This is a genomic window from Erwinia persicina NBRC 102418 (assembly GCF_001571305.1).
In the GTDB taxonomy this organism is placed as follows: Bacteria; Pseudomonadota; Gammaproteobacteria; order Enterobacterales; family Enterobacteriaceae; genus Erwinia; species Erwinia persicina.
This window is the reverse complement of record NZ_BCTN01000020.1, coordinates 1-57,671: the sequence shown is the minus strand read 5'-3', so window position 1 is coordinate 57,671 and position 57,671 is coordinate 1. Positions and strand designations below refer to the sequence as shown.

51 protein-coding genes and 1 pseudogene (1 of these 52 running past the window's edge) are annotated in these 57,671 nt (G+C 56.8%); 27 read left to right on the top strand and 25 right to left on the bottom strand.

From position 1 onward, the window contains the following. A protein-coding gene (locus EPE01S_RS18885; protein WP_062748247.1) for a bifunctional 5-dehydro-2-deoxygluconokinase/5-dehydro-2-deoxyphosphogluconate aldolase crosses the window boundary here: on the top strand, window positions 1-1,432 show its 3' portion. The gene continues 491 nt to the left of window position 1, outside the view; 1,432 of the gene's 1,923 nt are visible here — the last part of the coding sequence; its start codon lies beyond the left edge, outside the window; the stop codon is at window positions 1,430-1,432. A gap of 234 nt (window positions 1,433-1,666) precedes the next feature. Further along, the gene (locus EPE01S_RS18880; protein ID WP_062748245.1) at window positions 1,667-2,506 is read left to right on the top strand and encodes a MurR/RpiR family transcriptional regulator; all 840 of its coding nucleotides are present in this window, start codon (window positions 1,667-1,669) and stop codon (window positions 2,504-2,506) included. A 112-nt stretch (window positions 2,507-2,618) separates the two neighbouring features. On the opposite strand, the gene iolB is transcribed toward EPE01S_RS18880, so the two are convergent. Genes iolB through EPE01S_RS18865 form a run of 3 tightly spaced genes read right to left on the bottom strand, consistent with a single transcriptional unit; the run spans window position 2,619 to window position 5,243 of the window. Continuing rightward, complete coding sequence (gene iolB, locus EPE01S_RS18875) at window positions 2,619-3,440, bottom strand: 5-deoxy-glucuronate isomerase (protein WP_062748243.1); 822 nt, start codon at window positions 3,438-3,440, stop codon at window positions 2,619-2,621. 48 nt (window positions 3,441-3,488) lie between these two features. Continuing rightward, entirely contained in the window at window positions 3,489-4,994 is a 1,506-nt protein-coding gene (locus EPE01S_RS18870; RefSeq protein ID WP_062748242.1) for a CoA-acylating methylmalonate-semialdehyde dehydrogenase, read from the bottom strand. Between the two features lie 48 nt (window positions 4,995-5,042). Further along, window positions 5,043-5,243 (bottom strand): hypothetical protein, encoded by a 201-nt coding sequence (locus tag EPE01S_RS18865; RefSeq protein WP_062748240.1) that lies wholly within the window; start codon window positions 5,241-5,243, stop codon window positions 5,043-5,045. A 269-nt stretch (window positions 5,244-5,512) separates the two neighbouring features. Between EPE01S_RS18865 and EPE01S_RS18860 the strand changes: the two genes are divergently transcribed. After that, a complete protein-coding gene (locus tag EPE01S_RS18860; protein ID WP_062748238.1) occupies window positions 5,513-6,328 on the top strand; it encodes a TIM barrel protein in 816 nt (271 codons plus the stop codon). A gap of 135 nt (window positions 6,329-6,463) precedes the next feature. On the opposite strand, the gene EPE01S_RS18855 is transcribed toward EPE01S_RS18860, so the two are convergent. Next, the gene (locus EPE01S_RS18855) at window positions 6,464-7,657 is read right to left on the bottom strand and encodes an MFS transporter (RefSeq protein WP_062748236.1); all 1,194 of its coding nucleotides are present in this window, start codon (window positions 7,655-7,657) and stop codon (window positions 6,464-6,466) included. 169 nt (window positions 7,658-7,826) lie between these two features. Between EPE01S_RS18855 and EPE01S_RS18850 the strand changes: the two genes are divergently transcribed. From EPE01S_RS18850 to EPE01S_RS18835, 4 genes are all read left to right on the top strand, one after another. Further along, a complete protein-coding gene (locus EPE01S_RS18850) occupies window positions 7,827-8,531 on the top strand; it encodes an ABC transporter ATP-binding protein (protein WP_062748235.1) in 705 nt (234 codons plus the stop codon). After that, window positions 8,528-9,502, top strand: coding sequence for an ABC transporter substrate-binding protein (locus EPE01S_RS18845; RefSeq protein ID WP_062748234.1), 975 nt, complete (start codon window positions 8,528-8,530; stop codon window positions 9,500-9,502). Before EPE01S_RS18850 ends, EPE01S_RS18845 begins: the two co-directional genes overlap by 4 nt. Window positions 9,503-9,547: 45 nt before the next feature. Further along, window positions 9,548-11,203: an ABC transporter permease gene (locus tag EPE01S_RS18840; RefSeq protein ID WP_062748232.1), complete on the top strand. Its 1,656-nt coding sequence runs from the start codon at window positions 9,548-9,550 to the stop codon at window positions 11,201-11,203. A gap of 94 nt (window positions 11,204-11,297) precedes the next feature. Then, complete coding sequence (locus EPE01S_RS18835; RefSeq protein ID WP_062748229.1) at window positions 11,298-12,335, top strand: AI-2E family transporter; 1,038 nt, start codon at window positions 11,298-11,300, stop codon at window positions 12,333-12,335. Window positions 12,336-12,397: 62 nt separating this feature from the next. On the opposite strand, the gene EPE01S_RS18830 is transcribed toward EPE01S_RS18835, so the two are convergent. After that, on the bottom strand, window positions 12,398-13,084 hold the full coding sequence (locus EPE01S_RS18830) for a FadR/GntR family transcriptional regulator (protein WP_062748227.1): 687 nt from the start codon (window positions 13,082-13,084) through the stop codon (window positions 12,398-12,400). Window positions 13,085-13,299: 215 nt separating this feature from the next. On the opposite strand from EPE01S_RS18830, the gene EPE01S_RS18825 reads away from it, so the two are divergent. Further along, window positions 13,300-14,589: an MFS transporter gene (locus EPE01S_RS18825; RefSeq protein WP_062748226.1), complete on the top strand. Its 1,290-nt coding sequence runs from the start codon at window positions 13,300-13,302 to the stop codon at window positions 14,587-14,589. 59 nt (window positions 14,590-14,648) lie between these two features. Further along, window positions 14,649-15,836, top strand: a complete 1,188-nt coding sequence (gene uxuA / locus EPE01S_RS18820; RefSeq protein WP_062748224.1) for a mannonate dehydratase — start codon at window positions 14,649-14,651, stop codon at window positions 15,834-15,836. 51 nt (window positions 15,837-15,887) lie between these two features. Here uxuA and EPE01S_RS18815 read toward each other — a convergent pair whose 3' ends face one another. Further along, a complete protein-coding gene (locus tag EPE01S_RS18815; RefSeq protein ID WP_062748222.1) occupies window positions 15,888-16,217 on the bottom strand; it encodes a DHCW motif cupin fold protein in 330 nt (109 codons plus the stop codon). A 302-nt stretch (window positions 16,218-16,519) separates the two neighbouring features. Between EPE01S_RS18815 and EPE01S_RS18810 the strand changes: the two genes are divergently transcribed. From EPE01S_RS18810 to EPE01S_RS18790, 5 genes are all read left to right on the top strand, one after another. Next, window positions 16,520-18,091 (top strand): EAL domain-containing protein, encoded by a 1,572-nt coding sequence (locus tag EPE01S_RS18810; RefSeq protein WP_062748218.1) that lies wholly within the window; start codon window positions 16,520-16,522, stop codon window positions 18,089-18,091. A 256-nt stretch (window positions 18,092-18,347) separates the two neighbouring features. Continuing rightward, window positions 18,348-19,853 (top strand): glycine betaine/L-proline transporter ProP, encoded by a 1,506-nt coding sequence (gene proP / locus EPE01S_RS18805; protein WP_062748216.1) that lies wholly within the window; start codon window positions 18,348-18,350, stop codon window positions 19,851-19,853. A gap of 154 nt (window positions 19,854-20,007) precedes the next feature. After that, the gene (ahr, locus tag EPE01S_RS18800) at window positions 20,008-21,024 is read left to right on the top strand and encodes an NADPH-dependent aldehyde reductase Ahr (protein ID WP_062748214.1); all 1,017 of its coding nucleotides are present in this window, start codon (window positions 20,008-20,010) and stop codon (window positions 21,022-21,024) included. 330 nt (window positions 21,025-21,354) lie between these two features. Next, window positions 21,355-23,526, top strand: a complete 2,172-nt coding sequence (gene fhuE / locus EPE01S_RS18795) for a ferric-rhodotorulic acid/ferric-coprogen receptor FhuE (protein WP_084344220.1) — start codon at window positions 21,355-21,357, stop codon at window positions 23,524-23,526. A gap of 134 nt (window positions 23,527-23,660) precedes the next feature. Next, window positions 23,661-24,719, top strand: coding sequence for a diguanylate cyclase (locus EPE01S_RS18790; RefSeq protein ID WP_062748213.1), 1,059 nt, complete (start codon window positions 23,661-23,663; stop codon window positions 24,717-24,719). A gap of 54 nt (window positions 24,720-24,773) precedes the next feature. On the opposite strand, the gene betA is transcribed toward EPE01S_RS18790, so the two are convergent. Genes betA through betI form a run of 3 tightly spaced genes read right to left on the bottom strand, consistent with a single transcriptional unit; the run spans window position 24,774 to window position 28,570 of the window. Next, window positions 24,774-26,456 carry a choline dehydrogenase gene (gene betA, locus EPE01S_RS18785; protein WP_062748211.1) on the bottom strand — a complete coding sequence of 561 codons (1,683 nt, stop codon included), beginning with the start codon at window positions 26,454-26,456 and terminating at the stop codon, window positions 24,774-24,776. Between the two features lie 19 nt (window positions 26,457-26,475). Continuing rightward, window positions 26,476-27,948, bottom strand: coding sequence for a betaine-aldehyde dehydrogenase (betB, locus tag EPE01S_RS18780; RefSeq protein WP_062748277.1), 1,473 nt, complete (start codon window positions 27,946-27,948; stop codon window positions 26,476-26,478). 46 nt (window positions 27,949-27,994) lie between these two features. Beyond that, window positions 27,995-28,570 (bottom strand): transcriptional regulator BetI, encoded by a 576-nt coding sequence (gene betI, locus EPE01S_RS18775; RefSeq protein WP_062748208.1) that lies wholly within the window; start codon window positions 28,568-28,570, stop codon window positions 27,995-27,997. Between the two features lie 169 nt (window positions 28,571-28,739). Between betI and EPE01S_RS18770 the strand changes: the two genes are divergently transcribed. Together EPE01S_RS18770 and EPE01S_RS18765 are read left to right on the top strand one after the other, a co-directional pair. Then, a complete protein-coding gene (locus tag EPE01S_RS18770) occupies window positions 28,740-30,320 on the top strand; it encodes a BCCT family transporter (protein WP_062748206.1) in 1,581 nt (526 codons plus the stop codon). Between the two features lie 431 nt (window positions 30,321-30,751). Continuing rightward, on the top strand, window positions 30,752-30,991 hold the full coding sequence (locus EPE01S_RS18765; RefSeq protein ID WP_062748204.1) for a helix-turn-helix domain-containing protein: 240 nt from the start codon (window positions 30,752-30,754) through the stop codon (window positions 30,989-30,991). Between the two features lie 132 nt (window positions 30,992-31,123). Here EPE01S_RS18765 and EPE01S_RS18760 read toward each other — a convergent pair whose 3' ends face one another. Together EPE01S_RS18760 and EPE01S_RS18755 are read right to left on the bottom strand one after the other, a co-directional pair. Continuing rightward, entirely contained in the window at window positions 31,124-32,143 is a 1,020-nt protein-coding gene (locus tag EPE01S_RS18760) for an alpha/beta hydrolase (protein ID WP_062748201.1), read from the bottom strand. 159 nt (window positions 32,144-32,302) lie between these two features. Then, window positions 32,303-33,487, bottom strand: a complete 1,185-nt coding sequence (locus EPE01S_RS18755; RefSeq protein ID WP_062748199.1) for a BaiN/RdsA family NAD(P)/FAD-dependent oxidoreductase — start codon at window positions 33,485-33,487, stop codon at window positions 32,303-32,305. 241 nt (window positions 33,488-33,728) lie between these two features. On the opposite strand from EPE01S_RS18755, the gene pitA reads away from it, so the two are divergent. Next, window positions 33,729-35,228: an inorganic phosphate transporter PitA gene (gene pitA, locus EPE01S_RS18750; protein ID WP_137269217.1), complete on the top strand. Its 1,500-nt coding sequence runs from the start codon at window positions 33,729-33,731 to the stop codon at window positions 35,226-35,228. A gap of 102 nt (window positions 35,229-35,330) precedes the next feature. Here the strand turns inward: pitA and uspB are convergent, their stop codons facing one another. Further along, window positions 35,331-35,666, bottom strand: coding sequence for a universal stress protein UspB (uspB, locus tag EPE01S_RS18745; RefSeq protein ID WP_062748195.1), 336 nt, complete (start codon window positions 35,664-35,666; stop codon window positions 35,331-35,333). Window positions 35,667-35,976: 310 nt separating this feature from the next. On the opposite strand from uspB, the gene uspA reads away from it, so the two are divergent. Then, the gene (gene uspA / locus EPE01S_RS18740) at window positions 35,977-36,414 is read left to right on the top strand and encodes a universal stress protein UspA (protein ID WP_062748192.1); all 438 of its coding nucleotides are present in this window, start codon (window positions 35,977-35,979) and stop codon (window positions 36,412-36,414) included. Window positions 36,415-36,535: 121 nt separating this feature from the next. Here the strand turns inward: uspA and rsmJ are convergent, their stop codons facing one another. Next, window positions 36,536-37,285, bottom strand: a complete 750-nt coding sequence (rsmJ, locus tag EPE01S_RS18735; RefSeq protein ID WP_062748189.1) for a 16S rRNA (guanine(1516)-N(2))-methyltransferase RsmJ — start codon at window positions 37,283-37,285, stop codon at window positions 36,536-36,538. A 7-nt stretch (window positions 37,286-37,292) separates the two neighbouring features. Further along, complete coding sequence (gene prlC, locus EPE01S_RS18730) at window positions 37,293-39,335, bottom strand: oligopeptidase A (RefSeq protein ID WP_062748187.1); 2,043 nt, start codon at window positions 39,333-39,335, stop codon at window positions 37,293-37,295. A 228-nt stretch (window positions 39,336-39,563) separates the two neighbouring features. Here prlC and EPE01S_RS18725 point away from each other — a divergent pair, with 228 nt between their 5' ends. Further along, window positions 39,564-40,388 (top strand): CPBP family intramembrane glutamic endopeptidase, encoded by an 825-nt coding sequence (locus EPE01S_RS18725; RefSeq protein WP_062748185.1) that lies wholly within the window; start codon window positions 39,564-39,566, stop codon window positions 40,386-40,388. Between the two features lie 94 nt (window positions 40,389-40,482). Next, window positions 40,483-41,325, top strand: a complete 843-nt coding sequence (locus tag EPE01S_RS18720) for a 23S rRNA (adenine(2030)-N(6))-methyltransferase RlmJ (protein WP_062748183.1) — start codon at window positions 40,483-40,485, stop codon at window positions 41,323-41,325. A gap of 36 nt (window positions 41,326-41,361) precedes the next feature. Here EPE01S_RS18720 and rnz read toward each other — a convergent pair whose 3' ends face one another. Then, window positions 41,362-42,276 (bottom strand): ribonuclease Z, encoded by a 915-nt coding sequence (gene rnz / locus EPE01S_RS18715; protein ID WP_062748180.1) that lies wholly within the window; start codon window positions 42,274-42,276, stop codon window positions 41,362-41,364. 19 nt (window positions 42,277-42,295) lie between these two features. Then, window positions 42,296-43,879, bottom strand: coding sequence for an RNA repair transcriptional activator RtcR (gene rtcR, locus EPE01S_RS18710; RefSeq protein WP_062748178.1), 1,584 nt, complete (start codon window positions 43,877-43,879; stop codon window positions 42,296-42,298). A 494-nt stretch (window positions 43,880-44,373) separates the two neighbouring features. Between rtcR and EPE01S_RS18705 the strand changes: the two genes are divergently transcribed. The 5 genes from EPE01S_RS18705 to EPE01S_RS24120 all read left to right on the top strand — a co-directional run bounded on the left by EPE01S_RS18705 (window position 44,374) and on the right by EPE01S_RS24120 (window position 49,834). Then, the gene (locus EPE01S_RS18705; RefSeq protein WP_062748176.1) at window positions 44,374-45,507 is read left to right on the top strand and encodes a slipin family protein; all 1,134 of its coding nucleotides are present in this window, start codon (window positions 44,374-44,376) and stop codon (window positions 45,505-45,507) included. A gap of 2 nt (window positions 45,508-45,509) precedes the next feature. Beyond that, window positions 45,510-46,727 carry an RtcB family protein gene (locus EPE01S_RS18700; RefSeq protein WP_062748172.1) on the top strand — a complete coding sequence of 406 codons (1,218 nt, stop codon included), beginning with the start codon at window positions 45,510-45,512 and terminating at the stop codon, window positions 46,725-46,727. 10 nt (window positions 46,728-46,737) lie between these two features. Next, on the top strand, window positions 46,738-47,526 hold the full coding sequence (locus EPE01S_RS18695) for a nucleotidyltransferase domain-containing protein (RefSeq protein WP_062748170.1): 789 nt from the start codon (window positions 46,738-46,740) through the stop codon (window positions 47,524-47,526). Window positions 47,527-47,709: 183 nt separating this feature from the next. Next, complete coding sequence (gene gorA / locus EPE01S_RS18690; RefSeq protein ID WP_062748169.1) at window positions 47,710-49,062, top strand: glutathione-disulfide reductase; 1,353 nt, start codon at window positions 47,710-47,712, stop codon at window positions 49,060-49,062. A gap of 424 nt (window positions 49,063-49,486) precedes the next feature. Next, entirely contained in the window at window positions 49,487-49,834 is a 348-nt protein-coding gene (locus EPE01S_RS24120; protein WP_373279689.1) for a transglycosylase domain-containing protein, read from the top strand. Here the strand turns inward: EPE01S_RS24120 and EPE01S_RS23665 are convergent. The 3 genes from EPE01S_RS23665 to EPE01S_RS18675 form a co-directional block, all read right to left on the bottom strand. Beyond that, window positions 49,769-50,071, bottom strand: a complete 303-nt coding sequence (locus EPE01S_RS23665; RefSeq protein ID WP_167550589.1) for a hypothetical protein — start codon at window positions 50,069-50,071, stop codon at window positions 49,769-49,771. The two genes, EPE01S_RS24120 and EPE01S_RS23665, sit on opposite strands and share 66 nt — an antisense overlap. Continuing rightward, window positions 50,034-50,426: a hypothetical protein gene (locus tag EPE01S_RS24115; RefSeq protein ID WP_062748165.1), complete on the bottom strand. Its 393-nt coding sequence runs from the start codon at window positions 50,424-50,426 to the stop codon at window positions 50,034-50,036. The genes EPE01S_RS23665 and EPE01S_RS24115 overlap by 38 nt, the downstream gene beginning before the upstream one ends. A gap of 274 nt (window positions 50,427-50,700) precedes the next feature. After that, on the bottom strand, window positions 50,701-51,621 hold the full coding sequence (locus EPE01S_RS18675) for a substrate-binding domain-containing protein (RefSeq protein WP_240343550.1): 921 nt from the start codon (window positions 51,619-51,621) through the stop codon (window positions 50,701-50,703). Between the two features lie 182 nt (window positions 51,622-51,803). Between EPE01S_RS18675 and EPE01S_RS18670 the strand changes: the two genes are divergently transcribed. Both EPE01S_RS18670 and EPE01S_RS18665 read left to right on the top strand, forming a co-directional pair. Then, window positions 51,804-52,781, top strand: coding sequence for a hypothetical protein (locus EPE01S_RS18670; protein ID WP_062748163.1), 978 nt, complete (start codon window positions 51,804-51,806; stop codon window positions 52,779-52,781). Between the two features lie 23 nt (window positions 52,782-52,804). Next, a complete protein-coding gene (locus EPE01S_RS18665; protein ID WP_157076033.1) occupies window positions 52,805-53,665 on the top strand; it encodes a hypothetical protein in 861 nt (286 codons plus the stop codon). A 17-nt stretch (window positions 53,666-53,682) separates the two neighbouring features. On the opposite strand, the gene EPE01S_RS18660 is transcribed toward EPE01S_RS18665, so the two are convergent. From EPE01S_RS18660 to EPE01S_RS23510, 6 genes and pseudogenes are all read right to left on the bottom strand, one after another. Next, window positions 53,683-54,351 (bottom strand): HipA domain-containing protein, encoded by a 669-nt coding sequence (locus EPE01S_RS18660; protein ID WP_062748156.1) that lies wholly within the window; start codon window positions 54,349-54,351, stop codon window positions 53,683-53,685. A 17-nt stretch (window positions 54,352-54,368) separates the two neighbouring features. Further along, window positions 54,369-54,683, bottom strand: coding sequence for a HipA N-terminal domain-containing protein (locus EPE01S_RS18655; protein ID WP_062748154.1), 315 nt, complete (start codon window positions 54,681-54,683; stop codon window positions 54,369-54,371). After that, window positions 54,668-54,994: a helix-turn-helix domain-containing protein gene (locus EPE01S_RS23965; protein ID WP_072277482.1), complete on the bottom strand. Its 327-nt coding sequence runs from the start codon at window positions 54,992-54,994 to the stop codon at window positions 54,668-54,670. The genes EPE01S_RS18655 and EPE01S_RS23965 overlap by 16 nt, the downstream gene beginning before the upstream one ends. A gap of 104 nt (window positions 54,995-55,098) precedes the next feature. Further along, window positions 55,099-56,970 (bottom strand): amidohydrolase, encoded by a 1,872-nt coding sequence (locus tag EPE01S_RS18645; protein WP_174522436.1) that lies wholly within the window; start codon window positions 56,968-56,970, stop codon window positions 55,099-55,101. Then, complete coding sequence (locus EPE01S_RS18640; RefSeq protein ID WP_062748150.1) at window positions 56,960-57,544, bottom strand: antibiotic biosynthesis monooxygenase; 585 nt, start codon at window positions 57,542-57,544, stop codon at window positions 56,960-56,962. The genes EPE01S_RS18645 and EPE01S_RS18640 overlap by 11 nt, the downstream gene beginning before the upstream one ends. A 39-nt stretch (window positions 57,545-57,583) precedes the next feature. After that, a pseudogene (locus tag EPE01S_RS23510) lies at window positions 57,584-57,671 on the bottom strand (hydrolase); the annotation flags it as partial.

Sequence of the window (57,671 nt, the reverse complement as noted above, 5' to 3'; positions counted from 1 at the left end):
CCTGCGTACCGCGCTGGACATCGACTACCGCCCGGTACTGTGGGGCCTGACCTCACTGGGCGATGGCGAGACACGCTTTGTGGCGTCAGAGCGTGTGACACAGCAGCTGCAGGAAGTGCTGCACTACTTCGATCTGGTGGTGGGAACAGAAGAAGAGTTCCATATCGCCGGGGGCAGCACCGACAGCCTGACGGCACTGAAAAACGTGCGTAAAGCCACCAAAGCCACCCTGGTGTGCAAACGTGGCCCGCTGGGCTGCGTGGTGTTTGAAGGGGAGATCCCGGACAGCTGGGATCAGACCACGCTGCAAACGGGCGTGCGTGTGGAAGTGCTGAACGTGCTGGGTGCGGGTGATGCCTTTATGTCCGGCCTGCTGCGCGGCTGGCTGAACGATGAGAGCTGGGAACAGGCCTGCCGTTATGCCAACGCCTGCGGGGCACTGGTGGTATCACGTCATGGCTGCGCTCCCGCAATGCCGACCAAAGAAGAGCTGGATGACTTCCTCGGCCGCGATAATGACGTGAAACGACCGGATCTCGACAGTCGTCTTAACCATCTGCATCGCGTCACGACCCGCAAGCAGCAGTGGCACGAACTGAATATTTTTGCCTTTGACCACCGCAAACAGCTCGCTGATATGGCGGCCGAAGCGGGCGTTGACGCGGCCCGTATCCCTGATCTGAAACTGCTGCTGCTGCAGGGGGCTCAGGCGGCGGCGAAGGAAGCCGGGCTGGACGACGGTCGCTGCGGCATCCTCGCCGATACCACTTACGGTCAGCCGGCGCTGAATGCCATCACCGGTAAAGGCTGGTGGATCGGTCGCCCGATTGAGCTACCGAGCTCGCGGCCGCTGCGTCTGGAACACGGTAATATCGGTTCCCAGCTGATCGACTGGCCGCAGGAGCACGTGGTCAAATGTCTGACCTTCTATCATCCGAAAGACAGCGCGGAACTGCGCAAAGAGCAGGACGATCTGATCCTCGACGTGTGGAACGGTTGTAACAAGTCCGGTCACGAGCTGCTGCTGGAAGTGATCCTGCCGGAAAGCCATCCGGACAAGGATGAGAAATACTATCTGGAGATCCTCACTCACTTCTACAGCATGGGCATTCAGCCTGACTGGTGGAAACTGCCGCCGCTGTCCCACGCCAGCTGGGAAGCGATCAGTGCGCTGATTGAACAGCACGACCCACACTGCCGTGGCATCCTGCTGCTGGGCCTGGACGCGCCGGAAGAGGAGCTGAAAGCAGGCTTCGCCGCCGCCGCAAAATCTCCGTGGGTCAAAGGATTTGCCGTTGGGCGGACCATCTTCGGCCAGCCATCACGCCAGTGGCTGCAGGGTGAGCTGGACGATGCCGGGCTGATCGAGAAGGTGAAGAACAACTATCTGACGCTGATCGGCTACTGGCGTGAGGCGCGTCCGGCGAAATAACCCCCCCTGTTTTTTTAGGGGTAACAAAAAAGGGTAACCCGGTACAGGGTTACCCTTTTTTTATTAAACGAATCAATTATTTTATCTGCTACGGGCAGAAGGTTACGATTTTGTGAACTGATTCCCAACCCTGATGAAATACGGCCTGCCGCTTTCTTCATCAAGTGAAATTTTTTGTTCATCTGGTAGAATAACGCACAGAAGAACACTATTTTCCTTTTTGCGAGCCGTGTAATGACTAATAATCCGACCCAACTTTCTCTGTTGCAGGACGATATCCGTCGCCGCTACGACACTCTCAGTAAACGCCTGAAGCAGGTGGCTCGCTATATTCTTGATAACAGCAACAGCATCGCCTTTGATACCGTCGCCTCTATCGCCCAGCAGGCCGATGTTCCGCCCTCCACGCTGATCCGCTTCTCAAATGCCTTCGGGTTTAGCGGCTTCAATGAAATGAAGCAGGTCTTTCGTCAGCACCTGATGGAAGAGACGGTCAACTACACGGAGCGGGCGCGTCTGTTCCGCCAGACCGCCACCGATGAAAGCGCCAGCGCGCCCGAAAGCCCGGCAGAAATTCTCAATGTGTTCACCATGGTGAACTCGCAGGCGCTGCAGCAGCTGGCGATGCAGGTCAATCCTGAACAGCTGGAAAAAGCGGTGAAGATGCTGGATGAAGCCGATAACATTTACGTCATTGGCTTACGCCGTTCGTTCAGCGTCGCCTCCTATCTGACCTATGCCCTGCGCCACCTGGAGCGCCGCGCTTTCCTGATCGACGGGCTGGGCGGGATGTTTGCCGAACAGTTAAGCATGGTCAACCCGAAAGACGTGGTGATTGCGATCAGCTATTCCCCTTACGCGCGTGAAGCGGTGGAACTGGTGGAGCTGGGAGCAAAACGCGGTGCGCATCAGATTGCGATCACCGACAGCCAGGTCAGCCCGCTGGCCGCCTTCAGCGATGTCTGCTTTGTCGTGCGTGAGGCGCAGGTCGATGGTTTCCGCTCTCAGGTAGCGTCCCTGTGCCTGGCCCAGACGCTGGCGGTTTCACTGGCACTGACCAACGTTAAAAGCTAAAAAAAACGGGCCGCCCGCAAGGACTGCCCGTTTTATCGCTCGTTTCAACACCCCATCTGACGCGGCTGGTTGCTCACATCAACAGGGTGAGGCCTGCCTTACCCCTGCAGGATTATCCCTTACGCGGATACTCATCGCTGTTCACCCAGGCGTGATCTTTCTCCCAGGTAAATTTCCACAGGCGTACCGGCCCGGCCATCACATTCAGATAATAGTTATCGTAGCCGGCGACGGTCGACATTGGGTGATAGCCACGCGGCACGGTCACCACGTCCTGATTGTAGGGGGCCATACAGACATCCAGCGAGCGGTCGTCGGTATAGACGCGCTGCATGGCAAAACCACGCTCCGGGTTGAAACGGTGGTAGTACGTCTCTTCCAGGTAGGTTTCATCCGGTGAATCTTCCTGGTCGTGCTTATGGCTGGGGTAGGAGCTGGTATTACCCTCATCGGTATACACCTCGACCACCAGCAAACTGTCTGCCGGTTTGTCATCCGGCAGAATATTGTGCACCAGACGCTTATTATTACCTTTGCCGCGCTGCTCAACGCCGACATCGGCGGGCGCGATCAGCCGTGCGGGCAGCTTGCCCCCGGTAGCCGGCGCACTGCACACCGCCAGCTCAAGGTCTGACTCTGCCACCACCTCGACCTGCTCGTTACCCGGGACATACACCGAATAAGGAGGCGTCCGTTCAAACGGAGACAGGCGTTTGCCGATATGCGGGAATTCGGCCAGGCGGGTTTTCACCGACGCCAGGCCGGCAACCAGCACCAGGCACAACTCTTTACTGCCGCTTTCCAGCTGCAGCGTCTGACCTTTTTTCAACTGATAAGCGTCGAAACCGACATAGCGCCAGCCTGCACTTTCCGGGGTAACATGCTGGATACGACCCTGCGCATCCGGCTCTTTTACTTTGGATAGTAATGACATACAGCCTCTCTGTCCGTCAGGGCGAGGACAACCTCGCCCTGCTGAGATTTAACCTAACGTTGGCATACTGAATTCTGACACGGTCTTCTGACCGCTTGGCCAGCGCACGGTGGCGGTTTTCATGCGCGTGTAGAAGCGCACGCCATCCGGCCCGTGCACATTCAGCGCACCGAATACGGAACGTTTCCAGCCGCCGAAGCTGTGGAAAGCCATCGGCACCGGAACCGGGACATTCACCCCGACCATGCCCGCCTGCACTTCACGGACAAAGTCGCGCCCGGTGTGGCCGTTGCTGGTGAAGATGGCGCTGCCGTTACCGAACTCGTGGCTGTTGACCAGGTCCAGCGCAGTTTTGTAATCCGGGGCACGAACGATGCTCAGTACCGGCCCGAAGATCTCTTCACGCCAGATCACCATGTCAGTGGTGACGTTATCAAACAGCGTGCCGCCGACATAGTAGCCTTCAGGGTGGCCTTCCACCTGGATGCCGCGACCGTCAACCACCAGTTTTGCGCCTTCAGCCTCACCTTTATCGATGTAGCCCAGCACTTTCTTCTGGTGTGCGGCAGAAACAACCGGCCCCATTTCGTTTTCGTCTTTACCTTTGTGGATGCCAGGACCGACGCGCAGGGCTTTGACCAGCGGAGTCAGTGCAGCAATCAGTTTGTCCGCGGTGTCATCACCCACGGCCACCACCACTGGCAGTGCCATGCAGCGCTCACCGGCAGAGCCAAACGCGCCGCCCATAATGGCATTTACGGTAGCCTCCAGGTCAGCATCTGGCATCACGATCGCGTGGTTTTTCGCTGCACCGAACGCCTGCACACGTTTACCGTGGGCGCTGGCCGTGGTGTAGATATGCTCTGCCACGCCGGAAGAACCAACGAAGCTCACCGCCTGCACACGCGGATCTTTATACAGCTGCTCGGCATTGTCGTTCGAACTGTGAATGACGTTGAACACACCGTCCGGCAGACCGGCTTCGGTCAGCAGTTCGGCCATACGCACCGCCGCTGACGGATCAAGCGCTGGCGGCTTCAGTACGAAGGTGTTCCCACATGCCAGAGCAATCGGGAACATCCACAGAGGCACCATCGCCGGGAAGTTGAACGGGGTAATCCCGGCCACCACGCCCAGCGGCTGCATTAATGAATAGCTGTCCACGCCGGTACCGACATCGGCAGAGTTTTCACCCTTAATCAGGTGCGGAATACCGCAGGCGAACTCGACCACTTCCAGACCCCGGGTCAGTTCACCCAGCGCATCAGACCAGACTTTTCCATGTTCACTGACGATAAGAGCAGCCAGCTCGTCGCGGTGCTCTTCCATCAGGGCTTTAAAGTTAAACAGAATACGGGCGCGGCGCAGTGGAGAAGTGCGGGACCAGCTATCGAAGGCTTCATGCGCAACGGCGATGGCATGGGCCACTTCATCGCTGGTGCTCTGCGTCAGTTCACGCACCGGCTGACCGGTTGCCGGATCGTAAATTGGAATGGTTTCGTTGCTGGCGCTCAGAGAGGTTTTACCGCCAATAAAGTTTCCTACGATAGTCATGTGCTGGCCTCTGTATTAGTAATGAATTCCCTTGCAGGCAGTCTGACGTCATACCGCTGCCACGCCGGGTAAAACCGTGATTCGTGTTGAGACAGTATAATATTGAAATAAATTTTTCAAATATTTCACTTTAGAAAATTCATTTTTAGCGGGCTGGATCGCATTTTTCAGTTCGCGGGAGTCGGGGATTTCCTCCCCATGCTGACGGCGGAAGAAAAAAGCCCCCAGCGCAGGCAGCGCGCGGAGCAATCGTTTCAGTGAGCCCCTCCTGCATCGCTGACTTCTCCCTCATTAAAACGCCAGGATTACTCTGTATTCAGGGCCCTTTTATGAGGCCCGGAGTGAAATTTTGCGAGACGGATCTAAAAATTTAAATTTCATTATTCACCAAATATGAAATAAATGTTTTCCTGTAGTCCGTGAAGCCCCCCTGACCAGCCTGTAATCAACAATAAATGGCTGGCGGGCACTCTTAATGAACCTTTTACCTTCCTACCCTACTCAACAGGAGCCATACGATGGCTATCGATCCAACCCGTTTTTGTGTTAACCGTAAAATCGCCCCAGCCCTGAGCATTGACGCTTTTTTCCAGCTGGTACAAAAACTGGGTCTGCATAAAGTCGAATTGCGTAACGATATGAAAGGCGGCAGCGTCACGGATAACCTGAGTCATCAGCAGGTGCGTGAGCTGGCGGAAAAGTATGGTCTGGAAATTGTCACCATCAACGCCCTTTATCCGTTCAACCAGATCAGTGATGACCTGCTGGCCCGTGCTGAAAGCCTGCTGAAAGATGCTCAGGGAATTGGTGCCAAAGCGCTGGTGATGTGCCCGCTCAACGACGGCACAAAGATTTCAGCTGAAGATACCCGGCAGGCCCTGACTACGCTGGCCCCGCTGTTTGCACGCTATGGTGTTGAAGGTCTTGTTGAGCCACTGGGCTTCCCGGTCAGTTCACTGCGCTCTGCCACACAGGCACAGCAGTTGATCAGGCAGGCCAACGTGCCCTTTAAGATCGTACTGGATACCTTCCATCACCACCTGTATGAAGGCGCAGAGCAGGATTTTGCCGACGGCATCGATATCGATCAGATTGGCCTGGTGCACCTGTCCGGCGTCATCGATGGTCGTCCGGTCAGCGAACTGACCGACGAAGAGCGTCTGATGTTAAGCAGTGATGACCTGCTGAAAAGCGTCTGGCAGGTCGAGCGTCTGGAAGCGTTAGGCTATACCGGCGTGTATGCCTTCGAACCGTTTGCTTCAGTGATGGATAGCTGGAGTGCGGCCGATATTGAGCGCGAAATCCGCCAGAGCATCGCATTGCTTCAGGCGTGATCCTTTCACCCGGGTCGCTGGCAGGGACTCTCCCTGGACTGACCTGACATCAATACCCTCAGCTGGGGCCGTTCAAAAAAATGATCGCCCCTGCAACTGCAACCGACTTATCTGTGTCATTTGACAACGGTCCCACTAAGCCGGGACCGCTTTTTTCAGACGCACCGTTACGGCCATCGCCAGACAGGCCAGTAAACCGCTGAGAAGATAGACCGACGGTACCCCCATTGAACTCATTATCAGCCCTGCCAGCGGCCCGGTAATACCCAGCGCCAGATCCATAAACGCAGTATAAGTTGCCAGCGCACTGCCCTGATTCTGTGGCGGTACGGCACTGACCGCCACCACGCCAATGGCCGGAAAGACCAGCGAGAACCCGGCCCCGGTCAGCAGCGCCCCGCCGCGTGCCAGCCAGGGATCCCCAGCGCCCCAGACCATAAACAGCCCGAGAGCTTCTACCGCAAAGCACACCAGCGCCACGTTCAGCCCGCCGTGCCGGGTAATCGCATGAGGAAACAGCAGCCGCGTACCGACAAAAGCCACGCTGAACAGCGTCAGCGCAAAGGCCGCCCCATCCCAGCCTTTATCCTGATAAAACAGGGTGATAAAGGTGGCGATTACGCCAAAACCTGCCGACCCCATCGCCAGCAGCAGGCCGAAGCGCCAGATACGGCCCAGCACGGCACGAAACGGCAGCGGCCGGCCTGCGCTGCTTTTGACCTGCGCCCTGGGCAGCGCCAGCAGAATGCCCAGCAGCGCAATCGCCGTAATGATCCCCGCCAGCAGCAGCAGCCCGCCCCGGTCAAAGATTGCCACGCCGAGCGGTGCGCCAATCGCCATTGCGCCATAGGTAAAAATGCCGTTCCAGGAGATCACCCGCCCAATATGCAGTGGGCCGACCACGCCGACGCCCCACAGCGTGGAGCCGGTTCCGGCGAAGCTCTGCCCGACGCCCAGTATCAGCCTGCCCGTGCACAGCAGCAGCAAACTGAGCAGCGGCAGGGCACTGCTGATCGCCGCCAGCGCATAGCACAGGCCGCTGATAAAGCAGCCACACAGCCCGACGACCACGACTTTTTTGGGCCCCCACAGATCGGCATAGCGCCCGGCGTGCGGACGGCTGATCAGGGTGGTGAGATATTGCAGGCTGATCACCAGCCCTGCCCAGAACGCGCTGTAGCCCATCACATCATGGACATAGCCGGGCAGCACCGCCAGCGGTAAGCCGATGGTCAGGTAGCTGGCAAAGTTAAACATCACAACGGAGAAAATACGCAGATTTAAACGGAAGCCACTCAGCGCGGTGGTACCGGCGGGCTGCTCAGACATGAAAATCCTGCTCGCAGGGTCAAAAAGAGTGACACTTACTATACCCGAAATCCTGCAACCGTTAACAAGCGCAGGCGTCTTTCTTTCGCCATAAATCCGTCATACACCCTCCCTATACTCCCCGTAACTCCCCATTTCCGGGGGGAAAAGTCCCAAAGAGGATAACAATATGGTCCGTTCTCCCACTTCCGTGACGCTGAAGGGCATTCACTATGCTTTCGGCACGCAGACGGTGCTCAACCATCTCGATCTCGACATCGGGGCAGGCAGCATTGTCGCGCTGCTCGGCCCTTCGGGCTGCGGCAAAAGTACCCTTCTGAAAATACTCGCCGGGCTGCTGCAACCCCGGCAGGGCACGCTGCATTTTGGCGACCGGCTGATGGCCAGCGCCGCCGTCTGCATCCCTCCCGAACAGCGCGATATCGGCATGGTCTTTCAGGACTATGCCCTGTGGCCGCATATGAACGTGGCGCAGAACGTCGCCTTTCCGCTGCTGATGCGCCGGGTGCCGGCACGCGAACGCGACGAGCGGGTAATGATGGCTCTGCAACGCGTGGGTCTGGCTGATTTTGCCGGGCGTAAGCCCTCCGACCTCTCCGGCGGCCAGCAGCAGCGCGTCGCACTGGCACGGGCGATTATCGCTGAACCGGCGATCCTGCTGTTCGATGAACCGCTGTCGAATCTTGACCGCGACCTGCGTGAATCCCTCTGCCGTGAGATGGCAGGCCTGCTGCGCCAGCTCGGCACCACCGCCGTCTATGTCACCCACGATCGCAGCGAGGCGGAAATGCTGGCCGATCGTATCGTCTGGCTGTCGGCCGGATCGGTTGCCGCCCGTCAAACCGTTACGTCACTCTCCGGGGAACTTGCATGAACGTATTGAATTCGATGAAAACAGGAGCACTGTTAACGATGCTGTTATCTTCCGGCATGATGATCGCTGACGCACAGGCGCTGACGGTATATACCGCCGGGCCGGGCTCGCTGGCGAAAAGCCTGGCCGCAGGCTACGAAAAGCAGACGGGCGTCAAAGTGAATATATTTCAGGCCACGACCGGAAAGGTGATGGCGAGGCTGGAGGCCGAACAGGCCAACCCGCAGGCCGATGTGCTGATTTCTGCCTCCTGGGATACGGCCGAAGAACTGGAGCAGCGCGGCTGGCTGCTGCCGTACCAGAGCCCCAACGCAAAACAGGTGCCGGCCGCATTTAAAACCGACGCTTACGTTGCCCAGGGCATTTCCGCGCTGGGGATCGTCTGGAATACCGGGAGCGGCACCCCGGAGCCCAGAGAATGGAACGACCTGACCCGCCCCGAGTTTAAAGGCCGGGTGACCACCCCCGACCCGTCACTGTCCGGTGCTTCTCTCGACCTGCTGATCGGCCTGCAGAACAGTATGGGCGACGACGCATGGGCTCTGTTCAGCAGGCTAAAAATGAACGGTATGGTCATTGCCGGACCCAATGCCCAGGCGCTGACGCCGGTGCTGCAGGGCGCGAAAGCTGCTGTCTTTGGTGCGGTGGATTACGTCTCATATAGCAGCATTCAGGACGGTGAGGCGATTAAAGTGATTTTCCCCGCCAGCGGCACCGTCGTGGCACCGCGTCCGATGATGATCCTGAAAAGCAGCCCGCACGCGGCGGATGCCAGAGCATTTATTGACTATGTGCTGTCAGAAGAGGGGCAGCAGAAAGTGGCCGACGCGTGGTTAATGCCCGCGCGCTCCGATGTCGGCGGCAAACGTCCCCTGCTTCGCGATCTCAAGCTTCTGCCGGCCCAGAGCGGTGGCAGCGCTGACCGTAGCGCCGTCCTGCAACGCTTTGGCACGCTGTTCAGCCACCCTTAATCTTGCCTGGGGTGGCGCACCTGCGCCCCCCTTCAGGAACCCGCGATGACCTCACGTATACTTCCGCTGCTGACCGTGGCGCTGCTGCTGATCCTGGTGGCGCTGCCGCTGCTGTTTATCCTGCTGCAGGCGCTGTTTCCGGCGCTGGCACAGGGCTCGCTGGCCGGAGCATTCACCCCTGTCACCCGGCTGCTGGCCGACCCGCAGCTGCCCGCGCTGTTGCGGGGCACCCTGACAACCGGCCTGAGCGTGGCGCTGCTCAGTGCGCTGATCGGTATCCCGCTCGGCACACTGCGCGGGCTGTTTCATCTGCCGCTGGCGCGTCTCTGGGATCTGCTGCTGCTGATCCCGTTTCTGACCCCACCCTATATTTCTGCCCTCAGCTGGATGCTGGCGCTGCAGCACAACGGCTATCTGTATCAGGCGATCGGCGTCGATCTCAACGATCTGCTGTTCAGCCAGAGCGGCATTACGCTGGTGATGACGCTGAATATTTTTCCGGTGGTCTACTTTGCCGTATCACGCAGCCTGCTGGCGAGCGGACAGCAGCTGGCTATCGTGGCGCGGGTACACGGTGCCAGCGCCTGGCGCGCCTTCTGGCATGTCACCCTGCCCATGCTGCTGCCGGCGCTGGCGGCAGGCGTACTGCTGGCCTTTACCCTGGCGATTGAAGAGTACGGCGTTCCCGCCGCGCTGGGTTCCCGTGCCGGGGTGGTGATGCTGACGGTCGGTATCGAAGAGCGGCTGGCCGACTGGCCCATTGATCTGCCAGGGGCGTCGCTGCTGTCAGTACTGCTGGTCATGGTGGCCCTGGCCGCGTTTGCCTTACAGAAACGGTGGGTGGGCCATAAAGATGTCACCAGCATTAACGGCAAACCGGCGCAGAACAGCGGCAGCCCCCTCGGACCGTGGCGCTGGCCGGTGCTGCTGCTGTTTGCTGCGGTAGCGACCGTGATGGTGGCGATCCCGATGAGTTCCATGCTGCTGACGGCACTGCTTTCCACGCTGTCCGGTGGAATGCATCTCAGCAACCTGACGCTGCGCCACTTTGCTGCCCTGTTTGCCCTGCAGGGGGATGCCGTGACGGCCCTTTCCACCAGCGTTGGCCTGGCGCTGGGCACGTCGCTGGTGACCGGATTGCTGGGGTTCCTGGCTGCCTGGCTGGTGGTGGTTCGCCGCATTCGCGGGGCCGCGCTGATCGATGCGCTCTCCCTGCTGCCGGCGGCGCTGCCGGGCGTGGTGGTGGGCGTCGGGCTGATTCTGCTGTGGAACCAGCCCTTCTGGCCTGTGACGCCTTATAACAGCTGGCCGATCCTGCTGCTCTCTTACTGCTGTCTGCTGCTGCCGTGGCCGGTGCGCTATGTCAGCAGTGCGCTGAAGCAGCTCGGCAGCAATCTGGAACCCGCCGCCCGGGTTCACGGTGCCAGCGCCCTGGCGGCACTGCGCCATATCGTCATCCCGCTGGTGTTCCCCAGCCTGCTGGCGGCCATGCTGATGGTCTTTGCCATCGCCTCGCGCGAACTGGTGACCTCGCTGTTGCTGGCCCCGGCAGGTACGCAGACCGTGTCCGTGTTTATCTGGCGTCAGTTTGAGCAGGGTTCCGTGGGCCAGGGTATGGCGATGGCCAGCATCGCGATGACGACCGGTCTGGCGCTGATGCTCACCGCGCTGGCTATCCTGCAGCGGCGTGAACGCGGATAGCGGTGATGGGCTAAAATCCGATCATTCCTAAAGTGAGTGGCGGCTCGGTAACAACCGCTACAATTGCTGCGCAGAGTTCTTAAACGGAGGCGCGATGACCCCATTGCCGCAGGAAAAGATCGGGCAAAATATTTTACTGAAACTGGCCACCCTGGTGGTGATCCTGGGAGGGATCAAGCTGTCGGCTGAGATTATGGTGCCTTTTCTGATGGCGCTGTTTTTCGCCATCGTGCTGAACCCGCTGGTCACCTGGCTGATGCGGCGCGGCATCCGTCGCGGCCTCGCTATCAGTCTGGTGGTCCTGGTGGTGCTGATTGGTCTGGCGCTGATCATTGCGATGATTGCCGGTTCACTGCAGGAGTTCAGCGAGGTGTATCCGCAGCTTCAGGCGCAGGCGGAGCAGAAACTCGCCATCATCCAGCACTTTGCCGCGCGATTTCACATCATGATTTCTCCTGAATCGCTGGCGCAGCGGCTGGATCCCAACGCGGTGATGGATGTCGCCACCACCATGCTCGGCCAGTTCTCGGGGGCCATGACGCAGATCGTTCTGGTGATGATGACGGTGATCTTTATGCTGTTTGAAGTTCACCATCTGCCGTACAAGCTGCGCTATGCGCTGGTCAACCCGCAGATCCGCATTGCCGGGCTGCACAGAGCGCTGAAAGGGGTGACGCACTATCTGGCGCTGAAAACGCTGATCAGCCTGGCGACCGGCATTCTGGTATGGCTGGCGCTGATGGCGCTGGGGGTAAAATTTGCGCTGCTGTGGGGCCTGGTGGCCTTTGTGCTTAATTTTGTCCCCAATATCGGGCCGGTGATCGCCGGCATTCCGCCGGTTTTACAGGCGCTGCTGCTGAACACGCCGCTGGAAGCCGGGCTGGTTGCGACACTGTTTATCGCTATTCATATGCTGCTGGGCAACCTGCTGGAACCCCGGGTGATGGGACGCGGATTGGGTCTGTCGAGCCTGGTGGTGTTTCTGTCGCTGATTTTCTGGGGCTGGCTGCTCGGCCCGGTGGGTATGCTGCTGTCGGTTCCGCTCACCAGCGTCTGTAAAATTCTGATGGAGACCACCCCCGGCGGCAGCAAGCTGGCGATCCTGTTAGGCAACGGCCGCAAATCGCTGTAACACGGTGACAGGCGTCGGGTCGGGTCGGGGCTTTTTTCGCTCCGCCCGCCCTGTCAGCCCGCTTATTCGATAAACAAGCGATCGTAGACATGCTGTAAATGACGCGCCATGCAGGCACGGGCCTGTACCGCATCGCGGGCAATGATGGCCCGGGCAATATCCTCATGATCCTGATTCATCTCACGCGGAAAATCACTCTCCGCGTAGTGGCTTTCCAGCCGCACGAAGCGTGAGCTCTTCCGCTTATTCCACAGGTATTCCATCATGTCGCGCAGCACCTCGTTGCCCGTCATCTCGGCAATCAGCAGGTGGAAGCGTTTATCTTCCCGCAGGAACTTGTCGTCATTGATGTGTAACTGGATGAGATCCTGAGTGATCTCCTGCAATTCTGCACGCTGATCGTCGCTGCCGTTGCGTGCGGCCAGCTCTGCCGTCATCGCTTCATACACCTGACGCGCCTGAATCAGCGCCTTCAGGCTGAATTCCTCCTCCGCCGGGGCGGCCTCAGTCTGCGGCAGCGGGTCCATCACGTACACGCCGTTGCCGGTGCGGATTTCAACCCAACCGGTGATCTCCAGCGCAATCAGCGCCTCACGAATCGACGAACGGCTGACGCCCAGCTGTTTGGCTAACTCACGCTCCGGCGGCAGAATCGCCCCGGCGGGAAACTGTCCCTTTTTAATGCAGCCAATCAGCAGGTTAGAAATCTGCCGGTAAAGGCGCTCAACTTTCAGTGTCGGTAATTCCATACCCATTCCAACGCGGACGATGTGATGAGCAGAGCTTATCACAGCGCTTCGGTCGCGTGTAAATGGCCCGCGATCCCCATGCTGCGATCGCCATCACGGTATTTAACGCCCTTTCGCGTTTATTCTCTGGTCCAGCGGCCTGACCACTGGGCCAGACACTTTCCCCTGTGACGCTCTGACAAGAAAACGGCCGTTGAGCCGTACAAGGAACGCCGATGACGGTTTCAGCCTTTGAATCACCTCTCCAGAAATCCAGCCGGCTCAAACGGATACAGACGGTGTCGCTGACCCTGCTGTTTCTCGCCGGGATTATCAATTTCCTCGATCGCGGATCCCTGTCGATCGCCAATGCGGCGATCCGCAACGATCTCGGCCTGTCTGCCACGGAGTTTGGCGTACTGCTGTCGGCGTTTTCCCTCTCTTACGGTATCTCCCAGCTGCCCAGTGGACTGCTGCTGGACCGCTTCGGCCCGCGTATCGTGCTTGGTGGCGGCCTGCTGTTCTGGTCGGTAATGCAGGCGATGGCCGGTGCGGTGAACAGCTTCAGCCACTTTATTATGCTGCGTATCGGGCTGGGCATCGGTGAAGCACCGTTTATGCCCAGCGGCGTCAAGGTGGTAAATGACTGGTTTAATGCCCGCGAGCGCGGTCTGCCGATGGGCATTTTTAACTCCTCCACCACCTTTGGCCAGGCCTTTGCACCGCCAATCCTTGTGGCACTGATGCTGGCCTTCGGATGGCGCATGATGTTTGTGATTATCGGCGTAGCCGGGGTCGCGATCGCCCTCTGCTGGTATGCCTGGTATCGCAACCGCGACCGTTTCGCGCTGACCCCGGAAGAAGAACAGTACCTGAACCAGGGCTCCACGCCGTCGCAAAAAACCCGCGTGTCCCTGAAGGAGTGGGGCGCGCTGTTTAAAAAACGCACCGTGTGGGGGATGATCCTCGGTTTCAGCGGCGTGAACTACACCGGCTGGCTGTATCTCTCCTGGCTGCCGGGTTACCTTCAGGCCGAGCGGGGCCTGAGCCTCGCCAGCACCGGCTGGGTCGCCGCGATTCCGTTTCTGTTTGGCTCAATAGGGATGCTGGTGAACGGTACCGTCGCCGACCGCCTCGCCCGCCGTGGTTATGGGCTGGCAAAAACCCGTAAAGCCCTGATCTGTTTTGGCCTGGTCTGCTCTGCGGCCTGCACCCTGCTGGTGGTGCAGTCCACCTCGACCGCCATGGCCGTCGGCTTTATCAGCCTGGCGCTGTTCTTCGTCCACTTCGCCGGCACCTCGGCATGGGGTCTGGTGCAGGTCATGTCCCCGTCACGCATGGTGGCCTCAGTCAGCAGTATTCAGAACTTTGGCAGCTTTATCTGTGCCTCATTTGCGCCGATTGTCACCGGCTGGGTGGTCGATACCACCGGTTCGTTCAATATGGCGCTGGTGATCTGCTCCTGCGTGACCTTCGCGGGCGCACTGGCTTACTTCTTTATCGTGAAAGACCCGATTGCAGATTAATTAAACGAACCACTCATCATCCGGGGCGGTCTCAGCAAAAAGCCCCGCAAGGAGATCACATGGAACACACATGGCGCTGGTACGGCCCTAAAGACCCGGTATCACTGGACGATGCCCGCCAGGCGGGGGCCACCGGCATTGTCACTGCCCTGCACCACATCCCTAACGGCGATGTCTGGCCGGTGGAGGAGATAAAAGCACGCCAGGCCCTGCTGGCAGAAAAAGGCCTGGTGTGGTCAGTGGTGGAAAGCGTGCCAATCCACGAATCGATTAAGACGCAGCGCGGCGATTACCAAAAATACATCGCCAACTATCAGCAGTCGCTACGCAACCTCGGTGCCTGCGGCATCGACACCGTATGCTACAACTTTATGCCCGTGCTGGACTGGACGCGCACCGATCTCGGCTGGACGCTGCCGGATGGTGCCAAAGCGCTGCGCTTCGACCATATTGCCTTTGCGGCGTTCGAGCTGCATATCCTGCAACGCCCTAACGCAGAGCAGGATTACAGCCCGGATGAGCAGCAGCAGGCCGCCGCCTGTTTTGCCGCCATGAGTCAGGAGGAGATCGACACCCTGACGCGCAATATTATCGCCGGGCTGCCGGGGGCGGAAGAGGGCTACACGCTGGAGCAATTTCAGGCGCAGCTGTCGCAGTATGACGGCATCGACCACGCGAAGCTGCGCGAACATATGGCCGCGTTTTTGCGCGCTGTGGTCCCCGTAGCACAGGAAGCCGGCATCGTGCTGGCGGTACACCCGGACGATCCACCGCGCCCGATCCTCGGCCTGCCGCGCATCGTGTCGACGATCGACGATATGCAGTGGCTGAAAGAGACCGTCGACAGCGTGCATAACGGTTTCACCTTCTGCACCGGCTCTTACGGCGTGCGCGCGGATAATGATCTGGTGAAAATGGCGGAAACCTTTGCCGACCGTATTCACTTTGCCCATCTGCGCTCAACCCTGCGCGAAGCGAACCCGAACAGCTTCCACGAAGCCGCACATCTGGCGGGGGATGTCGATATGGTTGGCGTGATTAAGGTGATCCTGGCCGAAGAGCAGAAGCGCCGCCGCGCAGGCAATCAGCGAGCCATTCCGCTGCGTCCGGATCACGGCCATCAGATGCTGGATGACCTGCATAAAAAAACCAACCCCGGCTATTCAGCGATTGGCCGTCTGAAGGGGCTGGCGGAAATTCGCGGCGTGGAGCTGGCGTTAAAACAGACCTTTTTTAACGCTGACTGATATCGGAAACAGCAGGTGTCGCCAGTGCACCTGCTGTTTGCAGGACAGGCGTCAGTCGACAATAAAAAGCTGTGCACCGTTCTCGGTCCAGGAACGGTGTGCTTCTGCGTTATCCGCCACCTGATAACTCATGCCCGCCGTCAGAGTAAATACCCGCCCATCCTCCAGCTCCGTGTGTAACTCACCGGACAGGCACAGCAGAATGTGCCCTTTGCTGCACCAGTGATCGGCCAGATACCCTGCGGTATAGTCCACCCTCCTGACACGTATCTCGCCGAACTGCCGGGTGCGCCACCAGGCCGTGCCCGTTTCTCCCGGATGTTCCGTTGCTTCCAGCGCCGACCAGGTGGTGGTGCCAAAAGGAATATCGCTGATGTTCATTGTCTGGCTTCCATGAGAAGTGAAAAAATACAGTACGTCAGCGCGTGAGTGGCGACAAGTCCTGCCCTGCCGCGACGGAAAGAAAAGCGGCTTTTTCTCCCTCTTCAGCCGCAGCGGATAATAAGGGGTAAAGAAGGAAAACATGGCGGAAAAAAGATTTCAGCCTGAGAGATGGTGAATTGAACGATAATTTGCATAATAGTAACGCGATCCGTGGCGGGTATGACTCACGGAGTGCACAGGAGAATGATTGATCGTACACCGCCGCTGCGATCTCTTTAAGCAGCTCACAGGGGAAGCGCTTGCAAGCACTCGTAAAGCCTAAGCATGAAAAGATCTGGCTAATCCTTGCCGGGCTGTTGCCGCTGGTACTCTGCCTCGTTTTCACTTTTATTGAAGCACGTAAGTCTGTTGTTAATCAGCAGAAACTCACGGCCTCTATGCTGCTGGAACAAGCTGCTCATATCAGTGATCTTGCCTGGTCAATGACCGACCGCCTCAACGCGTTCAGGGACCAGGACTGCCGGGCGATCCGCTCAGTGCTCCAGCAGTACGGCACCATCTACCCCTACTTTCGCTCTGTTGGCGTCGCGAAAGGCGAGCAGGTCTATTGCTCCTCAGCCTTTGGGGCGATCAGGGGCAGCGTACAAAATATGATTCTGGTTCCGCCGCCTGAACACCGCGCGGCATCATGGATGCTCTCTGTGGACGGAACCTACAGCATGAAAGATCGCCCTGCCGTGGTCTTTATGCGCGAAGATGCCCAGGGTTTTGGTCGCTATGCGCTGGTGGAAGGGCAGTACCTGATCGACTTTATGACCGCAGCGGGTATCAAGCATGGCTACCATATCACCATGCAGTTTGGCGACGGCTACCGTATTTCCAGCGGTAAACCGCTCTATATCTATCAGGGTATCCTTGGCACCACCCGCTATACCCGCTCCGACAACCGCTACCCGATAACAGTGGCCATCACCTCGCCACGCACCGAGGCGCTGCAAAGCTGGCGGCAGACCCTGTTCACCTTCCTGCCCATGGCGATCATTTTGTCCCTGCTGTTCATCATGATCACGCTTAACTGGCTGAAGCGCAGAAGCTCATTCCACGATGAGATTGGCCGGGGTATCGCCCGCGGCGAATTCACCGTGAACTATCAGCCGGTGTGTAATCTGGCGACGGGCGAGTTATCCGGGGCCGAAGCGCTGTTACGCTGGCAGCGTCCGGATGGAAGCTGGGTGCGCCCGGATATCTTTATTGCCGCAGCCGAAGATGAAGGGATGATTATTCCCCTTACCCGGCATTTACTGGCGCTGGTGGCAAAAGACTGCGCCAGCTGGCAGGTCCCCGCCGATTTCAATATTGGTATTAATCTGGCGGCCGAGCACCTGCAACATGATGAATTTGTCAGTGATATGCGCCAGTTTTCTCACGATATTGCCCATCTTAATGCCTGTATTACGCTGGAACTGACGGAACGCAGCCTGATCCGCGACGGCGAGGAAGTGGGAGACAAACTGGCAGAGCTGCGGCTCGCAGGTATGAAGGTCGCTATTGATGATTTCGGCACCGGCCACTGCTCACTGTCCTATCTGCAAACCTTCCCGATCGACTATCTGAAAATCGATAAAGGCTTTGTCAACGCCATCGAGACGCTGGAAGGCACGACGCCGGTGCTGGATGCCATTATCCTGCTGGCACAGAAGCTGGCGCTGAACATCGTGGCAGAAGGTGTGGAAACGACACTGCAGCGGGAATATTTGAAAAATCGCGGCGTGGAGTACATTCAGGGTTACTACTATGCCCGTCCGATGAACAACGCGGCGCTGATGCAGTGGATTGCGCAGCAGCCCACGCCATCGGCTGGCCAGGTCTGATCAGCGACGGTTTCCATGCCGTTTTTTCCTCTGGAGTAAGAAGTTTCCGACTGGAATTATGTCCCCGTGCGAAGTGTCTATATACTGTATAGCTGGCAGAATGCGCTGCCGTGCCGTACTGGCCCCCTGGTCATGACTGACGATAGCGTATTGTGCTGCAGGTTTTTCACCCGTGACAGGTCAGGCAGACAGCACGGGCCTGACCTGAACAGTGTGAATATTGAGTTGGAAAACAGATAATTACAGGGTGTTCTTTATGAAGCTACGTAGGAAGCGTGTTAAGCCTATTGGGATAAAAGACGTCACCATTATTGATGACACCAGATTACGTAAAGCCATTACCGCTGCCTCACTGGGCAATGCGATGGAATGGTTCGATTTCGGCGTATATGGGTTTGTCGCCTACGCACTGGGGCAGGTTTTCTTCCCCGGCGCTGATCCAGGTACACAAATGATTGCCGCACTGGCAACTTTCTCCGTTCCTTTCTTAATTCGCCCGTTAGGTGGCCTGTTCTTTGGTGCCCTGGGTGACAAATATGGTCGCCAGAAAATCCTGTCGATTACCATCATCATTATGTCGATCAGTACCTTCTGTATCGGCTTAATCCCCTCCTATGCCTCGATTGGCATCTGGGCACCGATCCTGCTGCTGCTGTGTAAAATGGCGCAGGGCTTCTCGGTCGGCGGCGAATACACTGGCGCATCCATCTTTGTTGCCGAGTATTCCCCGGACCGTAAGCGTGGCTTTATGGGCAGTTGGCTGGACTTCGGCTCCATTGCCGGGTTCGTGCTCGGTGCCGGCCTGGTCGTGCTGATCTCTGCGGTTATCGGCGAAGCCCGCTTCCTTGAGTGGGGCTGGCGTATTCCGTTCTTCGTGGCGCTGCCGCTGGGTATCATCGGGCTCTATCTGCGCCATGCGCTGGAAGAAACCCCGGCCTTCCAGCAGCACGTCGACAAACTGGAGCAGGGTGACCGTGAAGGCCTGGCCGAAGGCCCGAAAGTCTCGTTTAAAGAGATTGCCACCAAACACTGGAAAAGCCTGCTCTCCTGCGTCGGTCTGGTGATTGCCACTAACGTTACCTACTACATGTTGCTCACCTACATGCCGAGCTACCTGTCGCATAACCTGCACTACTCAGAAGATCATGGCGTGATGATTATCATCGCCATTATGCTGGGTATGCTGTTTGTGCAGCCGGTTATGGGCCTGATGAGCGATAAGTTTGGTCGCCGTCCGTTTGTGATCATCGGCAGCATCGCGCTGCTGGTGCTGTCCATTCCGGCATTTATGCTGATCAACAGCGGCGTGATGGGGCTGATTTTTGCCGGCCTGCTGCTGCTGGCGGTGATCCTGAACAGCTTTACCGGTGTGATGGCCTCCTCTCTGCCAGCCATGTTCCCGACCCACATCCGTTACAGCGCGCTGGCCAGTGCCTTTAACATCTCGGTGTTGGTCGCCGGTCTGACCCCGACCATCGCAGCATGGCTGGTCGAAACGACCAGCAATCTCTATATGCCGGCTTACTATCTGATGGTCGTCGCCGTGATTGGTCTGATCACCGGTCTGACCATGAAAGAAACCGCCAACATGCCGCTGCGCGGTGCCACGCCAGCAGCGTCGGACATGGCGGAAGCCAAAGAGATCCTGCAGGAGCATCACGATAACATCGAGCAAAAAATCGAAGATATCAGCGAGCAGATCAGCGAGCTGGAAGCGAAACGCTCCCGCCTGATCGATCAGCATCCACGTATCAACGAGTAAACATCCGGGCGGCCAGAACAGGGCCGCCCTTCTTTTTGCCCATTTTCTCCGCAGTCAGTCCTTCAGATAAACCTTACGTGCGGCGAAAACCCACTTTATTTCCCTGAACAGCTAAACTCTCCCCCCTGACCGTAAACCGAATCTGAGGTATGAAATGAAAATTAAAAGCTACGCGGCCATGCAAGCAGGACAGGCTCTTGAACTGTATGAATACGACGCAGGCGAACTGAGCACAGAGGAAGTGGAAGTCGAGGTTGAATACTGTGGCGTCTGTCACTCTGACCTGTCGATGATCGATAACGAATGGGGTATCTCTCAGTATCCGACCATTGCCGGCCATGAAGTGATCGGTCGCGTTTCCGCCCTGGGTGAGGCGGCAAAAAATAAAGGCCTGTCCATTGGACAGCGCGTGGGTATTGGCTGGACGGCAAAAAGCTGTCAGCACTGCGATGCCTGTATCAACGGCGAGCAGGTGAACTGCGAAAAAGGCACCACCCCGACCATCCTGAATAATGGCGGATTTGCTGAAAAGCTGCGCGCTGACTGGCAGTGGGTGATCCCGCTACCGGAAAGCCTGGATGCAGCCGCAGCCGGTCCCCTGCTGTGCGGCGGCATCACCGTGTTTAAACCGCTGCTGATGAGCAATATCACCGCGACCAGCCGCGTGGGTGTGGTCGGCATCGGCGGTCTGGGCCATATCGCAATCAAGATCCTGCGGGCGATGGGAGCAGAAGTGGTGGCTTTCAGCTCCACTGCCAATAAAAAGCAGTCCATCCTGGACATGGGTGCCGATGAAGTCATCAACAGCCGTGACCCGGAAGCGCTGAAAGCGCAGGCCGGACGCTTTGACCTGATCCTCAGCACCGTCGCCGTGGATCTCGACTGGAAGCCGTACTTCGATGCACTGGCACCGCAGGGCAAATTCCACACCGTCGGGGCCGTGATGAAGCCGTTCCAGGTCAGCGCGTTCGATCTGATTATGGGCGATAAAGCGATCACCGGTTCCTCCACCGGCTCTCCGGGCCAGCTGCGTTCGCTGCTGAAGCTGGCGGCACGCCGTGATATTGCACCGCACGTCGAGTTCTTCCCGATGTCAAAAATCAACGACGCACTGGAGCACGTCCGTGCGGGGAAAGCCAACTTCCGCGTGGTGCTGAAAGCCGACTTCTAAACCCTTGCCCCGGGGCCGATCGGCTGTTGCGATCGGCTCTTGCGGTCAGCGTCTTTTCCGCGGGCAGATACGCTCTTTCCCCTTCTGCCCGCCTCTCTTATTCCGCCAGCGTTCCCCCGTACGATAATATTTATTTACACCTTAACCCTTAATAATTATAGTTCTCATTTGCTTTACCATTACAGGCAATAACCTGCCTGATTGCCGTATCAGTGGACCTCACCGCTACTTCATGGATAAGTCAGAGTACTCATACCGCCTAAGGATAACCGGTAGATATTTTCGTGCCCGGTGCAGGTATTGACTCAATCTCAGCAACGTATTCCAGGAATGATCGTGCCAATTTCTCGCCCTGAAGTCAGCCAGACATCTTACTCAGCCTCCTGCACTACCGCCGGGATTTTTACTCCGACCCTTGCTGCCCTGCTGGTCCTCGCGGCATTACAGCCCGCCGTTGCCGCCGACAGCGCCAAAACCGATACGCTGACCGTGGAGGCGAATACGGATACGGCAGCAGCCCAGGCCGCCACGGATTACAGCGTTCCGGTCACCAGCGCAGGTACCAAAATGCCGCTGACGCTGAGGGATATTCCACAGTCTGCCAGCATTGTAAGCAAGCAGCGTATTCAGGATCAAAATCTGCAAAGCATCGGTGAGGTGTTGAGTAACACCACGGGTATTTCCGCCTCTAATATCGACTCTGACCGCTCCAACTACTACTCGCGTGGCTTCCTGATTAATAACTATCTGTTCGACGGCATCCCTACCGTGGTCGACAATCAGTGGGATTTAGGCGATACCGCCGGCGATACCGCTATTTTTGAGCGCATCGAAGTCGTTCGCGGTGCGAACAGCCTGAGTACCGGTTCAGGCAACCCGTCAGCCTCCGTCAATATGGTGCGAAAGCACGCGGACAGCAAAGTGCTGACCGGCAATTTTTCAGCGGAAACCGGCAGCTGGAACAAACAGCGCTATACCGGGGATATCACCACGCCGCTCAATGATTCGGGCAGCGTTCGTGGCCGGGCGATCGGAGGTTATCAGGACAACGATAAGTGGATCGACCGCTACAGCGCGCGTAAAAAATTCCTTTCCCTGGTGCTGGATGCCGACCTGACAGACTCCACCACGCTGTCATTCGGCTGGGACTATCAGCAAAGCCATACTAACGACCCGACCTGGGGCGGTTTACCGACCTTCTACAGCGACGGCAGCCGTGCTCATTACGATCGTGAAAACAACACCGCCGCTGACTGGACATACAGCGATAAAGAATCGAATAAAGTGTTCGCCACCCTGGCACAGCGGTTTGATAACGGCTGGCAGGCGCAGGTTAACGGCTCGCATGCGAAAACCACGTTCGATACCCGGCTGACGAGTTCATACCTTTACCCGGATAAGATCACAGGCGCGGGTATATCCCCTTTTGACGGCTGGAATAAAGGTTCTCGTAAAGTGGATGCCGTTGACCTGTATGCTAACGGTCCGTTTGAACTGCTGGGTCGCACCCACCAGCTGATGCTGGGCGGAAGCTACAGTAAACAGAAAAGCCTGTTCTTTAACTCGTTCTCTGATATTTCCTCAGCGGATATCAATGGCTTTAACAACTGGGACGGAAATACTGGCCAGGGGAGCTGGAGCGACTGGAAGGTAGAGAAAGACGACACCATCCGTCAGAAATCTGCCTACACTGCCGCCCGTTTCTCGCTGGCCGATCCGCTTTCACTGTTGGTCGGTGCGCGTTACACAGAATGGCGGGGCAATGGAACCAGCGGTACCAAAACCAGCAGTAAAATTGCACCGTACGCCGGTCTGACCTATGACATCAACGAGACGTACTCGGCTTACGCCAGCTACACCTCAATTTTCCAGCCGCAGACGTTCCGCAGTGCGGATGCCAAATATATCGGGGCGGTGACGGGAAAAAGCTACGAAACGGGTATGAAAGGCGACTGGATGAACAGTCGCCTGACTGCATCGCTGTCGTTATTCCGTACCGAGCAAAACGGCCTGGGGGTAAACAGCTACGTCTATATTCCGAACACCACAGAATATGCGTACGATTCGGTTGATGCGGTAAGCCGGGGCGTTGAATTTGAAGTGAACGGCGCGCTGACCGATAACTGGCAGATGACCTTCGGTGCATCACGCTACATTGCCGAACAGCGTAACGGCACGGCCGTGATGCCGGAAATCCCGCGGACGACCGTGAAGCTGTTCACCCGCTACCGTCTGCCGATGCTGCAGGATCTGACGGTGGGCGGCGGCGTAAACTGGCAGAATAAAACCTGGGCCAACGTTGCCAGTACCCCGGCGGATTATATTGACCAGTCGCCGGTGACCCTGGTCAATCTGTTCAGCCGCTACCAGGTTACGAAGCAGGTTTCTGTTCAGGCCAATATTAACAACCTGTTCGATAAAGAGTATTACGATTACCTGGGTACCTATGTTGTTTACGGCGCACCGCGAAACGTCACCGTATCGGCTAACTACTCGTTTTAATGAGATAATTTTTACCCGGAACCATGCCGGTTGTGCAGACTGGCCGGCATTGTTCTTTCTACCCGATAAAATAACGAACAGGCTACTTTTTTTCCGATACACTGCAGCATTGATCGGCTCAATGTCGCGTATTCATGCACTATTACTCCCCGGACGACACACAGTTAAAACAGCGCTCAATGCGCTTTATTCGTCGCATGTTCGCCATGCGGCAACTGGGCACTTTTTTATGTTTTTTCCCGTTTCTTTCTGTACTGTCCGAACTGAACCGGGGACTGTGGCTGGCTATTCTGCTGGGGCTTAATGCCTTTGTCTGGCCGATCATTGCCTGGATGCTGTCTCACTCATCCTGGGATCCGACCGCAACAGAACGGCGTAATCTGACCATTGATGCCGCCTTCGGCGGTATCTGGGTCGCCCTGATGGGCATCAGCCCGGTGCCCTCCTTTGTCATTATGGCGGTGCTGGCCTCAGACCGCTATGCAGCCGGTGGCTGGCCGCAGCTCAAACCGGCGATAGCCGCTTTCCTGCTGGCGTTTATTCCCGCGTGGAGCGTGGCCGGCATGCCGCTGGTGACCACGTTCAGCACGCGCACGGTCTGGCTGACGCTGCCGCTTGCCACCTGCTATATGCTGGTGCTGAGCGCCGTCTCCTATCAACTGACCCTGACCCTGCGCCGAAAGAATCGCGAACTGGAACGCATTTCGCTGATGGATCCCAGTCTGAAAATCCCCAACCGTCGCCTGTTTGACCGCCGTCTGGAAAGCGAATATCTGCGCACACAGCGCGGTGATGGTCATGCCTGGCTGATGTTGCTGGATGTGGATAATTTCAAACAGGTCAATGATCGCTTTGGTCATGAGGCCGGGGATTATCTGCTGGCTGAAATCTCCATGCTGCTGCGCACGGAAGTGGGCATCCGGGATATTCCTGCCCGTTTCGGCGGGGATGAACTGGGGGTGATTGTGCGCGATGCAGACAGCAACACCATTGTGATGCTGGCCGTCGCATTAAAAGAGAAAATCTCACTGATACGTTTACCTGCCTCCCCGCACTTTCAGTGCTCGGTCAGCATCGGTATTGCCCCGGCGGACAGCGCCGATTCCATCCATCAGTGGCTGCGCCATGCCGATCAGGCGCTGTATAACGTTAAACGTACCGGGCGTGATGGTATCCACCTCTGGAACCCGTAATGTTCACAGGCTTCCGGTCCGGCAGACCGGAAGCCTGTGGGGTAAACGCGCCGATTATTTATCCCGACGATGGCGTACCGGGGCACCGTTAGCGACATAGTACGGCACGTCACTTCGCGCTAACGGTGGACGTCCACGGATCATATCAGCGATTTTCTCGGCAATCATAATCGTCGGGGCGTTAAGATTGCCGGTGGTGATCCGCGGCATAATGGACGCATCAACAATGCGCAGGTTCTCCATACCGTGGACTTTACCCTCGTTACCGACCACGGCCATGTCATGATAACCCATCGCATTTGAGCACGACGGATGATAGGCCGTTTCCGCATGTTCGCGTACAAAGCGATCCAGGTCGTCATCACTTTGGTAATCTGCCCCCGGCGAAATTTCCTTACCACGGTAGGGATCGAGCGCGCGCTGCTGCATGATCTCCCGGGTGATGCGAATGGCCGCCCGAAACTCACGCCAGTCCTGCTCCTGAGACATATAGTTAAACAGGATGCTGGGATGGTCGTGCGGATTTTTCGAGACGATCTGCACGCGTCCACGACTGGGTGAACGCATCGAGCCGACGTGCGCCTGGAAACTGTGGGTTTTAATTGGATTAGAACCGTTGTAGTTAATCGCCACTGGCAGGAAATGATACTGAATATTTGGCCATTCAAACTCCTCGTGGCTACGAATAAACCCGCCTGCCTCAAAGTGATTACTGGCACCAATACCGGTGCCCATTACCAACCATTCAGCGCCAATCAATGGCTGATTATGTAACTTCAGTGCAGGGGACAGCGATACCGGCTGCTTACACTCGTACTGCAGATACATTTCAAGATGGTCCTGCAAATTCGCCCCAACGCCGGGCAGATCGTGAACCAGTGGAATATCCAGACGTTTTAGCAAGCCGGCAGGCCCCACCCCTGAGCGCTGCAGGATTTGTGGGGAAGCAATCGCCCCCGCGCAGAGTAAGACTTCACGCCGGGCATGGGCCGTATGCTGCGTCTCTTTTTGCAGCCAGCTCACGCCGGTCGCCCGCTTACCCGTAAACAGGATCCGGTCGGTAACGGCGTGGATCTCAATCGTCAGATTGGGACGCCTGCGCGCCTGGTCCAGATAGCCACGGGCGGTACTTGCGCGGCGGCCCCGGGGCGTGACGGTGCGGTCCATCGGACCAAACCCCTCCTGCTGATACCCATTTAAGTCGTCAGTGCGCGGATACCCGGCCTGAACCCCGGCCTCGACCATCGCATGAAACAGCACGTTGTTATCCTGTCTGGGCGTGGTGACGCTCACCGGCCCGCAGTCACCGTGGTAGTCATTGCCCCCGATGTCACGGCGCTCCGCCATTTTGAAATAAGGCAGGCAGTCGAGATAGCTCCAGTTCTCCAGCCCTTCCAGTCTGGCCCAGCCATCGTAGTCCAGGGGATTGCCACGGATGTAGCACATGCCGTTGATGAGCGAAGATCCCCCCAGGCCTTTACCCCGGCCACACTCCATACGCCGGTTGCCCATAAAGGGCTCTGGATCGGTCACATAGGCCCAGTTATAGCGGCGTCCCTGCAGAGGATAAGCCAGAGCAGCAGGCATCTGCGTGCGAAAATCCTGGCGGTAATCCGGCCCCCCGGCTTCCAGTAACAGCACACTGACGTCGGCGTCTTCTGTCAGGCGCGTGGCCAGCACATTTCCCGCTGAACCCGCCCCTATAATGATGTAATCATATTCCCTGATAGTCGTCATCGTTACCTCCACATCCTTGTTAAAAAACAGATTGATAGCGTTCCAGCTCGATCTGAATGGACTTGATACGCGTGTACTGGGCGAGCGTGGCGATGCCGTTTTCGCGTCCGACACCGGACTGCTTATAACCCCCCACCGGCATTTGCGCTGGCGATTCCCCCCAGCAGTTGATCCAGCAGATACCCGCTTCTAACTGATGGATGGTGCGGTGAGCTTTTGCCAGGTCGCGGCTGATCACGCCTGCAGCCAGACCGAAGTGGGTGTTGTTCGCCCGCTCAATGGCTTCCTGCTCATCGTCCCACGTCAGAATGCTCATGACCGGCCCAAAGATCTCTTCTTTGACGATCGTATGGTGGTCTTCACAATCGGTGAAAATCGTCGGCTGAACGTAGGCGCCTTGTGCACACTGCCCCGACCGTTCACGCTCGCCGCCGCACAGTAACCGCGCCCCCTCAGCTTTACCGGTTTCAATATAGCGCAGCACCTTTTCCATGTGAGCAAAGCTGGTCAGCGGGCCGAAATTGGTATCGGGATCCATCGGGTCGCCGCTGCGGATACGTCGTACACGCGTCTGCAGCGCTTTCTCCAGGGCGCTTTTCTGTGAGCGATGCACAAAAACCCGGGTGCCGTTGGTACAGACCTGACCTGAACTGTAGAAATTCGCCATCATGGCAACATCCGCCGCCAGCTCAATGTCGGCATCGGCCAGGATCAGCAGGGGCGATTTACCGCCTAACTCCATGGTGACGTCTTTAAGTGAGGAAGCGGCCGCGCTGGCCATGACTTTCTTGCCCGTTTCGATACCGCCAGTAAAGGAAATTTTCTCAATGCGCGGATGCCGGGTAAGCCACTCTCCGACCTCGCGGCCTGCGCCCTGAAGCACGTTAAATACGCCATCTGGCAGGCCCGCCTGCGTATAGATTTCAGCCAGTTTAAGCGCCGTCAGCGGGGTCACTTCACTGGGTTTAAAAATCATCGCGTTGCCGGCAGCGAGCGCAGGTGCGGATTTCCACAGCGCAATTTGAATCGGATAGTTCCAGGCACCAATCCCCGCGGTGACGCCCAGCGGTTCCCGACGGGTATAGAAGAAGCTGGTCTCACGCAGAGGATACTGTTCGCCTTCTATCGCCGGCGCCAGACCGGCGTAATACTCCAGAACATCCGCGCCGGTCACGATATCAACGACGGAGGTTTCGGAAAAAGGTTTACCGGTATCCAGCGTCTCCAGATAAGCCAGTTCATCGTTGCGTTCACGCAGGATCTCAACGGCGCGCAGGAGAATACGCGAGCGCTCAGTGCCGGTCATGGCCGCCCAGATTTTCTGACCACGTTCTGCACTGGCCACGGCTCGCTCAACATCCTCACAGGTGGCGCGCTGAACCACAGCCAGTACCTCACCGTTTGCCGGATTGATCGTCTCAAAGGTTTCTGCGCCACCAGCAGGCGTCAGTTGTCCATCAATATAGAGTTGTTGCAGGGGAAACTTAGCCATCATTACGGTTCCTTTTGTGTGTTGGCTTCAGAATTCAGGTCCAGTTTTACAACTTACTTTCCACGTAATCGAAAGCAATTTCACTGGCCTTTCGGGCATTAAAATCAAGACCAGTCAGGCTACCGCGTAGCCACAACCCGTCTATCATTGCCGCCAGACCGCGAGCGGCTTTACGCGCTTCATCACGTGATAATTCACGGCGAAACTGGCAGCAAATATTGGAAAAAAGGCGGTGATCGTTGACCCGTTGTAATCGACGCAGTTCGGGCCGATGCAGGCTGGCTGCCCAGAAATCAAGCCAGGCCCGCATCGATGTCCCGCTGGTCTGACTGGCGTGAAAGTTGCCTTCAATAATGGCAAACAGCTGGGCCTGAGGAGAAGGTGCCGCCGCCGCCCGCTGCGCCGCCACCGCATCGTGCAGATCGCGCAAAATGCGGCGCATCGTCGCGTTTAACAACCCCTCTTTGTCACCAAAATAGTGACTGACAATCCCGGTAGACATACCGGCCTGGCTGGCCACCTGGGACAGCGTGACGCCCGCCAGCCCCACATCACCGATGGTTTCAAACGCTGCTGTGATCAATTGCTCCCGGCGTTGGCCGGGAATGGCTTTACGGGTCATCTCTTCTCCATCTCTCTGTTCAGCCAGCCTGAACAGCACGACAAAATTCATTGATTGAACGTTCAACCAATCTACATTATGCTGCGGAAATGTCAAAATTATGATTATTAGTTGTTAACAAAAGGTTTCATGAGATGGACTTTCAATTTTGCATCAAGGAGTTGCTGAAATGACTAAGATCGCATCAACATCGGCGGATAATGAACCGGTCAGGCTGAATGCCCCCGTTTTTTTTAGTTCCGCCGCCGTTATTTTGCTGTTGGGCCTGCTGGTAGTGGTGTTTCCAGCAGGCAGCCATCTGTGGCTGAACAGGGCGCAAACCTGGATGACCGAGGTGTTTGGCTGGTACTACATGCTGCTGATGGTCGCCTGTATGTGTTTTGTATTCTGGCTGGCGCTGTCCCGCTTTGGAAAGATCCGGCTGGGCCAGGAAGGAGAGGCGCCGCAGTTTAGCTATCCCTCATGGATTGCCATGCTGTTTTCGGCGGGTATCGGCATCGCGCTGGTTTATTACGGTGCTTATGAGCCGCTGGATCACTTCCTGCAGCCGCCTGAAGGCCCGGGAGGAACGCCAGAGGCCGCCCGTCAGGCCATGGCGATCACCTTCCTGCACTGGGGCCTGCACGGCTGGGCGCTGTATGCGCTTATCGCCACGGTTCTGGCCTATTTCGCCTATTGCCGTGGACTGCCCCTGGCGCTACGTTCGCCGCTTTATCCCCTGTTAGGGGAGCGGATCCACGGCTGGTACGGGCATGTCGTCGACAGCTTTGGCATTCTGGTCACCGTGATCTCTATGGTGACCAATCTGGGGATTGGTGCGCTACTGGTCAACTCTGGCCTGCACTATTTGTTGGGGGTTCCCCAAACCCCTCATGTGCTGCTGATACTGATTGTTCTGATGATGGTGGTCGCGACGCTTGCCGCCGTGACGGGCGTCGAGAAAGGTATCGCCATGCTTTCCAACATCAACGTTGGCTTCCTTTGCCTGCTGTTACTGTTCGTGTTTGTGACCGGCCCGACGCTCAATCTGATCAACGGGATGCTACAGAACACCGGTGATTATTTAACCTCGATTATTGGTAAAAGTTTTGACGTGTATCTGTATGGCAAAGCGCGCGCGTGGCAAGGAGCATGGACGCTCTTCTACTGGGCGTGGTGGGTGGCCTGGGCCCCGTTCGTTGGCTTATTTATTGCCCGCATATCGAAGGGTAGAACGGTGCGCGAGCTGATCTTTGGTGTGATGCTAATCCCGCTGGGCTTCACCCTCGCCTGGCTCTCTATCTTTGGTAATACCGCTATCAGCCTCGTACTTGATCATGCCGATCATATTCTGGGTGAGGTTGCGCTGAGCGATCCGCCGATGGCCGTATTCAAACTGTTTGAATACCTGCCTTTCACTGAAATCACGGCCGGTTTCACGATTATCATCAGCTTCGTGCTGTTTCTGACCCCGGTAGACTCCGGTACGCTTATGATTGCCAATCTCTCGAGCAAGGGGGGCACCAATGATGATGATGCGCCGGCCTGGCTACGTATATTCTGGGCGTCAGTCACCACGCTGGTCTGCGCGGGCCTGCTGTATGCGGGTAGCTTCAGTGCCATGCAGACCGCCGTTGTTATTTGTGGTCTGCCCTTCTCTGCCGTGATCGTACTTTACATGGCCAGCCTGTATCGCGATTTGCACACCTTCACCGACCGGCCTCAGCGGGCCCCGCACCGCGAACAGAGTGAGGCGGAAGCGAAGGGATAGATAAACGGGGGGGCGCCGGACGGCCACTACATAGTTGAGCAGAGCATTGCGTTCTCTCTACAGTGCGGTGTCAACCGGCGTTCAAACAACAGCAGAGTTAATAAAAAAACGCCTTTGCGACCAGAGGCCGGGCCTATCGGTGTAAATGGGAAAAGTAATTAAAAGGAGATGCCCCCCGCCAGGGCTTGTGCGCTGCGGCACTCTCTGTTTCCTCCCCCACATTGAATAAAATATTACCGTCTGACGAAAGAAATATTTAATCAACTTCCCCTTCTCTTTTTCCCAGTTAATGCCACAATCATACACAGAAACATAATGCGCTATTGAATAGCGTGCTAGTTAAATTAGTGATGGCTTCATCTTTTGCAGTGAGTAGCAACACCAGGGAAAACTTATGCAGCAACTAAAAAAAACAGACACAGGAATCGCCTATGCCAAACTCTCCACTCCCGCACTTTGTGCCAGTGAAAAGCAACGTCCGTGAACTTCGCCTCGCTGCCGGGCTGTCACAGGAGCGCGCCGCCGAGCGGTTTGGCCTCAGCCTGCGCGTCTGGCAGACCAAAGAAGCGGCGAGCAACCCGGGCCAGCTCGGCCAGGCGGAATATGAATTCCTGCTGCTGCTGGCGGGCCTTCATCCGCATTTTTCTCTGGCACCGTCGCAGATGCGGTAAACAGAGATCCTGCGATTTGCTTTGCTGCCCCCTTCCCGATGCGGTGCTAACGGCGATTGTCCGGCAGCCGGGCGGCAGGAAAAAGCCAGGGTCAGACCCCCAAAAAACCAGCCCGCAGGCTGGTTTTTTCTCTTACTCCAGGTGCGAACGCAGTTCTGACGATGCCTGCCGCAGGGCGGTTTTTACCGTCGGCTCATTGCTCAGAGCGTTTAACAGGCCGTAGTCGTGGATCATACCGTTATAGCGCGTGACCGTGACCGGGACGCCTGCCTCGTCCAGCTTACGGCCAAACGCCTCGCCCTCATCGCGCAGTACATCCAGCTCTGCGGTCTGGATCAGCGTTGGTGGTAAGCCCTGAAGTTGCTCACGGCTGGCCCGTAGCGGCGAGGCAAGGATATTATTGCGATCTTTCTCTGCGGGGGCGTAGCTGTTCCAGAACCATTTCATCATATTTCGGGTCAGGAAGTATCCTTCCGCAAACTGATGATAAGACGCATCGTCTGTCCGCGCATCGGTCACTGGCCAGAGCATGACGCTGTAGCGGATTGCCGGCGTATGAAACTGCTTCGCCTGCAAGGCGACGGCGGCGACCATATTCCCCCCCACGCTGTTACCGACCAGTGCCAGCCGCGAACCATCCACGCCAATCTCATCACCGTGCAGGGCCACCCACTTCGTCGCCTCGTAGGCCTGGGTGATCGCCACCGGATAGTGGGACTCAGGTGAAGGGGCGTAGTTAACAAAGACCGCCGCCGCCCCCGACTCCTTCACCAGGTCGCGAACCAGACGCTCATGCGTCGGGAAATCCCCCAGCACCCAGCCGCCGCCGTGGAAGAACATAAACACCGGCAGTTTCCCGCCAGCGTGGGTCGGTTTAACCACCGTCAGCGTCAGCGGTTTTCCTGATACCGTGATCACTTTTTCTGACACCTCTGCGGGCGGCAGAACGGTCCCCTGCTGGGCACCCGTCAGCACCGCACGCGCCGCCTGTGGCGAAAGCTGTTCAATCGGCTTACCCCCGCCGCTGTTCAATGCGTGCAAAAAGGTCGCGACGCCCGCTGTCGGAGCAGGCGTGTTTTCTTCCGATGCGGCGAAGGCGCTCATCGCCTGGCTGGCCAGTAACAGAGCGGAGGCAGTGAGTTTCAGTTTCATGGGCGATCCCGGTGTAGTTTACTATTAAGTAGTGTGCTATTTAGTTTGCCGAGAATGACACAGCACACAAAAGTTGTAAACGATTAGATCGCACGCTACTTAAATCAGTGACAGCCCCCTGTCGTCAGGGGATCAGATAAGGGGTCAGTCGGAAGGGAATTACAGCGCCTGCGCGCAGGCCCAGGCCGAGCTCCATGCCCACTGAAAGTTATAGCCTCCCAGCCAGCCGGTTACGTCCACCACTTCCCCAATAAAATACAGGCCAGGCACGTCGCGCGCTTCCATGGTCTTTGAGGACAGCTGAGTGGTATCCACCCCGCCCAGCGTCACTTCCGCCGTGCGATAGCCTTCGGTGCCGTTGGGCTGCACGCGCCACTGGTGCAGTGCAGCGGCCAGTTCGGCCTGCTGGCGGCTGTTCAGTTGCTTCAGCGTACACTCCGGCACGGTCCCCAGCAGCTGCAGACACTCGACCAGCCGTTTCGGCAGCAGCTTCGCCAGGGTATTTTTCAGGCTCTGATTCGGGTGACTTTGCCGTTCATCGTTAATCAGCGCATCAATGTCCTGCCCCGGCGACAGGTTGATCGTGACAAACTCCCCCGGCAGCCAGTAGCTGGACAACTGCAGTACTGCCGGGCCGGACAGGCCACGGTGGGTGAACAGCAGTGCCTCTTTAAACACGGTGCCATCTTCAGCGGTCAGCACCGACGGCACTGAGACGCCGGACAGTGTCTGAAGCTGTTCGAGAAGCGGCTTATGCAGAGTAAACGGCACCAGCCCTGCGCGGGTCGGGAACACCTTCAGGCCAAACTGCTCCGCTATTTTATAGCCAAACGGCGACGCCCCCAGCCCCGGCATTGACAGCCCACCGCTGGCGATCACCAGCTTTTCTGCCTGCACCTCTGCACCGTTCAGCTGTAGCGTATAGCCGCTGTCATCACGGCTGACGGAGATAACCTCACTGCGCAGACGCAGCGTCACCTGACCGTCCTCACACTCCTTCAGCAGCAGGTCAACCACCTGCTGCGCGGAGTCGTCGCAGAACAGTTGACCCAGCGTTTTCTCATGCCAGGCAATGCCGTGACGGGTGACCAGATCGATAAAATCCCACTGGGTATAGCGCGCCAGCGCCGACTTACAGAAATGCGGGTTATGTGACAGATAGGCTGCCGGTTCCGTATAGAGATTGGTGAAGTTACAGCGACCACCGCCTGACATCAAAATTTTACGCCCGGCTTTTTTGCCATTATCAATCAACAGCACGCGCCGCCCTTTCTGTCCCGCCTGGGCTGCGCAAAACAGGCCAGCTGCACCCGCGCCAATTACGATAACGTCAAACTTTTCCACCACTCACCCCGTGCCGACCTGCAAAAACGCTGATTGTAGTGAGTCGGTGGCAGGGATACCAGCTTCACAGGATTATGGAGGCGAAACATTTTGTAACTTTATGATTTTTTGATACTTTCACCTCAGACCGCCACCGTTATGACACATTAGTGTCAAAAAAAGTCTATATTTCCCTTTCCCCGGGTGCGGTTTGTCGCTGATAATGCGCCGCGTTCATGTCCTCCAAAATGGCGTAACGCTTATGCTGCATCTGTTTGCTGGTCTTGATTTACATACCGGCCTGTTCCTGGTTCTTGCTCTGCTGTTCGTTTTAATTTACGAAGCAATCAACGGCTTCCACGATACGGCCAACGCGGTAGCAACCGTGATTTACACCCGTGCAATGCGCTCGCAGTTAGCGGTTGTCATGGCCGGGGTATTCAACTTCTTTGGTGTCCTCCTGGGCGGCTTAAGCGTGGCTTACGCTATCGTCCATCTGCTCCCCACCGATCTGCTGTTAAATGTTGGATCGGCTCACGGGCTGGCCATGGTCTTCTCCATGCTGCTCGCCGCTATTATCTGGAATCTCGGCACCTGGTACTTCGGGTTACCGGCCTCCAGTTCCCATACCCTGATCGGTGCCATTATCGGTATTGGCCTCACCAACGCGTTGCTGACCGGCACCTCGGTGGTGGATGCGCTGAACATACCTAAAATGATTGGCATCTTTATGTCGTTGATTATTTCACCGATTGTCGGTCTGGTCGTCGCCGGTGGCCTGGTGTTTCTGCTGCGTCGTTACTGGAGCGGCAGTAAAAAACGCCAGCGAATCCATATGACGCCAGCTGAACGTGAAAAGATCGATGGCAAGAAAAAGCCGCCGTTCTGGACGCGGACCGCACTGATTATCTCGGCGATTGGCGTCAGCTATTCGCACGGGGCAAACGACGGTCAGAAAGGTATCGGCCTGATCATGCTGGTACTGATTGGCGTGGCACCGGCAGGCTTTGTGGTGAATATGAATTCCAGCGGTTATGACATTACTCGCACTCGCGATGCGGTCAACCATCTGGAACAGTATTACCAGCAGCATGCCGGTTCCCTGACGCATATCATCCAGATGTCACCGCCTGCGCTGCCAACGCCGGAAGAGGTGCCTTCAGGGCCGCAGGAGTTCCACTGTGATGCCGCACGCGCGCTGCCTGCCATCCATCGGGCACAGGGGCTGCTGAACAACCTCACCAGCTACGATGCCCTGAATGTAGAGCAACGCAGCCAGCTGCGCCGTCTGCTGATGTGCATCTCCGATACCGCAGAGAAAGCGGCCAAACTGCCGGAAACCAAGGCTGACGACAAACGTTTCCTCAGCAAGTTGAAAGGCGATCTGCTGAATACCATCGAATATGCGCCTGTGTGGATCATCCTCGCCGTGGCATTAGCGCTGTCGCTGGGAACGATGATTGGCTGGCGTCGGGTTGCCACCACTATCGGTGAGAAAATCGGTAAAAAAGGCATGACCTATGCACAGGGCATGTCGGCACAGATGACGGCAGCGGTGTCGATTGGCGTGGCCAGTTATACCGGGATGCCGGTTTCGACCACCCACGTCCTGTCCTCTTCCGTTGCCGGTACGATGCTGGTTGACGGCGGTGGCGTACAGGGACGCACCATTAAGAACATCCTGCTGGCGTGGGTATTTACTCTGCCGGTGTCGATTGTGCTTTCCGGTGTGTTGTACTGGCTGGCGTTGAAACTGATTTGACCTGCTGTCAGGGCCGACCGTTTTTCCCGCTTAAGCGGTAGAGCGAACCGCAAAAAGGTTCGCACCGGTGTAGAGGGTGACCCTTTTTGGGGTCGCCCTTTTTTAATGCCAGATAGCCAGCCCAATCAGACTGATAAACACCAGACCGCACAGCGCGCTGGTTAAGACAAACTGCCCGCGAAGCCGCTGACAGCGGCGAATAAACTCATCATCATGATGGTCGAGATAGCGCTGATACCAGATATAGCCAATCAGCCTGACCTGCTTACTTGGCTGCCCGTGAGAGGTAAAAAAGCCTCCGCCATCGACATACTGATACAGCAACGGATCGCAGCCCCGCAAAACCACCAACAGCGCCCGCAGCGATGAGAAATAGCGCGCCATATTCACCACACAAACGACACAAAGAGCCCAGAAAAGCGCAATGGTGCTGATCATGATCCCCTCCCGAACTTTCATCAGGAAATACGATACGCGGCAAAAACGGGGACATTCCCGATCGTTCGCCAACCTTTTTTATTGAGATGATTTCTGCAAGCCGGACGGCGAAACAAAGGGTCGTTTGCTGCCATCTTTTATCAGTGTAGGAGATATGTTTCCTTTTTTTCCAGTGATGTTTATGGCTTCAGAGATGAATAGAGCAAAATTGATATTGATCGCCCTCGCAAACGCCATCCCATGGCACAACAACGGGACCCTTTTTTCGCTATACTCACCCTTAACACTTACCTGAAAAGGAGTTTTCAAAATGGCTTATAAACACATACTGATTGCCGTCGATTTGTCGCCGGAAAGTAAGCTGCTGGTCGACAAAGCGGTATCGATGGCGCGCCCTTATGACGCGAAAGTTTCCCTGATCCACGTTGATGTGAACTATTCAGACCTCTACACCGGTCTGATTGACGTTAACCTTGGCGATATGCAGAAACGTATCTCTGAGGAAACCCACACCGCCCTGACGGATCTGTCCAACAGCGCAGGGTATCCGATTGCAGAAACATTAAGCGGCAGTGGCGATCTCGGCCAGGTGCTGGTCGATGCCATTAAGCAGTATCAGGTAGACTTAGTGGTGTGCGGCCATCATCAGGACTTCTGGAGCAAGCTGATGTCTTCAGCACGCCAGCTGATCAACACCGTTCATATCGACATGCTGATCGTACCGCTGCGCGACGACGAAGACGATTAAGGCATCACGGGATAATTGGAAAAGGGTCAGCCATCAGGTGGGTCCGGAAAGACTGGCTGACCCGAAAACAAGGTCAGCCATGACGGGGATTCAGAATGACGGGCTGACCGGGAACGATTTCTCAGGCCAGCGGCGCATAAATATCAAAACGGTGACTCTTGGTGGTCACGGCATTGGGCGTCCCGACATCGGCTAACGGTGGCGCATAATCAGGGCGCTTCACCACCACCCTTTTCTTCGCCAGCTGCCGCGCAGGCAGCAGCAGCCCGTCGGCATCAATATCCGGCCCCACCAGCGACTGAAAAACCCGCATCTCTTTCTTCACCAGCGCGCTTTTCTGCTTATGCGGATACATCGGGTCGAGGTAGACCACATCCGGCGGCGGGCGGATATCCGTCAGCGCATCCAGACTGGAGGCATGCAGCAGCGTCAGGCGCTCGCGCAGCCAGGGGCCAATCTCCGGATCGGCATAGCCGCGACGTAATCCGTCGTCGAGTAATGCCGCCACCACCGGATTTCGCTCCAGCATACGTACCCGGCAGCCAATCGATGCCAGCACAAACGCATCGCGCCCCAGCCCCGCCGTGGCATCCACCACGTCCGGCAGATAGCCGCTTTTGACACCCACAGCCTTCGCTACCGCTTCCCCACGACCGCCACCAAATTTGCGCCGGTGCAGCATTGCTCCGGAGACAAAATCCACATAGATGCCGCCGAGCTTTGGCTCATCACGCTTGCGCAGTTCCAGGTGTTCCGGGGTCAGCACCAGCGCCATCAGCGCGTTGTCATCCTGCACCAGTTGCCAGCGGCCCGCCAGTATAGATAAGGCGCCGTCTCCGGCGCCCGTTTCATCTAACAAACAGATGTTCACTGAGAGCTTAACCCTTAATGCCGTAGTGTTTCAGCATCGCGTCCAGCTGTGGCTCACGGCCCCGGAAGCGTTTAAACAGTTCCATTGGCTCTTCGGACCCACCGCGCGTCAGGATATTGTCGAGGAACGACTGCCCGGTTTCACGGTTGAAGATCCCCTCCTGTTCAAAGCGGGAATAGGCATCCGCCGCCAGCACATCAGCCCACAGATAGCTGTAGTATCCCGCCGCGTAGCCGCCGGCAAAGATATGGCTGAAGGCGTGTGGGAAACGGCCCCACGACGGCCCCGGCACCACGGCAACCTGATCTTTGATCTCTTTCAGTATCTCCAGGATACGCGCGCCTTTCGCCGGGTCATATTCGGCATGCAGGCGGAAGTCAAACAGGCCGAACTCCAGCTGACGCAGGATAAACAGCGCCGCCTGGTAGTTCTTCGCCGCCAGCATTTTATCCAGCAGATCTTTTGGCAGCGGTTCACCGGTCTCATAGTGACCAGAGATAAATGCCAGGGCTTCCGGTTCCCAGCACCAGTTTTCCATAAACTGGCTTGGCAGTTCGACGGCATCCCACGGCACACCGCTGATACCGGATACTCCCGGCGTTTCAATACGGGTCAGCATATGATGCAGGCCGTGACCAAACTCATGGAACAGGGTGGTGACTTCATTGTGGGTAAACAGCGCAGGCTTGCCGCTGACCGGACGGTTGAAGTTACAGGTCAGGTAGGCAACCGGTTTCTGCAGGGTACCGTCGGCGCGACGCATCTGGCCCACGCAGTCATCCATCCATGCCCCGCCGCGCTTGTTATCACGCGCGTACAGGTCGAGATAGAAGCTGCCGCGCAGCTCGCCGCTGTCGTCGAACAGGTCAAAGAAGCGCACGTCAGGGTGGTAAACATCCACGTCGTGACGTTCGCTGGCCGTAATGCCATAGATGCGTTTTACCACTTCAAACAGGCCGTCCAGTGCCCGCTGGGCCGGGAAGTAGGGGCGCAGCTGTTCGTCGCTGATGGTGTAGAGGTGCTGTTTCTGCTTTTCACCGTAATAGGTCATATCCCATGGCTGCAGGTCATCCACACCGAACGTTTTTTGAGCAAAAGCACGCAGCTGGGCCACTTCCTGCTCGGCCTGCGGGCGGGCGCGCCTGGCGAGGTCGGTCAGGAAGTCCGTCACCTGGGCCGGATTCTCCGCCATTTTGGTCGCCAGCGATTTCTCCGCGTAAGAGTTAAAGCCCAGCAGCTGTGCCAGCTCGTGGCGCAGCGCCAGTTCTTCCGCCATCACCTCGCTGTTATCCCACTGCCCGGCGTTCGGGCCCTGATCGGAGGCGCGGGTAGAGTAAGCGCGGTAAAGCTCTTCGCGCAGGGCCTGGTTGTCGCAGTACATCATCACCGGCAGATAACTTGGAATATCCAGCGTCAGCAGCCAGCCTTCCTGCTCACGGGCTTCGGCCTGAGCTTTGGCGGCAGCCAGGGCGCTCTCCGGCATCCCGGACAGTTCGCTTTCATCAGTGACCAGCTTGCTCCAGCCCATCGTGGCATCAAGCACATTGTTGCTGTAGGTCGATCCCAGCTCTGACAGGCGCGCAGAAATCTCGCCATAGCGCTGCTGCTTCTCTTTCGACAGGCCAATCCCGGACAGCTCAAAATCGCGCAACGCGTTATCAACCGCTTTTTTCTGTGCGAGATCTAAGGCGGCAAAGTGCTCACCCTCTTTCAGGTTGCGATAAGCCTGGTAAAGCCCCTCATGCTGTCCCACCCAGGTGCTGTACTCGGACAGCAGCGGCAGCGTCTGCTCATAGGCCTGACGCAGCTCCGGGCTGTTTTTCACCGCATTAAGATGGCTGACCGGTGAAAACAGACGGCTTAACCGGTCGTCCACTTCCGCCAGCGGCTGTACCAGATTATCCCAGCGGTACGGCGCCCCCTGTGCCACCGCCTTTTCGACCGCCGTGCGGCAGTCAGCCAGCGCCTGAGTGACCGCAGGAACCACGTGTTCAGGCTGAATGGCGGAGAAAGGGGGAAGCGTGAAATCGGAGAGTAACGGATTGGTCATAGCGCAGTCCTTTAATCGTTGGTATGGGGCGCACAGATGCGCGCAATCTTTTTAAGATGGGGTTAAGTGGTGTGAAAATCAATGCCCCACACCCTCGCGAGGGCATTCCCGGCGCGCAACGCCCGCTTTTTCACCGCACTTTACGCATTGCCACACTGGGGTGCGCGTTGCATACTCCTTCCCGCTTAAATACATCGTATTACTCCGTTACAAACAGGGAGTTTTTTTATGTGGTATACGCTGGCGGCCTCGTTGCTGTTTTTACCTTTTTACCTTCGCAGCTCGCTTATCCTGCTCGCTATTGCACTGGGGCTGGCGGTCTTTGATCAGACGCTGCTCCCGCCGGGAATGGTGGCGCTGGCGATTATCGGCGCGGTCGCCCTCTACTGCGGTTATCAGAAACAGCCTAATGCGTTTTCCCTGCCCGGCGAAATCGTGCTGGTGGTAAGTGCAATTGCCCTGATGCTGCATATGATCCCGGGCTTTAATAATCTGATTATTGTTTCCGGCGAGCGCGTCGGGCCACAGAGCGTGCCTTTTACCTTTTATTACAACATTGATAAAGCGCTTATCCCGTTTCTGCTGCTGGCCTGTCTGCCCACCCTGCTGAAGCGTCCGGCAAAGCCACCGGCTAACGCGCTGTGGTGGCTGGTGTTGATGATGTCGCTGCCGCTGCTGTTATTACTGGCCACGGTGGCCGGTGGTTTAAGAGTCGAACCCCACCTGCCGGACTGGCTGGGTGCCTTTATGCTGGCCAACCTGTTCTTTGTCAGCCTGGCGGAAGAGGCACTGTTTCGCGGCTATATCCAACAGCGTCTGAGCCAGCTGTTGGGAGATAAACGGGCGCTGTTCATTGCAGCCCTGCTGTTTGGCTTTGCCCATTTTTCCGGCGGCCTGTTGTTGGTGCTGTTTGCCACGCTCGCCGGGCTGATTTACGGCCTGGCCTGGCTGTGGAGCGGCCGGCTCTGGGTCTCTACGCTGGTGCATTTTGCCTTTAATATGCTGCACCTGCTGTTCTTTACCTATCCGATGTGGCAGCGAATCCCGACCTGAACGCGCTTTTTTAAGCCGTTTTCGCTATAATACCTCCAACCTGTGCCGCCCGACGGCGGCACGCTCGCATTTACCATCCGGATTATCCCAATACATGCTCAGTTATCGCCACAGCTTCCATGCCGGCAACCATGCCGACGTTCTCAAACATACCGTGCAGAGCCTGATTATCAGCGCGTTAAATGAGAAGGAAAAACCCTACCTCTACCTTGATACCCATGCGGGCGCAGGGCGTTACCTGTTAAGCGGTGAACATGCGGAGCGCACCGGAGAGTACCTGGAAGGCATTGCGCGTATCTGGCAGCAGGATGATTTACCGGAAGAACTGGCCCCGTATATCAGCGTAGTGAAGAACTACAACCCCGGCGGCAAACTGCGTTACTACCCGGGTTCGCCACTGATTGCCCGCCACCTGCTGCGTGAGTATGACCAGCTCCAGCTGACCGAACTGCACTCCAGCGACTTTCCGATGCTGCGCAGCGAATTTCAGAAAGACGATCGCGCACGCCTGGCCCGTGCCGACGGCTATCAGCAGTTAAAGTCCAAGCTGCCGCCGCTGTCACGCCGGGGTCTGATCCTGATCGACCCGCCGTACGAGATGAAAAGTGATTATCAGGCCGTGGTGCAGGGTATTCAGGAAGGGTATAAACGCTTTGGTACCGGCGTGTTTGCGCTGTGGTATCCGGTGGTGCTGCGTCAGCAGATCAAGCGCATGTTCAACGAACTGCAGGCCACCGGCATCCGCCGTATCCTGCAGATTGAGCTGGGTGTGCGCCCGGACAGCGACCGCTTTGGCATGACCGCCTCGGGGATGATTGTGATTAACCCGCCGTGGAAGCTGGAGCAGCAGATGAAAAACGTGCTGCCGTGGCTGGAAAAAGTGCTGGTGCCGTCCGGTACCGGTTACTCCAAAGTCAGCTGGATTGTGCCGGAATAAATCGCGCGCAGGGGCGGCCGCAAAAACGGCCCCCCGCTACAGCGTAAAGACCGCAAAATCGTGCGCCATCTCGGTGTGCGGAAACACCGCCCGACACTCCTCCAGCAGTCGTTCACAGTCAGCCCGCAGATAACGCGTACTGATGTGCGTCACGATCAGACGTTTTGCTCCGCTTTCCAGCGCCACTCTGGCGGCCTGGGCGGTAGTGGAATGCCCGCGGCTGTTGGCTTTCTCTTCCATCGCCACTTCCAGCGTCGCCTCGTGCACCATCAGATCCACTCCCGCTGCCAGCTCGTTCGCCGCCGCCGTCGGTGCGGTGTCGCCAAAAATCGCCAGGCTGCGGCCTTTGATTTTCTCTCCGACGTAATCCCAGCCGTTGATCGTCCTGCCATCAGGCAGCGTTACGCTGCGCCCGTGCTTCAGGTCGTAAAACCAGGGCCCGGCTGGCACCCCGTCGGCAGCCAGCTTCGCCGCATCCAGCGCGCCAGGTTTATCATGTTCATCAATGCGATAGCCGTAACACTCCACCGGATGCGTCATCGGCCAGGCCGTCACGCGGAAGTGCTCATCACAACACACCTCACCGGCCCGGACTTCCACAATGTCCAGCGGAAAGGTCAGCCACGAGCCACTCAGCGCGATCGCCGTATCGACAAAGGTTTTCAGCCCGACCGGGCCGTAAATCGTCATAGGATCGGTCGAGCCGTTCATCGATCGGCTGGTGAGCAGCCCCGGCAGGCCAAAAATATGGTCACCGTGCAGGTGGGTAATGAAGATCTTCTCGATCTTACCCGGCTTGATTGGGGTGCGCAGGATCTGATGCTGCGTCGCTTCCCCGCAGTCAAACAGCCAGGTCGCATTGCGCACGCCCTGCAGATCCAGCGCGATGCTGGTGACATTGCGCTCGCGGCCGGGGGTGCCGGCCCCGGTGCCTAAAAACTGCAGTTGCATAATCCACTGACTCCTTCCGTTATTGTCCGGGTGATCCACCCGACTTGATGCTGTCCCAGTCTAACGCAAAACGCGCCAGATATTTACGCAGCCGGTCGGCATCGTTGGGCTGTTTCTTCTGTTGACGGGAAACGGCAAACAGCGTGCGCCCGGCCTCCGACAGCGAAGAGGACCCACGGCACACTCTCAGCACCGTCTCCAGCTGGCTGTGGTCAAACAGATCCAGCGTTTCCGGTAATGCCAGTGTGGTTTCCCCCTGCCAGCCTGCGCGCAGGCGCGCAATCTCTTCTTCCACCTGGGCCAGTTCAATGCGGCCGTTATCGGCGAGGGTCGCCATTCGGGTGACAGACGCACTCAGCTCACGAAAATTACCGCGCCACAGGGCAGCCGGTGCGCAGGCAAACTGCAGATAGCGCTGACGGGCCTGCGGCTCAAAACGCACCTGCGACTGCGCATCACTGGCAAAACGCAGCAGTTCGAAGTCCAGATTAGGTTCAATATCTTCGCGCCGCGCTGCCAGCCCCGGCAGGGTAAAGCTCCACATATTAATGCGCGCATACAGATCCTCACGAAAGCGTCCTTCAGCCACCCACTGCCGCATATCGCGATGGGTGCCGGCGATGAGCTGGAAATCGCTGCTCACCTCTTTATCTGCGCCGAAAGGCAGAAAGCGCTTTTCCTCTATCGCTTTCAGCAGCATGGCCTGCTCATCCAGTCCCAGCTCGGCAATCTCGTCGAGGAATAACATGCCGCCGTCCGCTTCCCGCAGCAGGCCGTTACGCGGCTGCAACGCGCCGGTGAACGCCCCTTTAACATGACCAAACAGGGTAGACATGGCGTTATCCCCGCGCAGCGTGGCGCAGTTGACCGCGACCAGCCTGCCGCTGACCCGGTGACGCGACTGCCGCAGCTGATAAATGCGTTCCGCCAGAAAGGATTTTCCCGCCCCTGTCGGGCCGGTCAGCAGCAGCGGCGCGTCGGACCGCAGCGCCACCCGCTCAATCTGGTCGATAAGATTATTGAACGTCGCATTACGGGTGGAAATGCCCCCCTTCAGCAGTGATACCGACTCCTGACGTTCCCGCATAAAACGGCTGGTGAGGGTGGCATAACGGCTGAGGTCGAGATCGATCAGGGTATATACCCCTTCCGTTCTGGCACTCTCCTGTTCCCGCGGAGCGGGGGCCGTTTGCAGCAGCCTGGCGGGCAGATAGCGCGCCTCGGTCAGCAGGAACCAGCAGATCTGCACCACGTGGGTACCGGTGGTGATATGCACCAGATACTCTTCATTCTCCGTATCAAAGGGATAGTGGCGGGCAAAATCGAGCAGGACGGTATACACCTCCTCAAAATCCCACGGATCATTCAGCGTGATCGGATTCAGCCGCACTTCGGTATCCGGCGAGATCAGCACCACATCTTCCGACATTTGCTGCGCCATCGTCTGGCGGTCAGGCTGATGCAGCAGATCCAGGCGGTCAACGGGCAGGTCAGGCTGCATACACAGCCCCAGCGTAGGCCGCCATTTATTCCAGCGGTTCTCCCGTTTACCACGTTTATCGAGGGTGGTTCCCAGCATCCCTATCACTACTCTGCGCTTCATGCCTTATCCCTTTATCGCAATGTTTATCCCACAGGATAAATTCACCCTGCTATGTGCAGCAAGACCTTTCTGTTGCCATAAAATAAAAACGTTAAATATCATTTAATTAAAAATAATTTCAGCGCTTTTACTTTCCTGGCACGCTTCTGGCAATAGTTATCCCGTCGACAGGCTGAATGATGCCCGGGTTATGAACCCAGCCGGCGCAACGGGAACGGATGACCGTTTTCCCGCAGGCGTTCCGTCAGCACGAAGACATTTTGCGAAGGCACAGGGCCAGAACGGGTTCGACTCCCGGTTTCGCACCTCTCTCCAAAGAGCCTGATAGCAGTACCCTGGCTGTGCAGTCAGCAGCCCACCCGGAGCACCGGCTGATGCGTCGGGTCTGGGGCATCATCGTCGCGCCGCCGCTGTACCGGGTGCCGCTCAGATGCTCCCCCAGGCTTCACGCTGACGCCCGTGCTCCGTGGTGCACCTTAAATGAAGGAGAAAAGATGTTCAGACATATCACCATACGGAAAGGTCAAATCGCGTTGCTGTCAAAGAACGACGAATACCAACAGATTTTGCCGGCCGGGGAGCACCGACTCCGCGACTGGCGACGCCAGCTCAAGGTCGCGACCTTTGAGCTTCAACAGCCGCTGGACAGCGTGCTGGCCGACTACCTGCAGCAGTATCATCCCGAGTGGGTGAGCACGTTCTGCCAGACGGTCGCCGTGCCAGAAACCCACGTCGGGCTGCACTATAAAAGCGACCAGCTGGTGGAGATCCTGCCGCCAGGTACGCGCCGCCTGTGGTGGCTGAACGGCGGCCCGCAGCGCGTCGAATTACTGTCGACCGATACGGTAGCAATCCCGGCGGCCCTCGTCGCCAGTCTGATGCAGCCCCAGCTCCGTCAGCACGTGGTCACCGGCAATGCTGGCGTCCTGCTGGTGCAGGTGCCGGCCTGGCATGTGGGTATCCTGAAGGTCGACGGCATGCCGCAGGCACTGTTGTCGCCTGGCGCCAGCGGCTACTGGCGCTTTAACCATCAGGTCGACGTGGAGGTGGTGGATACCCGCGTACAGGCGCTGGAAGTCAGCGGCCAGGAGATCCTGACGCGTGATAAAGTCAGCCTGCGCATCAACCTGGCGGCTAACTGGCGGTACAGCGATGTGATGAGCGCGTATGCGCAGCTGACCAAACCGCTGGAATACCTCTACCGTGAGCTGCAGTTTGCGCTGCGTGAGGCCGTGGGCACGCGCAGCCTGGATGAACTGCTGGAAAACAAGCAGGCGATCGATGAGCTGGTGAGCACGCAGATCCGGCAGAATGTCGCGGCGTACGGCATGGAAGTGGCCTCCCTCGGGGTGAAAGACATCATCCTGCCGGGTGAGATGAAGACCATTCTTACCCGCCTGGTGGAGGCGGAAAAGTCCGCCCAGGCTAACGTGATCCGCCGGCGTGAAGAGACGGCCGCCACCCGATCGCTGCTGAACACGGCCAAAGTGATGGAAAACAACCCGGTCGCACTGCGCCTGAAAGAGCTGGAAACCCTGGAAAGGGTGGCAGAACGCATTGATAAGATTTCCGTTTTCGGCGGCCTGGATCAGGTGCTGAACGGACTGGTACAGATAAAAGGACAGTGACCATGAGCATGCAACAGCTGACCGCGCCAGGCGCGGCCGTCATAAAAATGTGGACCGAAGGCGTGCCGGTGGACGTGAAAGCCCAGCAGCAGCTGCTGAATACGGCACGGATGCCGTTTATCTATAAACATCTGGCGGTGATGCCGGATGTGCACGTTGGCAAAGGTTCGACCATCGGCAGTGTCATCCCGACGAAAGGGGCCATTATCCCGGCGGCAGTGGGCGTGGATATTGGCTGCGGCATGATCGCGGTGCGCACCTCGCTGCTGGCCAGCGATCTGCCGGATAACCTGCTGGGTATCCGCACGGCGATTGAACGCGCGGTGCCACACGGCCGCAGTACGGGCCGCGCCCGTCACGATCGGGGGGCGTGGCAGTCGCCGCCGCAGGCGGTAGACAGCCACTGGCAGGTGCTGGCAGCGGGGTTTAAACGCATTACCGACAAATACCCGGCGCTGCTGAAAACCAACCACTATCACCACCTCGGCACGCTGGGCACCGGTAACCACTTTATTGAGCTGTGTCTGGATGAAGCCCAGCGGGTGTGGGTGATGCTGCACAGTGGTTCCCGTGGGGTCGGCAATGCCATCGGCAACCTGTTTATTACCCTCGCCCGTGAGGACATGCGCCAGCACATCGCCAATCTGCCGGATCGCGATCTGGCCTATTTCAGCGAAGGCAGCCAGCACTTTGCCGACTACCTGGAGGCGGTGGAATGGGCGCAGGAATTTGCGCGGCATAACCGCCAGGTGATGATGCAACAGACACTGACGGCACTGGCTCAGGCCCTGCCGAAGGCGTTTATCGCTGAAGAGCAGGCGGTTAACTGCCACCACAACTATGTGCAGCGTGAACAGCACTTTGGTGAAGAGGTGCTGATCACCCGCAAAGGCGCGGTGTCGGCACGGAAAGGTGAAATGGGGATTATTCCCGGCTCAATGGGTGCCAAAAGCTTTATCGTGCGCGGACTGGGCAATGAAGAGAGTTTCTGTTCGTGCAGCCATGGTGCCGGGCGGGTGATGAGCCGTACCGAAGCCAAAAGCCGCTTCACGATCGCCGACCAGCAGCGCGCCACGGCACACGTGGAGTGCCGCAAAGACAGCAACGTCATCGATGAAATCCCGATGGCTTATAAAGATATTGATGCGGTGATGGCTGCCCAGGCGTCACTGGTGGAAATAGTGCATACGCTGCGTCAGGTGGTGTGTGTAAAAGGATAAGGAACAGGAAATGAGAACGGAAGAAGCCGTCAGCCCGGCCATGCGGGAACGGGTGCTGGCGGCATTAAACGCGATTGAAGCCCGCCACAATGTGCGCGTGCTGTATGCCTGCGAATCCGGCAGCCGGGGCTGGGGATTTGCCTCCCCCGACAGTGACTACGATGTGCGCTTTATCTATGTGCATCAACCCGAGTGGTATCTGCGCGTCGAGCCACCGCGCGATGTGATCGAACTGCCGATCGACAGTGAGCTGGACGTCTGCGGCTGGGAGCTGCGTAAAACGCTGGGGCTGCTGAAAGCGGCCAACCCGACGCTGATGGAGTGGCTGGATTCGCCGCTGGTCTACCGCCAGCACCCGGATACGGTGCAGGCATTACGCAGTCTGGTGCCGGACTTCTTCAGCGATCTGCGGGCGCGCTATCACTACCTGTCGATGGCGAAGAAGAATTTTCGTGGCTATTTACAGGGCGAACAGGTACGGCTGAAAAAGTATTTCTACGTGCTGCGTCCGCTGCTGGCAGTGCTGTGGATTGAAGCCGGGAGAGGCGCTCCGCCGATGCGTTTTGACCGGCTGATGGCAGAAACAGTCAGCGATCCGCTGCTGCGGGCGGAGATTGACGCTCTGCTGGTGAGTAAGCGCCAGGCGGGCGAAGCGGAGATCGGCCCGCGCCGCGAGCACATCCATGCCTTTATTGAACATCAGCTGGCCCGGCAGGATCGCCCGCCGCTATCCGATGCGCCGCGCCGCGATGCCAGCGCCCTGAACCGCCTGCTGATGCAGACCGTGCTGACACCGTAATACCATAAGGCACAGGGTTCGCTCTGTGCCTTCCCCTATCACAATCATAGACGCAACCTTTGCGGCTTTTCCCCTTGTGGCGTTACACTCTACGCCAGCTGATTTAACTCAATCAGGGTCTGTCCAGACCGGCGTCATCGTTGCAGCCAGTTTGGACAGACTCTCACTTAAACGGAAGACTCGATGACCAGACATTATGACTACCTTGCTATCGGCGGCGGCAGCGGCGGAATCGCCTCCATTAACCGTGCAGCCATGCACGGACAGAAATGTGCGCTGATCGAAGCGAAAGAACTGGGCGGCACCTGCGTTAACGTTGGTTGCGTGCCGAAGAAAGTGATGTGGCATGCGGCCCAGATTGCTGAAGCGATCCATAACTACGGCCCGGATTACGGCTTCGATACCACCGTTAACCAGTTCAACTGGGACGTGCTGCTGAAAAACCGCAGCGCCTATATCGACCGTATTCACACCTCTTACGACAACGTGCTGGGCAAGAATAACGTTGACGTGATCAAAGGTTATGCCCGTTTCGTTGACGCACACACCGTGGAAGTTAACGGCGAGAAGATCACTGCCGACCATATTCTGATTGCTACCGGCGGTCGCCCAACCCAGCCGACCATTCCGGGTGCGGAGCATGGTATTAACTCCGATGGCTTCTTTGAACTGCAGGCCCTGCCAAAACGTACGGCGGTCGTCGGTGCCGGTTATATTGCCGTGGAGATTGCCGGCGTACTGAATGCGCTGGGTTCTGAAACCCACCTTTACGTGCGTAAACATGCCCCGCTGCGCAGCTTCGATCCGCTGATCGTCGACACGCTGGTGGAAGTGATGAACACCGAAGGCCCGACGCTGCACACCGAATCGATCCCGAAAGCGGTAGTGAAAAATGCCGATGGCAGCCTGACCTTACAGCTGGAAAACGGCAAAGAGCAGACGGTAGACTGCCTGGTGTGGGCAATTGGCCGTGAGCCGATGACCGACAACCTGAACCTGGACGTCACCGGCGTCAAACTGAATGAAAAGGGCTACATCAGCGTCGATAAATACCAGAACACCAACGTTAAAGGTATTTACGCCGTCGGTGATAACACCGGCGCCGTTGAGCTGACCCCGGTGGCTGTCGCCGCAGGCCGTCGCCTGTCCGAGCGCCTGTTTAACAACAAACCGGACGAGCATCTGGATTACAGCAACGTCCCCACCGTGGTCTTCAGCCATCCGCCGATCGGTACGGTAGGCCTGAGCGAGCCGGAAGCGCGTGAGAAGTTTGGTGATGACCAGGTGAAAGTCTACAAATCGTCATTCACCGCCATGTACACCGCCGTCACACAGCATCGCCAGCCGTGCCGCATGAAGCTGGTGTGCGTGGGTGCCGATGAGAAAATCGTCGGGATCCACGGTATCGGCTACGGCATGGACGAGATGCTGCAGGGCTTCGCCGTGGCGCTGAAAATGGGCGCGACCAAGAAAGACTTCGACAATACCGTGGCGATTCACCCGACCGGATCAGAAGAGTTTGTCACCATGCGTTAACGGCATTTTATAACAGAGAATCAGTGTAAGCCGGTTCTCTGTCACTTTTCTATTCTGAAAAAATAATTTACATTGCACTCTAACACTCAAATAAATTATATTCATAAAAGGACTAATATTTATAAACCATCCAATAAATATATTTAAAGAGAACGCTGAGCACCATGAACAAAAATTCAAAGCCAAGAAATGGGATTTTTTTTCACTCTATCAGGAGCATCTTGATATCCATGAATAAAGATCTTTTCTTAATTCAATATAAAATGGATACATACCAACCCGATTTCGATGAAATTCATTATCTCATCATGGCTCTTGAAGACAGAAGATTTATGTCACATAGAGGCGTTGATTATAAGCCAATAATAAGAGAGTTTTTTAAAAAAATTCGAGAAAAAAACATGGAGGTGCGAACACTATTGATATGCAGATGGTTAGAACTATAACCAATTACAAAGAAATAACATTAAAGAGAAAAACATATGAAATTATTCTAGCATTTTCAGTAAATTTCAAATACTCCAAAAAACAAATAATTAATTGTTATTTGCAAAATGCATATTTTGGGTATGATTTAATAGGATTGGAGTCAGCTTGTCATAAGGTATACGGAAAAAAATCTTCTGATCTTAACCTACACGAAAAAGCAAGAATAGCGGCTATGCTTTTGAGACCAAGACCAAAAAAACCAAGCGAAAAATGGGAGTTAGCGGTTAAATCTAGAGCGGCTTATGCGCAATCGGTGAGGATGCGGATGGAAAATAGCAATTAATAAAGTTAGCGTACTCGCATACTGAAGGTTATTAGCTTCCATAGGGACACCATCAGCATTAGCAATATTTTCTAAATATTCATCTAGCTTAGAAGATATTGACGCACTAATTTCATTGGCGCTCACAACTAATTCATGAATTAAATAAAAAGCATTGTTAACATCACTTATACAATTCCCCTCTTTGTTATCAATACAACTACTTATGAATGAATGTATATTTTTTAAAACGATCATGAACCAACTTCTCGATTCGATTTGCTGTTCCAAAAAGTTTGTAATTATTCAACTCTATAAAAATAAAATTTATGCTTTTATTCCATTCGGAAACTGAATTTCTATAATCATCCCTCTCTTTATCAGTGATTCTACATTCACTAATCGATGTTAGCAAAGAAGTTGCCCGGTATAACCTATCACTTGATAACTTCTCGAATAGCACCCTAACTTCTTTTAATTCAGTGGCTTTTTTTTCATATACCTTGAAGTATATTTGTATTTGTGCATTTCTCTTTTGAAATAAAAATGATATATAAACCCCAACACCTCCAGTAAGTAGAAAAGTCAATATTATCTTTGCTAAATCGCTCATAAAACCTCAAATTTTTTTTAATTCTCACATGCTGTTTAATTGTAAAAAATCAACTAAGAGTTTTATAAACCCAACATTTTACTCCATCTTTTTTATCATAAACATTTTACTTATGAAGCTGAAAAAAACACACACCAACACTTAAGCTTGCCATTGCCATTGCCATTGCCATTGCCATTGCCATTGCCAGATATTATCTTTCAACAGCCCCTCCGACCGAATGATCATAGAGGCAACTGGTAGACTAGTCTTAAAAGTTGATACTCTGAAATCATCAGCTGCGGCTGGCGCAGCCGCACTGAGACATTTCGCCGTGCTCTTCCCGGCTCAGATGGGAATGGCGGATTTTCAATTCACCGGTGCGCCATGCGCCCTGTTCATCCGCCCGGTTATCCAGCAGGCGGTTCAGCGCTTCAGCAATTTGCAGATCGCCACGCTGTGCCCAGGTGGTCAGGCTCCACATCGACGAACGGGCTTCGCCCACGTCGTCAAATCCCACCACGCCGATATGTGCCCCCTCGCCAAAATCACGGATCGCCTGCATGGCACCAAAGGCCAGCACGTCATTTTCGCAGAACAGCCCGTCAATACGCTCAGAGGCCCAGGTGGTTTTCAGGTAGGTCATCATCGCTTCATATGCCTTCTCCCGGTCAGACTGCCCAGCCACCAGCACGCTGTTCAGCGTTTTACCCGCGCCCTGCAGGCTGGCCGCGTAGCCCTCCATCCGCCGCAGCGGTGACGGGGATGCCGGCCCTTTCAGAAAGCCGAAACGCTGATAGCCCTGCGACAACAGCAGGTGGCCAATCTGCTCTCCGGCCGCATAATCATCCACGCCGATCGCCGCTTCCCCTTCTCTTGCCGCACTGTGGCAGACATGGATGGCAGGAAGCGGATATCGCGCTGTCATCGCGGCAAGCTGTTCCGCGCTGAGGTGATGGGCAAGAAACAGCAGCGCATCGACCGGTAACGGCCTGCCCGTACGTAAAACCGCCTGACAGCTGGCATCGTCACCGACATTTAACAGCAGCGTACCGGCTCCACGCAGGTTAAGCTGGCGCGTCACCTCATTCAACAGCGTCAGGGTATACGGATTGCTGAATTCGCCGGCAACAACGCCAATAATCGGTTGCCTGTCCGGCGGCGTCGTGGCGGTGAGAGGCTGCGTCGGATTTTCTGACAGAAATGTATTCATCATGAGGTAAGCTGTGGCGCTCCGGTGGCGGAAACTGGGGTGGACAGAATAGAGGAATCCCGCACTCGTCAAAAGAACGGTGCCGCAGATATGTGATTTCGCACGCCTTTAGCGGGGAGCAGCCTCCCTGCATTGATCAATTTTCACCGGCTCAGGCAGCGTGCCGCGCCGGACTAAGGGACCCCATGAAATTAATTTCGTTTTCTGCGCTGGTACTGTCCAGTCTGTTCGCCTGCGGCGCGGCCTCACAGGCCAAAACGTTAGAGGAATTCAACCACGGGCCTACCGCCTATGGCAGCATGGGCGACCTCGCGACAGAACCGCATTTAGTGGCAGAGTTTAAAGACAAAAAGTTCGTTTGCCGCAGCGGGGAAGCCGCCACGCCGCAGGAGAGCCCGGCGGCAGCGGCCGCTTTTCGCCAGCTGGTTGACTATGCGGCGATTGGCGATGCGAAAGACAATTTCTGGCTGGATGCCGGGAACAGGAAAAAGCGTGAAGATCTGCTGGCGGCCGCCGTCAAAGCCGGAAGCTGGAAAGCCGCGTATCTGGACAGCCTGTGGACGCTGCGTTATCCCGCCAGCCCGGAAGCCACGACGCAGGCGAATGCCACCCTGCAAAAACTGATTGAGCAGGACGTCCCGATCGTCACCTACACGTATGCCTCCTCACTTTACGGCCGTGACTACAAGACGATGTACCGCCTGCTGTCGACCGACGTCGATCGCGGCAGCCCACAGGCGATGACGCTGATCGGGGGAACCCTTGTTCCCCAGGCCAGGGCGATGCATCCGCTGGCGAAATCCCTGCTGGAATGTGCCGTTAAGCAGGGGTACGCCCCGGCGTATGCCAGCCTCGGCAAACTGGCCTGGATGGAGGGGCATCGTTTAGACGCTTACCGCCTGTGGGCAAAAGGGATAAACCTGGGATGTGATGCCTGCAGCGAACCCCTTGAGTCGCTGGCCCGCGTGCGTGCCGGCTATCGCCCCACGGATCCGATGCTGAATCTGATGCCGGAGCTGGCGGCGATTAATGCCTTTTACGACAGCAACTTTTTCTATTCATTAAGCGGGTTGCGCGACTTTGAACGCCCGCTGCCGGAAAAACTGACCTTTCACCTCAACGATAAAGAGCTGTTAGCGCTGCTGAAAGCAGAACAGGGCTGATGGCCGTTCCGGGAGAGTTAACGATGAAATCGTTACTGCTTTGTCTCATCGCACTACTTTCAGGCTGTGATAACGCCAGTGCGCCAGTGACCCGCACCGTTAAGGTGTGGCTGGGCGATGCCACAGACGACATGCAGTCCGCGCTGGGCGACGACCTGACCCGCGACTGTGACGACACGATGTGCTGGTATAATTTCACCAAGCCCTCGCAAAGCGGCAATACGCTTAATCTGATCCTCGGCGGCGATCGCCCTTTCACTATCGACGGGGTGTTCTCTTTCACCGCCCCGGTCTACAAAGAGAACCACAACCGTTTTGATGAGATTAACCTCTACCCCCTCGGCCTGCCGGAAGACAGCCTGCTGGCGGAGAGTCGCACGTGGTTCTATCAACTGGTTGGCCGCCTTCAGACCGCCGGATGGCAGCGTTTTATTATGCAGGATGAACCGCGGCTGCCGGGGTCCGAAGTGGCGAACGCCGCGCGGATTGAACAGGTGATGACCACATCCAGCCTCACAACGCCGTTTAACGATCCGTCATGGCCTGTTAATAACGCACAGTGGCGGGCGCTGCCCTTTTTAGCGGACTGGTATTTTTATCGCGGTAATGAATACCTGACCCTGCGGGTACAGCGTCAGAACAGCGACACCGCCCCTGAGGAACGCGGCACTTACCTGTACACGCTGGTGTTCCGCAGTGAGCAGCAGACGTATCAGGACTATTTTCCGTATGAGGATCGTCACCGCTGGAAAACGCTGTTACCTGCGCTGTTGAAAACCATGGCGAAAGCGCGGGCAGAACAGGAAGAGAAGCTGCGGGCAGCGGGTATTAAGATTGATGAGAACTATCACGACCCGGCGATCGCTGCGCTGAAGGTGCCATAGCGCGGCGTGAAGCGCACCTATCCCAAAGCAGGCTCATCCAGAATTTGTAAACGGCTCAGGCGCTGACGATAACACCGCAGCACCGCCGCCACGGCGTCTGCCTGCATAAACGAGTCACGGTAGGTGGATTCAACCACTGCCTGCTCTTTTAGCAATCTCTTAAGCAGCGCACTGGCCAGCCTTTCACTCAGCCCCATGCTCTGACCGAGAACCAAAAAATCCATCCCAAGATATTCGCCATATTGGGTGTTAAATCCGGCGGCCACGTCTTTCTCACCCTCTTGGTCAAAGCGACGGATCACAAAAGCATATTCCAGATCATCGCCGTCATTCTCGGGCTTAAAGGGTAACAGGCCGTGTGGCGGTACATCGAATCCCAGCCGCGCCATCACCGTCATGGTGGCATATTCGTTCTCCGCCAGCTGTGGAAAATCCACCGGTGAGGGTTTGAGAATATAGTTTCCTTTACTCTCCACCACCGCAAACGCCCCGTCCTCCAGCACCATTTGCAGTTTTGGCTGGTAGCCAGAAATACTCATTCCCTGCTGCTCTTTTGGCAGATACTGCACGAACTGCGCACGGGTAAATGTCAGCTGTGGCTCAACCCGGGCTAAACCCGTCAGCATTTTCAGGCCCTTTGTCGCATAGCCCAGAGCACGTTCCCGTTCACTTTTCAGCGGGGTCATCAATATCCTGCATGTGGTCATCGTGGCTCCTCTACACTCAGTCTTACCGCGCCAATCAGATTCTCCCCGTTATGCAGCAGCATCCCGAGCAGATCCTGTTCATCGATTTTTTGCAATTGGCTGTAACGCCGTTTTAACCAGCCTTCGGGGGCTAATGAGGCAAAATAAGGATGCAATGTGTTGCGTGGAAAACGTTTTTTATCCACCGGAAGGCTTAATGAGAGCGGAGGCCCGGCATAATCCGGGCGATACTCGAACAGATAGCCCTCATCGTTCTGCGTCAGCCATCCCACCGGCTCGCCATACAGCCAGACGGTCAAACGACGGCGCATAGCTTCATCCCCAGCGCTTCGGCCACGGCATAAACGCTGCCGAACTTGACCTGTTCAGGATCTTTAAACAGGCGTTTCAGCGTGGAAGTGGATATCCCGGTTTGTAACTCAAGTGTGTAGAGATCGATACCCAGCGCTTTACGCCGCTCATTAAGCTGCATACCAAACCCGGCAAACGAATCAATCTTATGCTGCGCGGCAAAGGTGGACCCGCTGCGCTCATCTGCGGCAAACTCATTTTTCAGTTCGTTGAGTAGTACCGAAATGGTCTGAATTTTCTCTGTGGCAAAATCGCTTTTTTTGTAGCTCAACGTTAATCTTACTCACTCATTTAATTGGTAAAAAAGACCATAAATGAGCCCAAAAAAAAGCTATACGCTCTCGCGTATAGCTTCAGTTTTACGCCTGCTTATCCTCAGAACGCGAAGCAGGAACAGCCCAGCGCCCCCCAGAAGGCATTATCATCCGACACCGGCACGCCGGAGCGGCGCGCGACATCGTGCGAGTGGCGGTGTACACCACAGGAACCGCTGCACTGATGCGGCTGTGAGGCAAAGGCCACACGCCCGTTCGCCAGCGGCGGGGCGCTGCGGTAGTGGCCCGGCGTCGTCACCACCGGCGACCACTCCGGCAGAACCGGTACCGGCGGCGGTGACAGCGGGCTGAAGCGTCCTGCCGCATACACAACATCGCCATTCACCACGGTCAGTACCGATTCAATGCCTTTAATCGCCTCTTCGCTGACGCTGAAATAGTCCTGCGAAAGGATCGCCAGGTCAGCCAGCTGCCCGACTTTAATCTGGCCTTTTTTCCCCTGCTCGCTGGAGAACCAGGCGCTGCCCTGTGTCCACAGCATCAGCGCCGTTTCGCGATCCAGACGCGCCTGGGTGTCATACATCGCCATGCCACCAACGGTGCGGCCGGATACCAGCCAGTACAGCGCCGTCCACGGGTTATAGCTGGCCACGCGGGTGGCGTCGGTGCCCAGCCCCACCGGGACCCCGGCTTCCAGCATTTTCGCTACCGGCGGCGTCTGCTTCACCGCCTCATGGCCGTAGCGCTCGGCAAAATATTCACCCTGAAACGCCATACGGTGCTGTACCGCAATCCCGCCGCCCAGCGCTTTCACCCGCTCAATATTGGCTTCAGTGATGGTTTCGGCATGGTCGAAAATCCAGTGCAGGCCGTTGAACGGGATCTCACGGTTCACTTTCTCAAAGACGTTCAGCATGCGGCTGATCGACTCGTTATAGGTGGCGTGCAGGCGGAACGGCCAGCGGTGCTCGACCAGATGACGCACCACGCGCTCCAGCTCATCTTCCATACCGGGGGCCAGGTCAGGGCGCGGCTCGAGGAAATCCTCGAAGTCGGCAGCAGAGAACACCAGCATTTCGCCTGCGCCGTTATGACGGTAGAAATCCGTGCCCTGACCCGGTTTCAGCATGTCGGTCCAGCGCTCAAAATCTTCCAGCTCGTGGCCGGGACGCTGGGTAAACAGGTTATAGGCGATGCGCACCGTCAGCTGTTTTTTCTCGTGCAGTTCGCCGATCACCGCGTAATCATCCGGGTAGTTCTGAAAACCGCCGCCCGCATCGATAGCGCTGGTCAGCCCCAGCCGGTTCAGCTCGCGCATAAACTGACGGGTGGAGTTCACCTGCTGTTCCAGCGGCAGCTTCGGCCCTTTTGCCAGCGTGGAGTACAGCAGCATCGCATTGGGACGGGCGATCAGCATTCCCGTCGGGTTGCCGTTACCGTCGCGCTGGATCTCGCCCCCCGGCGGGTTTGGCGTGTCTTTGGTATAGCCCACCACGCGCAGGGCGGCGCGGTTAAGCAGCGCACGATCGTAAAGGTGCAGAATAAACACCGGCGTATCCGGGGCCGCTTCGTTGATCTCATCCAGCGTTGGCATGCGGCGCTCGGCAAACTGGAATTCGTTCCAGCCGCCGACCACGCGTACCCACTGCGGATTAGGCGTACGCAGCGCCTGCTCTTTCAGCATCCGCAGGGCATCAGCCAGCGACGGCACCCCCTCCCAGCGCAGTTCCAGGTTGTAGTTCAGCCCGCCACGGATCAGATGCAGGTGCGAGTCGTTCAGGCCCGGGATCCCGGTGTGGCCCTGCAGATCCACCACCCGGGTGTCGTCCCCGGCAAACTGCATCACTTCCGCTTCGCTGCCTACCGCGAGGAATTTACCGTCTTTTATCGCCACCGCCGTTGCCAGCGGGTTTTCACGGTCAACGGTGTGGAACTTACCGTGGGTCAGAATCAATGAGGCATTATTCATCATTACTCTCCGGGCTGATTTTCCCGCGCGGGGACAGCCAGTTTTTTAAAAGACGCGTTATCGCTGGCATCCACAGATACACCACCAGGCCGACCACGCAGGCATCGTTGAGAAAATGTCCCCACAGCGTTCCTTTGCTGACGGGCAACACCGCCCCCCAGAACCAGGGAACCAGATTGGTGGAGGGGAAAATCACCGCCAGGGTGACCAGAAACTGCTTCCACTGCTTTGGTGCCGCCCGCGCCGGATCGGCCGGGGTAAACCAGAACGCCGCGCCGGGGCGCATTTCAATATGCTCGTTCCCCGCCAGCAACCCGCCCAGCGCCGCCACGTGCGCCGCACGCTGCGTTGAGTTCAGCCACTGATAAAGATTATCCAGATTGTCGAATCTGACCAGTATGGTCCAGGTCATTTCTCCATGTACCGGCCGCAGGACGTTGACGCCCAGGTGCCCGGGGAACAGCGCGGCCTGCGGCATAATGGCTTCCAGCCAGCGTTGATAGTCAGCCTGCTTGCCGGGCAACAGGCGATGCGTAATGACCAGGGTGATATGTTCAGGCTGGTGGGGATAGTCCACGACGCGCTCCTTTATGGCCCCCCGCAGGGGGCCAGGTCATCAGGCTTTGCGGGCCGGGGCTTTATGAACCAGCGTATAGGCATAATCCACGCCCATGCCGTACGCGCCGCTGTGCTCGCGCACCAGG

Bases quoted from the DNA above. Each gene is read 5' to 3' on its own strand.
- EPE01S_RS18660 (WP_062748156.1), bottom strand. From the start codon at position 54,351: ATGACCCCGCTGAAAAGTGAACGGGAACGTGCTCTGGGCTATGCGACA.
- uspA (WP_062748192.1), top strand. From the start codon at position 35,977: ATGGCTTATAAACACATACTGATTGCCGTCGATTTGTCGCCGGAAAGT.
- EPE01S_RS18705 (WP_062748176.1), top strand. From the start codon at position 44,374: ATGTTCAGACATATCACCATACGGAAAGGTCAAATCGCGTTGCTGTCA.
- EPE01S_RS18670 (WP_062748163.1), top strand. From the start codon at position 51,804: ATGAAATTAATTTCGTTTTCTGCGCTGGTACTGTCCAGTCTGTTCGCC.
- EPE01S_RS18815 (WP_062748222.1), bottom strand. From the start codon at position 16,217: ATGAACATCAGCGATATTCCTTTTGGCACCACCACCTGGTCGGCGCTG.
- betB (WP_062748277.1), bottom strand. From the start codon at position 27,948: ATGGCTAAGTTTCCCCTGCAACAACTCTATATTGATGGACAACTGACG.
- prlC (WP_062748187.1), bottom strand. From the start codon at position 39,335: ATGACCAATCCGTTACTCTCCGATTTCACGCTTCCCCCTTTCTCCGCC.
- EPE01S_RS18760 (WP_062748201.1), bottom strand. From the start codon at position 32,143: ATGAAACTGAAACTCACTGCCTCCGCTCTGTTACTGGCCAGCCAGGCG.
- EPE01S_RS18830 (WP_062748227.1), bottom strand. From the start codon at position 13,084: ATGGAATTACCGACACTGAAAGTTGAGCGCCTTTACCGGCAGATTTCT.
- EPE01S_RS18770 (WP_062748206.1), top strand. From the start codon at position 28,740: ATGACTAAGATCGCATCAACATCGGCGGATAATGAACCGGTCAGGCTG.
- EPE01S_RS18850 (WP_062748235.1), top strand. From the start codon at position 7,827: ATGGTCCGTTCTCCCACTTCCGTGACGCTGAAGGGCATTCACTATGCT.
- betA (WP_062748211.1), bottom strand. From the start codon at position 26,456: ATGACGACTATCAGGGAATATGATTACATCATTATAGGGGCGGGTTCA.
- EPE01S_RS18655 (WP_062748154.1), bottom strand. From the start codon at position 54,683: ATGCGCCGTCGTTTGACCGTCTGGCTGTATGGCGAGCCGGTGGGATGG.
- betI (WP_062748208.1), bottom strand. From the start codon at position 28,570: ATGACCCGTAAAGCCATTCCCGGCCAACGCCGGGAGCAATTGATCACA.
- EPE01S_RS18790 (WP_062748213.1), top strand. From the start codon at position 23,661: ATGCACTATTACTCCCCGGACGACACACAGTTAAAACAGCGCTCAATG.
- EPE01S_RS18765 (WP_062748204.1), top strand. From the start codon at position 30,752: ATGCCAAACTCTCCACTCCCGCACTTTGTGCCAGTGAAAAGCAACGTC.
- EPE01S_RS24120 (WP_373279689.1), top strand. From the start codon at position 49,487: ATGCAGATGGTTAGAACTATAACCAATTACAAAGAAATAACATTAAAG.
- EPE01S_RS18855 (WP_062748236.1), bottom strand. From the start codon at position 7,657: ATGTCTGAGCAGCCCGCCGGTACCACCGCGCTGAGTGGCTTCCGTTTA.
- EPE01S_RS18870 (WP_062748242.1), bottom strand. From the start codon at position 4,994: ATGACTATCGTAGGAAACTTTATTGGCGGTAAAACCTCTCTGAGCGCC.
- EPE01S_RS18645 (WP_174522436.1), bottom strand. From the start codon at position 56,970: ATGATGAATAATGCCTCATTGATTCTGACCCACGGTAAGTTCCACACC.
- ahr (WP_062748214.1), top strand. From the start codon at position 20,008: ATGAAAATTAAAAGCTACGCGGCCATGCAAGCAGGACAGGCTCTTGAA.
- EPE01S_RS18880 (WP_062748245.1), top strand. From the start codon at position 1,667: ATGACTAATAATCCGACCCAACTTTCTCTGTTGCAGGACGATATCCGT.
- rnz (WP_062748180.1), bottom strand. From the start codon at position 42,276: ATGCAACTGCAGTTTTTAGGCACCGGGGCCGGCACCCCCGGCCGCGAG.
- EPE01S_RS18840 (WP_062748232.1), top strand. From the start codon at position 9,548: ATGACCTCACGTATACTTCCGCTGCTGACCGTGGCGCTGCTGCTGATC.
- fhuE (WP_084344220.1), top strand. From the start codon at position 21,355: ATGATCGTGCCAATTTCTCGCCCTGAAGTCAGCCAGACATCTTACTCA.
- EPE01S_RS18845 (WP_062748234.1), top strand. From the start codon at position 8,528: ATGAACGTATTGAATTCGATGAAAACAGGAGCACTGTTAACGATGCTG.
- EPE01S_RS24115 (WP_062748165.1), bottom strand. From the start codon at position 50,426: ATGAGCGATTTAGCAAAGATAATATTGACTTTTCTACTTACTGGAGGT.
- pitA (WP_137269217.1), top strand. From the start codon at position 33,729: ATGCTGCATCTGTTTGCTGGTCTTGATTTACATACCGGCCTGTTCCTG.
- gorA (WP_062748169.1), top strand. From the start codon at position 47,710: ATGACCAGACATTATGACTACCTTGCTATCGGCGGCGGCAGCGGCGGA.
- EPE01S_RS18665 (WP_157076033.1), top strand. From the start codon at position 52,805: ATGAAATCGTTACTGCTTTGTCTCATCGCACTACTTTCAGGCTGTGAT.
- EPE01S_RS18825 (WP_062748226.1), top strand. From the start codon at position 13,300: ATGACGGTTTCAGCCTTTGAATCACCTCTCCAGAAATCCAGCCGGCTC.
- EPE01S_RS18695 (WP_062748170.1), top strand. From the start codon at position 46,738: ATGAGAACGGAAGAAGCCGTCAGCCCGGCCATGCGGGAACGGGTGCTG.
- uspB (WP_062748195.1), bottom strand. From the start codon at position 35,666: ATGATCAGCACCATTGCGCTTTTCTGGGCTCTTTGTGTCGTTTGTGTG.
- EPE01S_RS18860 (WP_062748238.1), top strand. From the start codon at position 5,513: ATGGCTATCGATCCAACCCGTTTTTGTGTTAACCGTAAAATCGCCCCA.
- EPE01S_RS18675 (WP_240343550.1), bottom strand. From the start codon at position 51,621: ATGATGAATACATTTCTGTCAGAAAATCCGACGCAGCCTCTCACCGCC.
- iolB (WP_062748243.1), bottom strand. From the start codon at position 3,440: ATGTCATTACTATCCAAAGTAAAAGAGCCGGATGCGCAGGGTCGTATC.
- EPE01S_RS23665 (WP_167550589.1), bottom strand. From the start codon at position 50,071: ATGATCGTTTTAAAAAATATACATTCATTCATAAGTAGTTGTATTGAT.
- uxuA (WP_062748224.1), top strand. From the start codon at position 14,649: ATGGAACACACATGGCGCTGGTACGGCCCTAAAGACCCGGTATCACTG.
- rtcR (WP_062748178.1), bottom strand. From the start codon at position 43,879: ATGAAGCGCAGAGTAGTGATAGGGATGCTGGGAACCACCCTCGATAAA.
- EPE01S_RS18700 (WP_062748172.1), top strand. From the start codon at position 45,510: ATGAGCATGCAACAGCTGACCGCGCCAGGCGCGGCCGTCATAAAAATG.
- EPE01S_RS18720 (WP_062748183.1), top strand. From the start codon at position 40,483: ATGCTCAGTTATCGCCACAGCTTCCATGCCGGCAACCATGCCGACGTT.
- EPE01S_RS18725 (WP_062748185.1), top strand. From the start codon at position 39,564: ATGTGGTATACGCTGGCGGCCTCGTTGCTGTTTTTACCTTTTTACCTT.
- proP (WP_062748216.1), top strand. From the start codon at position 18,348: ATGAAGCTACGTAGGAAGCGTGTTAAGCCTATTGGGATAAAAGACGTC.
- EPE01S_RS18835 (WP_062748229.1), top strand. From the start codon at position 11,298: ATGACCCCATTGCCGCAGGAAAAGATCGGGCAAAATATTTTACTGAAA.